The sequence below is a fragment of the Aeromicrobium sp. genome, assembly GCF_036675695.1.
GTDB lineage: Bacteria > Actinomycetota > Actinomycetes > Propionibacteriales > Nocardioidaceae > Aeromicrobium.
Map to the genome: position 1 here is coordinate 1 of NZ_JAKFEL010000225.1, position 56,118 is coordinate 56,118.

55 protein-coding genes, 1 tRNA gene and 1 riboswitch are annotated in these 56,118 nt (G+C 65.6%); of the genes, 34 read left to right on the forward strand and 22 right to left on the reverse strand.

What is annotated here, in order from left to right:
• Window positions 1-176 precede the first annotated feature (176 nt).
• Complete coding sequence (locus tag V6M39_RS14445) at window positions 177-1,094, forward strand: LysR family transcriptional regulator (RefSeq protein WP_332644510.1); 918 nt, start codon at window positions 177-179, stop codon at window positions 1,092-1,094.
• Here V6M39_RS14445 and V6M39_RS14450 read toward each other — a convergent pair.
• Together V6M39_RS14450 and V6M39_RS14455 are read right to left on the reverse strand one after the other, a co-directional pair.
• Entirely contained in the window at window positions 1,091-1,552 is a 462-nt protein-coding gene (locus V6M39_RS14450; protein ID WP_332644511.1) for a GNAT family N-acetyltransferase, read from the reverse strand. The genes V6M39_RS14445 and V6M39_RS14450 overlap by 4 nt on opposite strands.
• On the reverse strand, window positions 1,552-2,721 hold the full coding sequence (locus tag V6M39_RS14455; RefSeq protein WP_332644512.1) for a zinc-binding dehydrogenase: 1,170 nt from the start codon (window positions 2,719-2,721) through the stop codon (window positions 1,552-1,554). Before V6M39_RS14455 ends, V6M39_RS14450 begins: the two co-directional genes overlap by 1 nt.
• 58 nt (window positions 2,722-2,779) lie before the next feature.
• Between V6M39_RS14455 and dcd the strand changes: the two genes are divergently transcribed.
• From dcd to V6M39_RS14470, 3 genes are read left to right on the forward strand one after another with little or no spacing between them, the layout of a single operon-like run.
• Entirely contained in the window at window positions 2,780-3,355 is a 576-nt protein-coding gene (dcd, locus tag V6M39_RS14460; RefSeq protein ID WP_309965242.1) for a dCTP deaminase, read from the forward strand.
• On the forward strand, window positions 3,355-4,263 hold the full coding sequence (locus V6M39_RS14465) for a pseudouridine-5'-phosphate glycosidase (protein ID WP_332644513.1): 909 nt from the start codon (window positions 3,355-3,357) through the stop codon (window positions 4,261-4,263). The genes dcd and V6M39_RS14465 overlap by 1 nt, the downstream gene beginning before the upstream one ends.
• Window positions 4,260-5,087, forward strand: a complete 828-nt coding sequence (locus V6M39_RS14470) for a carbohydrate kinase family protein (RefSeq protein WP_332644514.1) — start codon at window positions 4,260-4,262, stop codon at window positions 5,085-5,087. Before V6M39_RS14465 ends, V6M39_RS14470 begins: the two co-directional genes overlap by 4 nt.
• On the opposite strand, the gene V6M39_RS14475 is transcribed toward V6M39_RS14470, so the two are convergent.
• Together V6M39_RS14475 and V6M39_RS14480 are read right to left on the reverse strand one after the other, a co-directional pair.
• A complete protein-coding gene (locus V6M39_RS14475) occupies window positions 5,074-5,943 on the reverse strand; it encodes a carbohydrate kinase family protein (RefSeq protein WP_332644515.1) in 870 nt (289 codons plus the stop codon). The two genes, V6M39_RS14470 and V6M39_RS14475, sit on opposite strands and share 14 nt — an antisense overlap.
• The gene (locus tag V6M39_RS14480; RefSeq protein ID WP_332644516.1) at window positions 5,940-7,157 is read right to left on the reverse strand and encodes an AGE family epimerase/isomerase; all 1,218 of its coding nucleotides are present in this window, start codon (window positions 7,155-7,157) and stop codon (window positions 5,940-5,942) included. Before V6M39_RS14480 ends, V6M39_RS14475 begins: the two co-directional genes overlap by 4 nt.
• Before the next feature lie 144 nt (window positions 7,158-7,301).
• Here V6M39_RS14480 and V6M39_RS14485 point away from each other — a divergent pair, with 144 nt between their 5' ends.
• Together V6M39_RS14485 and V6M39_RS14490 are read left to right on the forward strand one after the other, a co-directional pair.
• A complete protein-coding gene (locus V6M39_RS14485; protein WP_332644517.1) occupies window positions 7,302-8,231 on the forward strand; it encodes an ABC transporter ATP-binding protein in 930 nt (309 codons plus the stop codon).
• The gene (locus tag V6M39_RS14490) at window positions 8,228-9,037 is read left to right on the forward strand and encodes an ABC transporter permease (RefSeq protein ID WP_332644518.1); all 810 of its coding nucleotides are present in this window, start codon (window positions 8,228-8,230) and stop codon (window positions 9,035-9,037) included. The genes V6M39_RS14485 and V6M39_RS14490 overlap by 4 nt, the downstream gene beginning before the upstream one ends.
• Window positions 9,038-9,094: 57 nt before the next feature.
• On the opposite strand, the gene V6M39_RS14495 is transcribed toward V6M39_RS14490, so the two are convergent.
• Entirely contained in the window at window positions 9,095-10,894 is a 1,800-nt protein-coding gene (locus V6M39_RS14495; RefSeq protein WP_332644519.1) for a CocE/NonD family hydrolase, read from the reverse strand.
• A gap of 95 nt (window positions 10,895-10,989) precedes the next feature.
• Window positions 10,990-11,730, reverse strand: a complete 741-nt coding sequence (locus V6M39_RS14500) for an IclR family transcriptional regulator (protein ID WP_332644520.1) — start codon at window positions 11,728-11,730, stop codon at window positions 10,990-10,992.
• Window positions 11,731-11,809: 79 nt separating this feature from the next.
• Between V6M39_RS14500 and hutH the strand changes: the two genes are divergently transcribed.
• The 5 genes from hutH to hutI are packed head-to-tail and all read left to right on the forward strand — an operon-like array spanning window position 11,810 to window position 18,422.
• Entirely contained in the window at window positions 11,810-13,363 is a 1,554-nt protein-coding gene (hutH, locus tag V6M39_RS14505; RefSeq protein WP_332644521.1) for a histidine ammonia-lyase, read from the forward strand.
• Window position 13,364: 1 nt separating this feature from the next.
• The gene (gene hutU / locus V6M39_RS14510; protein WP_332644522.1) at window positions 13,365-15,014 is read left to right on the forward strand and encodes a urocanate hydratase; all 1,650 of its coding nucleotides are present in this window, start codon (window positions 13,365-13,367) and stop codon (window positions 15,012-15,014) included.
• Complete coding sequence (locus V6M39_RS14515) at window positions 15,011-16,201, forward strand: allantoate amidohydrolase (protein ID WP_332644523.1); 1,191 nt, start codon at window positions 15,011-15,013, stop codon at window positions 16,199-16,201. Before hutU ends, V6M39_RS14515 begins: the two co-directional genes overlap by 4 nt.
• Complete coding sequence (locus tag V6M39_RS14520; protein WP_332644524.1) at window positions 16,198-17,307, forward strand: formimidoylglutamate deiminase; 1,110 nt, start codon at window positions 16,198-16,200, stop codon at window positions 17,305-17,307. The genes V6M39_RS14515 and V6M39_RS14520 overlap by 4 nt, the downstream gene beginning before the upstream one ends.
• On the forward strand, window positions 17,304-18,422 hold the full coding sequence (gene hutI / locus V6M39_RS14525) for an imidazolonepropionase (RefSeq protein WP_332644525.1): 1,119 nt from the start codon (window positions 17,304-17,306) through the stop codon (window positions 18,420-18,422). Before V6M39_RS14520 ends, hutI begins: the two co-directional genes overlap by 4 nt.
• Here hutI and V6M39_RS14530 read toward each other — a convergent pair.
• The 11 genes from V6M39_RS14530 to V6M39_RS14580 all read right to left on the reverse strand — a co-directional run bounded on the left by V6M39_RS14530 (window position 18,419) and on the right by V6M39_RS14580 (window position 27,793).
• Complete coding sequence (locus V6M39_RS14530; RefSeq protein WP_332644526.1) at window positions 18,419-18,793, reverse strand: YchJ family protein; 375 nt, start codon at window positions 18,791-18,793, stop codon at window positions 18,419-18,421. The two genes, hutI and V6M39_RS14530, sit on opposite strands and share 4 nt — an antisense overlap.
• Window positions 18,790-19,581 (reverse strand): ABC transporter permease, encoded by a 792-nt coding sequence (locus V6M39_RS14535; protein WP_332644527.1) that lies wholly within the window; start codon window positions 19,579-19,581, stop codon window positions 18,790-18,792. Before V6M39_RS14535 ends, V6M39_RS14530 begins: the two co-directional genes overlap by 4 nt.
• Window positions 19,578-20,513: an ATP-binding cassette domain-containing protein gene (locus V6M39_RS14540; protein WP_332644528.1), complete on the reverse strand. Its 936-nt coding sequence runs from the start codon at window positions 20,511-20,513 to the stop codon at window positions 19,578-19,580. The genes V6M39_RS14535 and V6M39_RS14540 overlap by 4 nt, the downstream gene beginning before the upstream one ends.
• Window positions 20,514-20,524: 11 nt before the next feature.
• On the reverse strand, window positions 20,525-21,388 hold the full coding sequence (locus V6M39_RS14545) for a DUF4097 family beta strand repeat-containing protein (protein WP_332644529.1): 864 nt from the start codon (window positions 21,386-21,388) through the stop codon (window positions 20,525-20,527).
• Between the two features lie 29 nt (window positions 21,389-21,417).
• Window positions 21,418-21,897, reverse strand: coding sequence for a hypothetical protein (locus V6M39_RS14550; RefSeq protein WP_332644530.1), 480 nt, complete (start codon window positions 21,895-21,897; stop codon window positions 21,418-21,420).
• Between the two features lie 120 nt (window positions 21,898-22,017).
• Window positions 22,018-22,091: transfer RNA gene (locus V6M39_RS14555), tRNA-Gly, on the reverse strand.
• A gap of 11 nt (window positions 22,092-22,102) precedes the next feature.
• Window positions 22,103-24,772 (reverse strand): (Fe-S)-binding protein, encoded by a 2,670-nt coding sequence (locus V6M39_RS14560; protein WP_332644531.1) that lies wholly within the window; start codon window positions 24,770-24,772, stop codon window positions 22,103-22,105.
• A gap of 138 nt (window positions 24,773-24,910) precedes the next feature.
• The gene (locus V6M39_RS14565) at window positions 24,911-26,062 is read right to left on the reverse strand and encodes an MFS transporter (protein WP_332644532.1); all 1,152 of its coding nucleotides are present in this window, start codon (window positions 26,060-26,062) and stop codon (window positions 24,911-24,913) included.
• Between the two features lie 41 nt (window positions 26,063-26,103).
• Window positions 26,104-26,556, reverse strand: coding sequence for a GNAT family N-acetyltransferase (locus tag V6M39_RS14570; RefSeq protein ID WP_332644533.1), 453 nt, complete (start codon window positions 26,554-26,556; stop codon window positions 26,104-26,106).
• On the reverse strand, window positions 26,553-27,098 hold the full coding sequence (locus V6M39_RS14575; protein ID WP_332644534.1) for an NUDIX hydrolase family protein: 546 nt from the start codon (window positions 27,096-27,098) through the stop codon (window positions 26,553-26,555). Before V6M39_RS14575 ends, V6M39_RS14570 begins: the two co-directional genes overlap by 4 nt.
• A 26-nt stretch (window positions 27,099-27,124) precedes the next feature.
• Window positions 27,125-27,793 (reverse strand): GOLPH3/VPS74 family protein, encoded by a 669-nt coding sequence (locus V6M39_RS14580; RefSeq protein ID WP_332644535.1) that lies wholly within the window; start codon window positions 27,791-27,793, stop codon window positions 27,125-27,127.
• Between the two features lie 38 nt (window positions 27,794-27,831).
• Here V6M39_RS14580 and V6M39_RS14585 point away from each other — a divergent pair, with 38 nt between their 5' ends.
• Window positions 27,832-29,205 (forward strand): NAD(P)/FAD-dependent oxidoreductase, encoded by a 1,374-nt coding sequence (locus V6M39_RS14585; RefSeq protein WP_332644536.1) that lies wholly within the window; start codon window positions 27,832-27,834, stop codon window positions 29,203-29,205.
• A 1-nt stretch (window position 29,206) separates the two neighbouring features.
• On the opposite strand, the gene V6M39_RS14590 is transcribed toward V6M39_RS14585, so the two are convergent.
• Window positions 29,207-31,306 (reverse strand): tetratricopeptide repeat protein, encoded by a 2,100-nt coding sequence (locus tag V6M39_RS14590; RefSeq protein ID WP_332644537.1) that lies wholly within the window; start codon window positions 31,304-31,306, stop codon window positions 29,207-29,209.
• Window positions 31,307-31,362: 56 nt separating this feature from the next.
• A complete protein-coding gene (locus V6M39_RS14595; RefSeq protein ID WP_332644538.1) occupies window positions 31,363-31,635 on the reverse strand; it encodes a hypothetical protein in 273 nt (90 codons plus the stop codon).
• A gap of 174 nt (window positions 31,636-31,809) precedes the next feature.
• Here V6M39_RS14595 and V6M39_RS14600 point away from each other — a divergent pair, with 174 nt between their 5' ends.
• The 8 genes from V6M39_RS14600 (at window position 31,810) to V6M39_RS14635 (ending at window position 37,924) form a co-directional block, all read left to right on the forward strand.
• Window positions 31,810-32,118 carry a hypothetical protein gene (locus tag V6M39_RS14600; RefSeq protein ID WP_332644539.1) on the forward strand — a complete coding sequence of 103 codons (309 nt, stop codon included), beginning with the start codon at window positions 31,810-31,812 and terminating at the stop codon, window positions 32,116-32,118.
• Between the two features lie 48 nt (window positions 32,119-32,166).
• A riboswitch (TPP riboswitch) is annotated at window positions 32,167-32,275 on the forward strand.
• Window positions 32,266-32,883 (forward strand): ECF transporter S component, encoded by a 618-nt coding sequence (locus V6M39_RS14605; RefSeq protein ID WP_332644540.1) that lies wholly within the window; start codon window positions 32,266-32,268, stop codon window positions 32,881-32,883. (Overlaps the previous riboswitch by 10 nt.)
• The gene (locus V6M39_RS14610) at window positions 32,883-34,274 is read left to right on the forward strand and encodes an ABC transporter ATP-binding protein (RefSeq protein ID WP_332644541.1); all 1,392 of its coding nucleotides are present in this window, start codon (window positions 32,883-32,885) and stop codon (window positions 34,272-34,274) included. The genes V6M39_RS14605 and V6M39_RS14610 overlap by 1 nt, the downstream gene beginning before the upstream one ends.
• A gap of 23 nt (window positions 34,275-34,297) precedes the next feature.
• The gene (locus V6M39_RS14615) at window positions 34,298-34,984 is read left to right on the forward strand and encodes an energy-coupling factor transporter transmembrane component T family protein (protein ID WP_332644542.1); all 687 of its coding nucleotides are present in this window, start codon (window positions 34,298-34,300) and stop codon (window positions 34,982-34,984) included.
• Between the two features lie 12 nt (window positions 34,985-34,996).
• A complete protein-coding gene (locus tag V6M39_RS14620; RefSeq protein WP_332644543.1) occupies window positions 34,997-35,365 on the forward strand; it encodes a hypothetical protein in 369 nt (122 codons plus the stop codon).
• A 77-nt stretch (window positions 35,366-35,442) separates the two neighbouring features.
• Window positions 35,443-35,904: a MaoC family dehydratase gene (locus V6M39_RS14625; RefSeq protein ID WP_332644544.1), complete on the forward strand. Its 462-nt coding sequence runs from the start codon at window positions 35,443-35,445 to the stop codon at window positions 35,902-35,904.
• Window positions 35,904-37,118 carry an acyl-CoA dehydrogenase family protein gene (locus V6M39_RS14630; RefSeq protein WP_332644545.1) on the forward strand — a complete coding sequence of 405 codons (1,215 nt, stop codon included), beginning with the start codon at window positions 35,904-35,906 and terminating at the stop codon, window positions 37,116-37,118. The genes V6M39_RS14625 and V6M39_RS14630 overlap by 1 nt, the downstream gene beginning before the upstream one ends.
• Window positions 37,119-37,120: 2 nt before the next feature.
• Window positions 37,121-37,924, forward strand: a complete 804-nt coding sequence (locus V6M39_RS14635; protein ID WP_332644546.1) for an SDR family oxidoreductase — start codon at window positions 37,121-37,123, stop codon at window positions 37,922-37,924.
• Between the two features lie 63 nt (window positions 37,925-37,987).
• On the opposite strand, the gene V6M39_RS14640 is transcribed toward V6M39_RS14635, so the two are convergent.
• Window positions 37,988-39,526, reverse strand: coding sequence for an FG-GAP repeat protein (locus V6M39_RS14640; RefSeq protein WP_332644547.1), 1,539 nt, complete (start codon window positions 39,524-39,526; stop codon window positions 37,988-37,990).
• A gap of 155 nt (window positions 39,527-39,681) precedes the next feature.
• Between V6M39_RS14640 and V6M39_RS14645 the strand changes: the two genes are divergently transcribed.
• The 3 genes from V6M39_RS14645 to map are packed head-to-tail and all read left to right on the forward strand — an operon-like array spanning window position 39,682 to window position 41,420.
• The gene (locus V6M39_RS14645) at window positions 39,682-40,245 is read left to right on the forward strand and encodes a cytochrome b (RefSeq protein WP_332644548.1); all 564 of its coding nucleotides are present in this window, start codon (window positions 39,682-39,684) and stop codon (window positions 40,243-40,245) included.
• Window positions 40,246-40,287: 42 nt separating this feature from the next.
• Window positions 40,288-40,656, forward strand: coding sequence for a hypothetical protein (locus V6M39_RS14650; protein WP_332644549.1), 369 nt, complete (start codon window positions 40,288-40,290; stop codon window positions 40,654-40,656).
• Complete coding sequence (gene map, locus V6M39_RS14655) at window positions 40,653-41,420, forward strand: type I methionyl aminopeptidase (protein WP_332644550.1); 768 nt, start codon at window positions 40,653-40,655, stop codon at window positions 41,418-41,420. The genes V6M39_RS14650 and map overlap by 4 nt, the downstream gene beginning before the upstream one ends.
• Here map and V6M39_RS14660 read toward each other — a convergent pair.
• Complete coding sequence (locus tag V6M39_RS14660; RefSeq protein ID WP_332644551.1) at window positions 41,417-41,545, reverse strand: hypothetical protein; 129 nt, start codon at window positions 41,543-41,545, stop codon at window positions 41,417-41,419. The genes map and V6M39_RS14660 overlap by 4 nt on opposite strands.
• A 232-nt stretch (window positions 41,546-41,777) precedes the next feature.
• Here V6M39_RS14660 and V6M39_RS14665 point away from each other — a divergent pair, with 232 nt between their 5' ends.
• The 3 genes from V6M39_RS14665 to V6M39_RS14675 all read left to right on the forward strand — a co-directional run bounded on the left by V6M39_RS14665 (window position 41,778) and on the right by V6M39_RS14675 (window position 49,603).
• Complete coding sequence (locus V6M39_RS14665; protein WP_332644552.1) at window positions 41,778-43,769, forward strand: reprolysin-like metallopeptidase; 1,992 nt, start codon at window positions 41,778-41,780, stop codon at window positions 43,767-43,769.
• Between the two features lie 408 nt (window positions 43,770-44,177).
• The gene (locus V6M39_RS14670) at window positions 44,178-46,694 is read left to right on the forward strand and encodes a helix-turn-helix transcriptional regulator (RefSeq protein ID WP_332644553.1); all 2,517 of its coding nucleotides are present in this window, start codon (window positions 44,178-44,180) and stop codon (window positions 46,692-46,694) included.
• A gap of 371 nt (window positions 46,695-47,065) precedes the next feature.
• Entirely contained in the window at window positions 47,066-49,603 is a 2,538-nt protein-coding gene (locus V6M39_RS14675; protein WP_332644554.1) for a hypothetical protein, read from the forward strand.
• A 166-nt stretch (window positions 49,604-49,769) separates the two neighbouring features.
• Here V6M39_RS14675 and V6M39_RS14680 read toward each other — a convergent pair whose 3' ends face one another.
• Window positions 49,770-51,182 (reverse strand): amidase, encoded by a 1,413-nt coding sequence (locus V6M39_RS14680; protein ID WP_332644555.1) that lies wholly within the window; start codon window positions 51,180-51,182, stop codon window positions 49,770-49,772.
• Window positions 51,183-51,243: 61 nt separating this feature from the next.
• Here V6M39_RS14680 and trhO point away from each other — a divergent pair, with 61 nt between their 5' ends.
• The 8 genes from trhO (at window position 51,244) to V6M39_RS14720 (ending at window position 56,101) form a co-directional block, all read left to right on the forward strand.
• Window positions 51,244-52,140: an oxygen-dependent tRNA uridine(34) hydroxylase TrhO gene (gene trhO, locus V6M39_RS14685; protein ID WP_332644556.1), complete on the forward strand. Its 897-nt coding sequence runs from the start codon at window positions 51,244-51,246 to the stop codon at window positions 52,138-52,140.
• Window positions 52,137-52,505: a YidH family protein gene (locus V6M39_RS14690; protein WP_332644557.1), complete on the forward strand. Its 369-nt coding sequence runs from the start codon at window positions 52,137-52,139 to the stop codon at window positions 52,503-52,505. Before trhO ends, V6M39_RS14690 begins: the two co-directional genes overlap by 4 nt.
• A 101-nt stretch (window positions 52,506-52,606) precedes the next feature.
• Window positions 52,607-52,972, forward strand: a complete 366-nt coding sequence (locus V6M39_RS14695) for a YciI family protein (RefSeq protein WP_332644558.1) — start codon at window positions 52,607-52,609, stop codon at window positions 52,970-52,972.
• Between the two features lies 1 nt (window position 52,973).
• Entirely contained in the window at window positions 52,974-53,348 is a 375-nt protein-coding gene (locus V6M39_RS14700) for a YciI family protein (RefSeq protein ID WP_332644559.1), read from the forward strand.
• Window positions 53,349-53,381: 33 nt separating this feature from the next.
• Window positions 53,382-54,638 carry an RNA polymerase sigma factor gene (locus V6M39_RS14705; protein WP_332644560.1) on the forward strand — a complete coding sequence of 419 codons (1,257 nt, stop codon included), beginning with the start codon at window positions 53,382-53,384 and terminating at the stop codon, window positions 54,636-54,638.
• Between the two features lie 2 nt (window positions 54,639-54,640).
• Window positions 54,641-55,432, forward strand: coding sequence for a TrmH family RNA methyltransferase (locus V6M39_RS14710; RefSeq protein ID WP_332644561.1), 792 nt, complete (start codon window positions 54,641-54,643; stop codon window positions 55,430-55,432).
• A 98-nt stretch (window positions 55,433-55,530) separates the two neighbouring features.
• On the forward strand, window positions 55,531-55,746 hold the full coding sequence (locus tag V6M39_RS14715; protein WP_332644562.1) for a hypothetical protein: 216 nt from the start codon (window positions 55,531-55,533) through the stop codon (window positions 55,744-55,746).
• An 88-nt stretch (window positions 55,747-55,834) separates the two neighbouring features.
• Window positions 55,835-56,101, forward strand: coding sequence for a hypothetical protein (locus tag V6M39_RS14720; RefSeq protein ID WP_332644563.1), 267 nt, complete (start codon window positions 55,835-55,837; stop codon window positions 56,099-56,101).
• The last annotated feature ends 17 nt before the right edge of the window (window positions 56,102-56,118 follow it).

The window sequence follows — 56,118 nt, forward strand, 5'->3', positions numbered from 1 at the left end:
TTGACGGTGCGTGCGGTGGCGCCAACTCCGATCACGGCGATGACGATTGCGCTGATAGCGGTGATGATCATTGCTGGCCTCCTTCAAAGGCTTGGTGGACTTCGTACTCTCAGTATGATCCTCCAAACCATCAAGCACAATCTAACAAAACTACACCTAACATGTAGTCTGGCTACATGGACGTCAAAAGGCTTGAGCTCCTGCGTGAATTGGCCGAGAGGGGCACTGTCGGTGCCGTTGCCGACGTGACAGGAGTCACTCCGTCGGCGGTCTCGCAACAGCTGAAAGTGCTGGAGAAGGAGGCAGGAGTGGCCCTCCTCGAGCCATCCGGCCGAGGGGTTGCGCTGACCGCCGCTGGGCGAGCACTCGCTCAGACGGCCACCGACATCGCGGTCGCGATCGCCAAGGCAGAGTCTGAGTGGCGCGAGTTCATGGAGCAGCCGGCTGGCGACGTCACCCTCACGACGTTCGCCAGTGGCGGCGAGATGCTCTTGCCGGGTTTGTTGACCCGTCTTGCTGACGAGCCACACATCAACCTCATCTGCACTGATCAGGACGTGACGAAGTTCGACTTCGCCGATCTGACGCCGGACTACGACATCGTGATCGCCGATTCGCCCACGACGTCGGCGAGCTGGCACGAGCGGGGTCTGCAGGTCATTCCCCTGATGAGCGAACCGCTCGACGTGGCGTTGCCGGAGGATCACCGGCTGGCTACCAAGGCGAGCTTGTCGCCCAAGGACGTCGTGGGCGAGACGTGGATCGGAGTTCCGCACGATTTCCCGTTCGACCGGGTGCTGAGCCAGGTGGTCGCCTCCACCGGCGAACCCGTACGCATCGCCCAGCGGCTAGCAGACAACGGCATCGTCGAGTCGATGGTGGCCGCTGGTCACGGCATAGCGATCCTGCCCCGGTTCACGACTCGAGAGCACGGGAATGGTCTGGTCACGCGGCCGCTTGTCGGTATCCGGGCCAAGCGCGAGATCTCTGCCTTGCTCCGACCGGACCGGTTCGAGCGGCCGTCAGTACGTTTCGTGGTCCAGGCGCTGCGCGACGAAGCCAGAGCTGTCTCGGACGCCCACCACGCGGTCTAGAGCGCCTTGGTCATGTAGACGCTCCACGGATCTTCGGCGTAGTCGGCGAACGGGCCGCAGACCTCGAAGCCGTGGCGTGCGTACAGGCGAAGGGCGGGCTGGAATGGTTCGTTGCTGCCCGTCTCTAGGCTCACCCGTGAGTAGCCGCGACGCTTCGCCTCACCAAGGAGGTGCTCGAGCACGAGTCCACCGATGCCCTGGCCCTTCACCTCGTCGATCGTGCGCATCGACTTGACCTCGCCGTGCGTCGCGTCGATCTCCTTGAGCGCGCCGCATCCGACAACGCGATCGTCTGACCACACGGACCAGAACGTGACGTCGGGCTCGCGAAGCCGGTCGACCGGCATGGCGTGCACGCTGCAGGCGGGCGAGTGCAGCGAAAGGTCAGCGAGGTGCTCTTCAAGCAACGCTCGCACGTCGGGACCGGTCAGGTCGTCCTCGCGGATCGTGAACTCCATCAGGCCTGCTTCACGTCCGAGCCGTCGAGGCGAGGGTCGATGACGATCTTGGCGTGGGTCTCCGGATCGCCGAGAGCGGTGAATGCGTTGGCGACGCCATCCAGTCCGACCCGTCCGGTCAACATTGCCGACGGGTCGAGTTTTCCCTCCGCCAGCGCGTGCAGCGTGTCCCTGAACTCCAGCGGCGTGTAGCCGATGACGAAGCGCAGGTCGATCTCCTTGTTGATTGCCATCGATGGGCGGATCTGGTCGCCGCCCATGCAGACGCCGACCACGACAATGCGCGAGAACATCGGCGCGCCCGCCATGATGCTGTCGATCATCCCGGGATTGCCAACGCACTCGAAGATGACCGGTGCCTTGGGGTTGGTCGCGCCGATCTTGTCGGCAGCACGCCAGGCGTGCCACCAGCCGACCGGCAGCTTGGACATCTGGTCGATCGCATCCATGGCCGCGCCCAGGGTGTCCGGCACGGTGGTGAAGTGCTTGTGGTCCTTGGCAGTCGCGAACGGTGAACCCTCCGTCGGATCAACGACGCTGGTCGCTCCGACCTTGGAGGCGAGCGCCCGGCGTCCGGGTGACGGGTCGCTGGCGATGATCGTACGTACGCCGCGGGACTTCAGGATGGTGATGACGGCGAGACCGACTGGACCGCAGCCCACCACGACGGCGACGTCCTTCTTGGACACTTCTCCGCGAGCGACGGCGTGCCAGCCGACTGCCATCGGCTCGGTCAGCACTGCGACATCGGGGGACAGGCCGTTGGGGACCTTGAGCGTGAGGTTCTCCTGGGTGAGCAGGTGCTCGGCGTACGCGCCGGGTGCCTTCGCAGACAGTCCGAGAGTGTCGACGCTGCCGGGGTTGCGCAGCAGCGGAAGGGAGACGACCGGCGTACCGACTGCCAGCTTCTTGCGACTGCCGGGTCCATGCTCGGCGATCACGCCGTAGAGCTCATGGCCGAACACGATGTTCTGGTCTGACCGCATGAAGTCGTCGTACCCGGACTCGACCATCACCTTGCCGAGCTCGTCGCCGTGGACGCGAGCGTGGAGGTCGGATCCGCAGATGCCGCAGCGTTGAACCTCAACGAGCAGCTGCCCCTTGGCGGGTACAGGGGTGTCGATGTCGGCAACCGAGAGGTTGCCCTGATGACAGATGACAGCGCGCATGTCGACCATTCAAGCGGAGTCGAGTCCCTCGTACGGCCGCATGGGTTAGTTTTCTCTCGTGCTTCTCTCAGACCGCGACATCCTGGCCGAGATCGACGCTGGGCGCATTGCCCTCGACCCCTTCGACCCGGGGATGATCCAGCCGTCGAGCATTGACGTGCGTCTCGACAAGTTCTTCCGCGTCTTCGACAACCACAAGTACCCGCACATTGATCCAGCCGTCGATCAAAGCGACCTGACGCGCGAAGTCGAGGTGGGCACCGACGAGGCGTTCATCCTGCATCCGGGCGAGTTCGTGCTCGGGTCCACCTACGAGCTGGTCACGCTCCCTGATGACATCGCCGCGCGGCTCGAGGGGAAGTCGTCCCTGGGCCGCCTCGGCCTGATGACCCACTCGACGGCGGGCTTCATTGACCCCGGATTCTCGGGTCACGTGACCCTTGAGCTCGCGAACGTGGCGACGCTGCCCATCAAGCTCTACCCCGGCATGAAGATCGGCCAGGTCTGCTACTTCCGGCTGACGTCGCCGGCGGAGAACCCGTACGGATCGGCGAAGTACGGTTCGCGCTACCAAGGCCAGCGCGGCCCGACGGCCTCGCGCTCGCACGCGAACTTCCACCGCACCGAGATCTAATGTCGCTGCCGCTCGACATCTCACCTGCAGTTCAAGCTGCTCTCGATGCTGGCCAACCCGTCGTTGCGCTTGAGTCGACGATCATCTCCCACGGTCTACCGCGCCCGGACAATCTCGAGGCGGCGCGGACGTTCGAGGCGATCCTCACGGGCATGGGTGTCGCGCCAGCGACGATCGCCGTGCTCGACGGTCGACTCAAGGCGGGGCTGACCGACGAAGAGCTCGAACGCATCGCATCAGAGGACATCCCCAAGCTCAGTGTGCGCGATCTGCCGATCGCCCTCGCCCGGAAGGGAAGCGGGGCGACAACTGTCGCTGCGACCTCATACATCGCGAACCTTGCTGGCATCCGCGTCTTCGCGACAGGCGGTCTCGGCGGCGTGCACCGTGGCGCATCCGAGACGTTCGACGAGTCAGCCGACCTGACGGTGCTCTCGGAGGTGCCGATCACCGTCGTCTCTGCAGGTGTGAAATCGATCCTCGACATACCCGCGACCCTCGAGCGGCTCGAGTCCCTGAGCGTGATCGTGCTCGGATATGGCACGGACAGGTTTCCAAGCTTCTGGCTCACCGACTCCGGCGAGCGACTCGACTGGTCAGTGGCCGACGCAACCGGTGTCGCTGAGGTGATGGCATCGCGCGATGCGCTGGGCCAGAGCGCTGCGATCCTCGTCGCCAACCCGCTCCCCGAGTCTGAACAGCTCGACCCGGACGTGCACGACAAGGCGCTCACCGAAGCACTGCGCCTCGCCGACGAGCAAGGACTCTCCGGCAAGGAGGTCACCCCGTTCCTGCTCCTGACGATCGTGGAGCTGACCGGCGGCAAGAGCCTTGCCGTCAACCTCAAGATCGCCGAGAACAACATCCGTGTTGCCGGAGAGATCGCACTGTCCTGGGTGTTGCGATGATCCTCGTCGTCGGTGACGTGGTCGACGACATCGGCGTACGACCCCTCGGCACGATCAACGCCGCCAGTGACACCGAGTCCGAGATCCGTATGACGCCCGGCGGATCCGCGGCGAACGTGGCTGCCTGGCTCGGTCATCTTGGCTCGTACGCGCGCTTCGTGGGCAAGGCCGGTGCCGACGGTGTCGTCCGCCATGTCGACGCGCTCTCCGCCCACGGCGTTGATGCGCGCATCGCCGCGGACAGCGAGCTGCCGACGGCGACGATCGTTCTCACCCTCGACGCAGCTGCGGATCGCACGATGTATGTCGACCGGGCCGCCAACACGACGTTGAAGGCGACCGATCTGCCCACCGACATCTGGAACGAGATCGAGTGGCTGCACTTGACGGGCTACTCGTTCTTCGATGCCGGGGTGCGTCCGATCGTCGTCGAACTGATGGCGGAGGCGCGTCGCCGCAGCATCGGCATCAGCGTCGATCCGAGCTCGCTGGGATTCCTCCACGTCGCCGGTCGTGATGAGTTCCTGTCCTGGGTCGTGGACGCCGATCTGTTGTTCCCCAACGACGACGAGCAACGGTTCCTTCAGCTGGAGAGCAATGCTGTCGTCACGCGAGGGTCGGACGGTGCAACGTTCGGCGACCATTCGGTCGCGGCATCACCGACCGACGTCGTCGACACGACGGGCGCAGGCGATGCGTTCTGCGCCGGATTCCTCAGTGTGTGGACCAAGCGCCGGGAAGCCGACGAGGCTTTGGCGGCCGGCGCAAAGGCTGCCGCCGAGTGCGTGGCCGTACGCGGAGCCCGACCCGTCAGAGCTCGCTGAGCCGCGGCGGGTCGGCGCCCGGCCGAGAGCAGGTGATCGCCGCCGCCGCGACTGAGAACTCTGCGAGATCGGTGAGCTCGGTGTCGTCGAGCTGATCGCCAGCCGGCCACGAGTACGCAGCGCACCACGAGAGCATGGCCGCCATGAACGAGTCGCCGGCACCAATGGTGTCGACGACGGCGACTGAGGGAGCGTCGGCCCCGCCAACCTCGCGACCGCCCGCGACGACTGCCCCGGCTCCGCCGAGCGTGATCGCGACTAGCTTGCCCTCGCCGGCGAGCCGCCTCGCGAGGTCCTCGGGCGCCTCCTCCGGGAACAGCACAGCCGCGTCTTCATCGCTCATCTTCACGATCCGCGCGTAGGGGATGACCGTCTCGAACACCTCGCGCCAGAACGCCGGGTCAGGCTCGACCGCCAGACGGACGTTGGGGTCGTACGACACCGCGAGCCCCATCGCATCCGCCGTGGCGATGAGCTCGGCGACGCGATGGGCTCCCGGCATCAGCGCGGCTCCGAGCGAACCGATGTGCACGGCCTCGAACACGGCCGGATCGGGCATGGCCTCCGGATCCCACGTCAGGTCGAACTCGTACGACGCACTGCCGTCCTCGGCGATCGTCGCAGTGGCGGAGGACGTTCGCTCCAGCACTGGATCGAGCAGCGCGAGGTTGGCGCCGGACTCGGCCAGGTGACGCTGCAGGATCGTGCCGTGGGAGTCATTGCCGATCTGCGTCGCCAGCACGGTCGGGCACTCGAGTCGGGAGAGGCCGACGGCGACGTTGAACGGCGATCCTCCGGGATGCGGGTAGCCGTCGACGATGTCGACGAGTGCCTCGCCGATGACCAGAATCGTCATCCGGCCAGCCGCTCAATCGTCTTTGCCGGGCACGGGGCCAGCGGCAGGCTGGGCAGTGTTACGGCATTGAAGGCGTGATAGGCGTCGGGCTTGCCCTGCCACGTACGGGACGACGGCCCCATCGTCGGCGAGAGCTCATGCACCCAGCCCTGCTCGGTGACGAAGTGCTCGTCGATCTCAGACCACCAGCGCGCCGCCAACCCTTCGTAGAGTGCATCGTCGGTGTAGTTGTGGAGCGCCTCGGCGGCAAGGACTGCCTCGGCGATGACCCAGTGGAAGCGTTCTTCGACGACTGGCGAGCCGTGCCAGTCCGTCGTGTAGGGGATGCCGGGCGCGTCGTCGTCGACGGCATCGGCCACTGCCTGCTCGAACAACCCTTCCGCTGCCTCCTGCATCCATGGCCGGGGTTCGTCGAGGCTGGCAGCAAGCTGAATGATCAGTCGAGCCCATTCGAATGCATGGCCTGGCGTCGCGCCGAACGGGCGGAATGGGTCCGATGGCTTCTCGACGTTGTAGTTGGCCATCGGCGTCCAGTCGTGGTCGTAGTGCTCAGGTATGCGCCAATGGTGCCCGCGCGCATGGATGCCGATCACCCGCTCGCAGATCGCCAGCGCCCGCTGCCGCCACGCATCCTCGCCCGTGGCGTCTGCGGCGAAGAGGTAGGCCTCGACGCTGTGCATGTTGCTGTTGGCTCCGCGATAGCCATCGAGCTCGGTCCAGTCCTCGTTCCACTCCTCGCGGCATCGCCCGGCATCTGCGTCCCAGAATCTCGTACGGTGCACCAGCGTCGCCTCGTCGAGCAGCGCGTCTGCGCCTTCGGCGCCGGCAGCCGACGCCGCGCACGCTGACAGCAGCACGAACGCGTGCTCGTAGCAGAACTTGGCGGTCTGCGCCGGAGCGCCGGTCGCATCGATCTCGGAGTACCAGCCGCCGTTCACGTCGTCGTGAAATGCCGCAAGTGCCCGAACGCCGTGCTCCGCGAGCTCCAGGTTCTCCCCGGTCCCAGAGCCCGTCGAAGGGCCTCCGGCGAGGTGGGCGAGCGAGAAGACGTAAGTCATGCGGGCCGTGATCCAGAGCTGCAGATTGGCGTCTGCGTCGAGGCCGCCATCGTTGTCGAGCCAGCCGAAGCCTCCACCGTCGATCTTCGATCGTCGGGCGAACGAGAGAATCGCCCGGCGCTGCTCGTCACGCCATTGCTCACTGCCGGGGACCATGTCACCAACCTACCCACCCAGTAGGGGTGCGTTCAGGGTCGATCAGGGGCGCTCACCGATGTTCTCTCGCGCTCGATCCGACGACGCTGGACGCATGACTCCAACCCGAATCAGCACCGTAGACAACGCCGGGCGGCGATCAGCATGATCCGCGCCCAGGGACTCACCAAGACTTATGGCGACAAGGTTGCCGTCAACGGCATCGACTTCACCGTCGAGCCCGGCCGCGTCACCGGCTTCCTCGGCCCGAACGGTGCAGGCAAGTCCACGACGATGCGGATGATCCTCGGCCTCGATGCGCCGACCAGCGGCACCGTTTCGGTCAACGGCCACCGCTACACAGCCTCACCCGCTCCGCTGCGTGAGATCGGCGCGCTGCTCGAAGCGCACGCGATCCACCCCGGCCGCTCAGCGCGAGACCACCTCCGTTGGCTGGCTGCGAGCAACGGCATCCCGACGACCCGCGTCGGGGAAGTGCTCGAGCTCGTCGGCCTCGACTCGGTGGCTGGTCAGCGCGCCGGCCGCTTCTCGCTCGGTATGGGCCAGCGCCTTGGCATCGCGGCTGCGCTGATCGGCGATCCGCCGGTGGTCGTGCTCGACGAGCCGGTCAACGGCCTGGACCCTGAGGGCATCCGCTGGGTGCGGTCACTCGCCCGGGAGCTCGCCGACGAAGGACGCACGGTCTTCATCTCGAGCCACCTGATGTCGGAGATGGCGCTCATGGCCGACCACCTGATCGTCATCGGCCGCGGCTCGATCCTCGCCGACTGCTCGATGCACGAGTTCATGGCAGAGCATGCGGCGTCGTATGTACGCGTCAAGGCACCCAAGCTGCCCGACGTCGCGACTCTGCTCACGACCAAGGGACTCGAAGTCACCCACACCGACGATGAGCTGCGCGTACAGGGGCTCGACGCCCCCGCGATCGGCGAGCTCATCGGCACCAACGGCCTGCTCCTTCACGAGCTCTCCGTCGTACGGTCCTCACTCGAGGACGCATTCATGACGCTGACGGCCGACAGCGTGGAGTACCACGCGAAGGCCGCCGAAGAGATCAAGGCAGGTTCGCGATGAACACCAACACTCTTCAGGCGGTGACCGCCCAGGAGGTCGAACCGGCAGGCTTTGGCAAGACGTTGAGGGCCGAGTGGATCAAGCTCTGGTCCGTGCGCTCGACCTGGTGGACACTTCTGACCCTCGTGGTGATCGGTGTCGCGGGAACTACGCTGATCTGTTGGGGCAATGCCGACTGGCTCGCCAGCGCGGATGCTGACGAGTCGCCTGGCTCGTTCCTCACCTGGGGAATGATGATCGCCCAGATCTGCGCCGTGATCATCGGCGTGCTGGCGGTGACCTCGGAGTACGGCACGGGCATGATCCGTACGACGTTGGCCGCTGTGCCAGCTCGCGGTCGCGTGCTCGCGGCCAAGGGCATCATCATCTCGTCCGTCCTCATGGTGGTCGGCACGCTGACCGCGCTCGGGGGCTACTTCGGGGGTAACTACTTCCTCGATCGCGAGGGAATCGGCATGGCGCTCGAAGGTGATGTCGCTCGCGCGATGTACGGCAGCGGGCTGTTCCTCGCCGGCCTGGCTCTGTTCTCGTTGGCGATCGGCTTCCTGGTCCGGCACACGGCAGCGGCGATCTCGATCGTCCTGGGCCTGGTGTTCGTCGTCGGCAACATGGCGCTGCTGATCCCTGGCTCGTTCGGCGACTGGGTGGTCAAGCTGATGCCCGGCAACGCGGGCGGATCGCTGGCGACACCGGTCTCGTTCAACCCGGACCTGCTTGATGCGTGGGCAGGCTTCGGAGTATTCGCGGCCGAGACGGCTGCACTGCTCGGTCTCGCCTGGTTCCTGCTCCGCAGGAGGGATGCCTGAACTGAGTACGACGAAGGGCCCGGTCTCTGGTGAGACCGGGCCGTTTCGTCGTGGGGACTACTTGACGATCGGCAGCGTGAGCACCTGCCCCGTCGTGCCGGTCGTGATCGTCACGGGGTTGGGGATCAGACCACCGCGGTAGTTGGTCGAGCCGCCGGCCACGATGAGCTTGAGTGTGTGGCCCTTGGCGAACTGGTGCACGATTCCGGGCAGCGTGACCGTGAACGGCTTCGATACGTCGGGCACTCGTACAGGTGCGACCAGGTTGCGGATGATCGTGGCCTTGCCGGTTGCGTCGACATCAGCGATCTTGACGAACAGGACCAGCGAGCCGTAGGTGCCAGCGGTCTGGGTGGCCTGGGCCAGGGCGGCGTTGACCTTGATCGTGAGCTTGGGCTGGCCAACCACGTTGGTGGCGTTCGTCAGCGTCGGAGTCGACCATGAGGCGGAGGTGCCCGGGAGGTCGATCTCGGGCAGCGGGAGGGCAGTGACATCAGTGGGATCTGTCGAGGTGGGGAGCCCTGCCGGCGGGGTGAGGAACGACTGTGTCCCGCTCGCGATACCCGTGCTCGAGGTTGTGAGCTTGGTGCCGGAGAGGTAGTACTTCGTCGCTGTGCCGACGGGGTACGACGTCGCGGTTCCGTACGCCGGGGTCGCGATACCGGTGTACTTGACCCAGTTGCGGAAGTACGAGAACTCCGGACCCGTGCTGACCGACGAACCCTTGAGGTAGTGATCGAACCAGTTGGCGACGCTCTTGGAGAGGTGCTCTGAGGCCGGATTGGGATTGCCGATGGTGAGCTCGCCCGGTGCAGAAGGACCGGAGTGGCCGCCGTTGTACCAAATCATCTTGGTTGGCGTGCCCTGCTTCTGAAGTGCTTGGTAGTTGGCGACTCCCTCGTTGATGTTGAAGAGGGTGTCGCTCAGGCCCTGGATGATCAGCGTCGGGATCTTGATCTTCTTGAAGTAGCTCGACACCGAGGCGTGACGCAGGTTCGCGGTGGTGCTGGCGTCAACCGTGCCGAGCACGCCTGCGGTCGCGACAGCCGGGCAGACGAACGTCGCGTAGTTCGGGCAGGGAATCAATCGTGAAGGATCAACCTGGGCGTTCTGCAGGCCGTTGACGATTCCGAGCCCGGTGAAGCCGAGGGCCCAGATCAGCTTGGCTGCGCCGGGTGTTGAGGTCTGGACTCCCGAGATCTGCGAGGTGTTGTTGGGCGACAGTGAGTACGAGAGGTCGCTCCACGTGATGATCGGGATGATCGTGTCGATGCGAGGGTCGACGCTGGCGGCGGCGAACTGGATCTGGCCACCGTACGAACCGCCCACCATGCCGACGCGTGGATCGTTGGCGACCTTCACTCCAAGGTGGTTCGTCGCGTCAAGCCGCACGACGCCCAACTTCTTCGCGGGTGTGGTGTGGGCAGCGTCGGTGAACGCGATGCCAGTCTTGCCACCGAGGTAGCTGACGAGCTGACTTGCGGCCTTGCCGTCCCAGTCAGGGTCATCCAGGGTGATCTTGCAGCCCGAGCCGCCGAATCCCAGGCCTGAGTAGGACAGCACCGCGTATCCGCGCGACGCAAAGGTCTTGCCGAGGCCCGCTTGGTCGCTCTTGGAGCCGCCGAAGCCGTTGGTCGTCAAGATCGCCGGGACTTTCTTGGTGCTGCTGGCGCTCTTCGGGAGGTAGAGGTCGCCGACAATGCTGCACGGCACGTCGTTGGCCGGGCCGACCAAGACCTTGAAGTGCAGCGCCTGCACCGTGTAGACCGGGTCAGCGGCCTGGGCCGGCTGGACGAGGGCTGTTGCGGCGAGGCCAACTCCGAGGAGGGCCAGAAGGTACGAGCGAGCTGAACGCATGGTGCTCCTTGGCTGACAAGTGGGACATATGTCCTACTTCGAAGTAACAACGACGCAAATGTCGCGCAGGTCACGATTTTCGGCAGCGGAGTGCGTCAGTGGTGAAGTCTGCGGGAGATTTCCGCTGCGGTTGCGGCCACTGGCTCGGCAAGACCGTCGGCGGGAGTGCGCGCCTCCCAGGTGACAGCAACCGCGGCGTGGATCGTCCCCGCCGTGATGGGTGCGGCGATCGACGCAAAGCCAGCGGTCACTTCGCCGTCCTCGGTGGCGAACCCACGCTGGCGCGTCGCGGAGAGCAGCCGCCGAAGCTCGCTCAAGCTGCTGGGACCGGTACCCGTGCGTGAGGTGAAGGAAGCCTTGTCGGGGTAGAGCGCGCGTACCTGTGCGGCCGGCAAAGACGCCAGGATCGCGCGACCTGAAGCAGTGAGGTGAGCGGGAAGTCGTACGCCGACGTCGGTCACCAGCGGTGGCCTCCCGGGCGCCCGCTCCTCGATGACGTAGAGCACATCGGCGCCTTGGAGGACGACCAGGTGGGCGGACTGGCCGACCTGATCGACGAGTCGCGCCAACGGGAGGCGGGCCAGTCGAGCGAGTGGCTCCTGCCGGGCAAAGCCGTGGCCGACTTCCCATGCAGCGATGCCGAGGCCCCAGGTTCGGTCGTCGGGATAGTGGATGACGAATCCTTCGTCGGTCATCGCACTGAGCAGGTGATAGGTCGACGATCGCGGTTGGTCGACGGCCGCGGCGATGCGGGCGGCCGATACGGGGACGGGCTGCGAGGACAGGAACCGGAGCACGCGCAGGGTTGTTGTCGCTGCGGGAACCGGTCTGGTCATGCTCACAGTGTCTCGTATCCGAGACGGGTTTGTCGCGCAGCCCATAGCGCCGAAGTGCACTCGTGGAGTCCTATGGAGCATGGCCAACGATGTATATGAGCACTGTGTGGTGGGAGTCGGCGCCGTGTCGCCGGAAGATGTCGTACGTGTGGCGCGCGAGGGCACGCTCGTCGAGCTGAGCGCCGAAGCGCGCCAGGCAATCGCGAGGTCGCGGGCGGTCATCGAGGAGATGGCTGCATCGGACGCGCCGGTCTATGGCGTCTCGACTGGGTTCGGCGCGCTGGCCACGCGGCACATTGAGCCCGAGCTGCGGACGCAGCTGCAGAAGAGCCTGATCCGTTCGCACGCGGCTGGCACCGGACCGCGCGTCGAGAACGAGGTTGTCCGCGCACTCATGCTGCTGCGCCTGTCGACGTTGGCCTCGGGTCACACCGGCGTGCGCGTCGAGACAGCCGAGGCGTATGCGTCGATGCTCAATGCCGGTCTGACACCACTCGTCCACGAGTACGGCAGCCTCGGCTGCTCAGGCGACCTGGCTCCGCTGGCGCATTGTGCGCTCGCGGTGATGGGGGAGGGTCAGGTCGAGGATCACGGAGTCGTCCGTCCCGCGGGTGAGGCGCTGGCGTCCTACGGTCTCGCCCCGATCGAGCTCGCGGAGAAGGAAGGGCTCGCACTGATCAACGGCACCGACGGCATGCTCGGGATGTTGGTGCTGGCGCTGCACGATCTACGCCAGCTGCTCGACACCGCTGACCTCGCTGCTGCCATGAGCATTGAAGGGCTGATGGGTACGGATCGCGTGCTCGCCGCCGACCTGCAGGCTCTACGTCCGCACCCGGGGCAGGCCGAGTCGGCCGCCCACATGGCTTCGCTGCTCGCCGGGTCGCCGATCGTCGCGAGCCATCGCGTCGGCGATGGACGCGTGCAGGATGCGTACTCGCTGCGTTGTGCGCCGCAGGTGCACGGTGCCGCGCGCGACACCCTCGAACATGCCGCGACGGTTGCGGGCCGCGAGCTCGCATCGGCGATCGACAACCCGTCAGTTCTCGACGACGGACGCATCGAGTCGCACGGCAACTTCCACGGTGCGCCGCTCGCGTACGTGCTCGACTTCCTCGCGATCCCGGTCGCCGATGTCGCCAGCATGAGCGAACGTCGTACCGACCGCTTCCTCGATGCGTCGCGCAACCAGGGACTGCCGCCGTTTCTCGCCGACGATCCCGGCGTCGACTCGGGTCATATGATCGCGCAGTACACGCAGGCGGCGATGGTCTCGGAGCTCAAGCGGCTGGCGGCACCGGCAAGCGTCGACTCGATCCCGTCGAGCGCGATGCAGGAGGACCACGTGTCGATGGGCTGGTCGGCGGCACGCAAGCTACGTACGTCCGTCGATCTGCTCACCCGCGTGCTCGCGATCGAGATCTACACCGCTGCTCGCGGTATCGACCTGCGAGCGCCACTCAAGCCCGGCCCGGCGACCGGCGCCGTCATCGCGCTCTTGCGTACGCGGGTCGACGGTCCCGGCCCTGACCGTTTCCTCGCCCCTGACATCGAGGCCGCCACCGAGCTCGTACGCTCTGGCGCCCTCCTCGCAGCAGCCCACCTCTCAACCCATGGACAAGGGGAGATCTGACATGAACCGACCGACTGTTCGCGCGGCCCGCGGCACCACTCTCACTGCGAAGTCGTGGCAGACCGAGGCGCCGATGCGCATGTTGATGAACAACCTGGATCCCGAGGTCGCGGAGCGCCCCGAGGACCTGGTCGTCTACGGCGGCACCGGCAAGGCAGCCCGCAGCTGGGAGGCGTACGACGCGATCGTCCGCACCCTCGAGACCCTCGCCGATGACGAGACGTTGCTGGTGCAGTCGGGCAAGCCGGTGGGTGTGTTCCGCACGCACGAGTGGGCGCCGCGGGTGCTGATCGCGAACTCGAACCTCGTTGGTGACTGGGCGACGTGGCCGGAGTTCCGCAAGCTCGAGGCCGAGGGTTTGACGATGTACGGGCAGATGACCGCCGGCTCGTGGATCTACATCGGCACGCAGGGAATCCTGCAGGGTACGTACGAGACGTTCGGCGCTGTTGCTCGCAAGAGGTTCGCGGGCTCGCTCGCCGGGACATTGACCCTGACCGCTGGCGCCGGTGGCATGGGCGGCGCGCAGCCGCTGGCCGTGACGATGAACGACGGCGTTGCTCTGGTCGTCGACGTCGACGAGACGCGGCTGGAGCGACGGGTGAAGCACGGCTACCTCGACGAGTACTGGACTGATCTGGACCAGGCCGTGGAGCGCGCCGTCGAGGCCAAGAACGAGAGTCGCGCACTTTCGGTCGGCGTGCTCGGCAATGCCGCGACGATCTTCCCCGAGCTGCTCGAGCGCGGTACGCCGATCGACATCGTGACCGACCAGACCAGCGCCCACGATCCGCTGAGCTATCTGCCTGAGGGCATCAGCGTCGAGGACTGGCACGCTGAGGCCGCCCGTGATCCCGAGGGCTTCACGCTCAAGGCGAGGGAGTCGATGGCCAAGCACGTACGCGCAATGGTCGGCTTCATGGACGCCGGCGCCGAGGTCTTCGACTACGGCAACTCGATCCGCGAAGAGGCTCGCCTCGGCGGGTTCGAGCGGGCGTTTGAGTTCCCCGGGTTCGTGCCGGCGTACATCCGGCCGCTGTTCTGCGAAGGCAAGGGACCGTTCCGCTGGGCAGCGCTCTCGGGTGACCCGGCCGACATCGCGGCGACGGACCGGGCGATCCTCGAGCTGTTTCCGGAGGACGAGCACCTCGCGCGCTGGATCACGAAGGCACAGGAGAAGGTGCACTTCGAAGGTCTGCCGGCCCGCATCTGCTGGCTCGGGTACCAGGAGCGTCACCTCGCCGGTCTGCGATTCAACGAGATGGTTGCGTCAGGTGAGCTGAGCGCTCCTGTCGTGATCGGCCGTGATCACCTCGATTCCGGGTCGGTGGCGTCGCCGTACCGCGAGACTGAGGCCATGGCTGACGGTTCCGATGCGATTGCCGACTGGCCGCTGCTCAACGCTTTGCTCAACACCGCGTCGGGCGCCACCTGGGTGTCGATCCACCACGGTGGTGGCGTCGGCATCGGTCGCTCGATCCACGCCGGCCAGGTCATCGTCGCCGACGGCACGCCGTTGGCGGCACAGAAGATCGAGCGCGTGCTGGTCAACGACCCCGGAACAGGAGTCATGCGCCATGTCGATGCGGGATATGAGCGCGCAGCCGAAGTGGCGAAGGAGCGGGGCCTGCGCGTCCCGATGAGCGAATGACTCTCGCCGACCTCGCCGACATCGGGCGCGATCCATCGACTGGCGGCTATCGCCGATACGCATGGAACGACGCCGACATGGCACTGCGCGAATGGTTTGCCGGAGAAGCGGCGGCGCGCGGCATGGAGCTCGTCGAGGACGGCAATGGCAACCAGTTCGCCTGGTGGGGCAGTGCTGGATCCTTGGGAGGCAGCGATGCACTCCTGATCGGTTCGCACCTCGACTCCGTACCGGATGGTGGCGCGTACGACGGACCGCTCGGCGTCGTCTCATCATTCGCGGCCGTCGACCGGCTCAAGGCGGAGGGCCTGGACCCGAACCGACCGATCGTGATCGGCAACTTCGCCGACGAGGAGGGTGCGCGCTTCGGTATCGCCTGCGCTGGATCGCAGCTGATCACCGGAGCTCTCACTGCCGACCGTGCGCTGGCCCAGAAGGATCGCGACGGCCTCACCATGGCTGAGGTGCTCAAGGCTCGCGGCCGAGACCCTCACGCTGTCGGAACGACGGACCTGCTCGATCAGATCGGCACGTTCGTAGAGCTGCATGTCGAGCAGGGCCGCTCGCTCGTCCACACCGGCGACGCCGTCGGTGTTGCTTCGGCGATCTGGCCGCACGGGCGCTGGCGGCTCGACTTCTGTGGCGAGGCGAATCACGCCGGTGCGACAGTCATGGAGGATCGTCGCGATCCGATGCAGGCCTACGCTGCGACTGTGCTCGCGTCTCGCCGCCTGGCCTCTGATGCTGGTGCGCGCGCGACCTTTGGCCGGATCGAGGTCGAGCCCGGCGGTACCAACGCCATACCGTCGCGAGTGCGGGCGTGGCTGGATGCCCGGGCTGCCGACGAAGGCACGTTGGATCGACTTGTCGACAATGTGATCGCTGCGGCGCAGGCCGAGGCCGGACTCGATGGCACGACGGTCGAGCTGACCACCGAGTCCGTGAGCCCAGCGGTCGAGTTCGATGCGGTCCTGCGTGACCGTCTTGCGACGCTGCTCGATGCTCCCGTGCTGCCGACCGGCGCCGGCCACGACGCCGGCGTACTGAGTGCGCACCTCCCGACGGCGATGCTGTTCGTGCGCAATCCGACTGGCATCTCGCACTCTCCCGCCGAGTTCGCCGAGGACGCTGATTGTGAAGCCGGCATCGTTGCCCTGACCGCGGTCGTACGTGAGCTGGCCACATGACAACTGTCCCGGCATTCGCGAACTGCCACAGCCACGTGTTTCACCGCGCGTTGCGTGGGCGGGTGACGGGGGCCGACAGCTTCTGGAGCTGGCGCGACCAGATGTACCAGCTCGCCGGCGTTCTCGACCCGGACCTGCTGTTCGAGCTGGCGCGGGCTACGTACGCCGAGATGAACCTCGCCGGGATCCGCAGCGTCGGTGAGTTTCACTACGTCCACCACCAGCCCACCGGAAAGCCCTATGACGAGCCGAACGCGATGGGAGAAGCGCTGATCGCGGCGGCACGCGAAGCCGACATACGGATCACGTTGCTCGACACGTGCTACCTCGCGGCTGGTTTCGGCAAGGCGCCCGAAGGCGTGCAGAAGCGATTCAGTGATGGCGACTCCGACGCCTGGGCGACTCGCGTCGAGTCGCTGGCCACCAAGTACGCCGACGAGGACGACGTCGTCATCGGCGCTGCGATCCACTCCGTACGGGCTGTGCCCCGCAGTCAGCTCCGCACGGTGGCTGTGGCCCTGCCCGAGGCGCCGCTGCACGTGCACGTCTCCGAACAGCCGATGGAAAACGCCGAATGCATCGCCGCAACGGGTCTGACGCCGGTCGCGCTGCTCGCCGAAGCGGGCGTCTTGTCGCCACGCACAACCGCCGTGCACGCCACGCATCTGACCACTGACGACATCGCGATGCTTGGAACCGCCCGCTCTTACGTGTGCTTCTGCCCGACCACCGAGGCGGAGCTCGCCGATGGCATCGGCCCGAGCGTGGCGTTGCGCGACGCCGGCGCGAGGCTGACACTCGGCTCCGACAGCAATACCGTGATCGACATGTTCGCCGAAGCGCGTGCCGTCGAGATGCACGAGAGGTTGTCGACCGGCGAACGCGGCTCGTGGACCGCTGATCAGCTGTGGTTGGCGGCAACGACTACGGGACACGAGTCCCTGGGTTTCGTCGTACCCGACACGATCGACATCGCCGACACGATTCGTACGGCCGGCGCCGATGAGCTCCTCTGGGCTGCCACGGCAGCCGACGTGGAAGGCGATCCGACCGATGTCGCCGAGCTGCTCGAGTCGGCGATCGACGCGTGCTGGAGTCGTGTATGACCGCCCTTCTGGTGACCAACATCGGAGAGCTGGTGACGTGGGACGACGACCGACCGATCCTGAACGACGCCGCCTTCGTCGTCGACGGTGGCAAGATCGCCTGGTTCGGACAGCGCAACGAGGCTCCTTCTGCCGATGCCGTACGCGATGTCGGCGGTGCGGCCGTCATCCCCGGATTCGTCGACTCGCACACGCACCTGGTGTTTGCTGGCGACCGATCAGCGGAGTTCGAGGCGCGGATGACAGGGCAGCCGTACGAAGCCGGCGGAATTCGAACGACGGTCGCCGCTACACGGGCGGCCACCGACGAACATCTCGCCGCCAACGTCGCGCGACATCTCGCCGAGATGCGCGCGCAAGGCACAACCACGGTCGAGATCAAGAGCGGTTACGGGCTGACGACCCATGACGAAGCCAGATCCCTGGCGATCGCGCAGCAGTTCACACAGGAAACGACATTCCTCGGCGCCCATGTCGTCCCCGCCGAAACCGAAATCGCGGCGTACGTCGAGCTCGTCACCGGAGAGATGCTCGAGCGGTGCGCCCCGTACGCGCGATGGATCGACGTGTTCTGCGAGGACGGCGCATTCGGCGCCGACGAGTCACGCGCCGTGCTCGAAGCTGGCATCGCTGCGGGACTGCTGCCTCGGATCCATGCCAACCAGCTCGGCCTCGGCCCGGGCGTGCGGCTTGCCGCAGAGCTCGGTGCGCCCGCCGATCACTGCACCTTCCTGTCCGACGCAGACATCGCCGCCGTGGTCGAGTCGGGCATCGTCATTGGGTTGCTGCCCGGAGTGGAGTTCTCGACCAGGCAGCCCTATCCGGACGCCCGCAAGCTGCTTGATGCGGGTGTGACGGTGTCGCTCGCGACGGACTGCAACCCCGGCAGCTCCTACACGTCGTCGATGCCGTTCTGCATCGCCGTGGCCGTGCGCGACATGAATATGAGCCCACGCGAGGCACTGTGGTCGGCGACCAAGGGTGGCGCGGCTTCGCTGCGTATCGACGACGTGGGGCATCTGGGAGTCGGCGCGAAGGCAGACTTCGCCGTGCTCAACGCTCCGTCGTACGTCCACCTCGCGTACCGACCGGGGGTCCCGCTCGTCGTCGGCTAGCGGGTGCCGTCGACGTACAGCCACGACCCGTTCTCGCGGATGAAGCGGCTGACCTCATGTTGGCTGCCGGCTCCATCGGGGGAGCGGTAGTACGCCTCGAACTCCACGACGCCGGTCGTCTCGAACGGTGTCCCGCCGCTGGTGGTAATGATGTCGAGGCGATACCAACGGCGCTCGGCGTCAAGCTCCAGCTCGGCCGGCCGAGTGCTCGGGTGCCAGCTCGCGAGCAGGTAGTCGGGGTCGCCGACCGCGAAGGCGCTGAACCGCGATCGCATGAGCTGCTCTGCAGACTGCGCGGCGGCCGCACCGGAGTGCAGCCGCCCGCAACAGTCTTCGTACGTGAGCCCGCTGAGGCACGGACACCTGGTCATGAGCTCGTGTGGTCCTTGCTGTAGGACTTGAGCGCCCAGACGTACCCGATCGCGGCGATGACCAAGCACCAGACGATGGCGTAGATCCAGTCGTTCCCGATCGGCGTTCCGGCGAGCAGGCCGCGAATGGTCTCGATCATCGGCGTGAACGGCTGGTTCTCGGAGAACCAGCGCACTCCAGCAGGCATCCCGTCGGTGGGCGCGAATCCACTACCGAAGAACGGCAGCAGCATCAGCGGCATCGGCAGGTTGCTGGCGCCCTCGACCGTCTTGCACCACATGCCCATGGCGACGGACAGCCAGGTCAGCGCGAACGTGATCAGTGCGATCATGCCGATGACGCCAAGCCATTCCAACGGATTGGCGTTGGGGCGATAGCCGATCGCGAGCGCAGTGACGACGACGACCGTGATGCCGATCGCGGTCTGGATGAGGCTGCCGAGCACGTGACCCGTCAACACTGCAGCCCGCGAGATCGCCATGGTCCGGAATCGGGCGATGATGCCCTCGGTCTTGTCCATCGCGACCGCGATCGCGGTGCCTTGTGCGCCGCCGGCAATGCCCATCACGAGGATGCCGGGGATGACGTACTTAAGGTAGTCGCCGCGACCGCCACCTCCGCCGAGGCCTGCGCCCAAGGTGTCACCGAGGACGAAGACGAACAGCAGAAGGAAGACGATCGGGATGGCCGCCACGATCAGCGTCAATGACGGGTAGCGCTTGGCGTGCAACAGGTTGCGACGCAGCATCGTCCGTGAATCAGTGAGGGTGTGGGTGAGAGTGCTCATGACTGTTCGCCTTTCGGTGCGGAGCCCGTCAGGGCAAAGAAGACATCGTCGAGGTCAGGGGTGTTGATCGTGAGGTTCTCGACCTCCACGCCTGTCTTGTCGAGCTGATCGAGGATTGATCTCAGCGAGCGAACGCTGCCGTCGCTCTCGATGTCGAGGGTGAGAGCGTCGGTGTCCGATGTCGCGCCGTCGATCGCCGTGCCAGCCGAGCTCAGAGCGTCAGCGTCCGCGAACTGGAGTGTGACGTGACCACCGGGGATGAGTCGCTTGAGCTCAGCCGGCGTACCTTCGGCAACGATCTTGCCCCCGTCGAGCAGGGCAATCCGGTCTGCGAGTTCGTCCGCCTCGTCGAGGTACTGAGTCGTGAGGAAGATCGTCACGCCCTCGGCGACCAGCTTGCGCACGATCTGCCACATGGTGTGACGACTGCGCGGATCGAGACCTGTCGTTGGCTCATCGAGGAAGATGATGCGAGGGCTACCGACCAGCGTCATCGCGAGGTCAAGGCGGCGCTTCATGCCGCCCGAGTAGGTCGCCAAGTGCTTTGAGCCGGCCTCGACGAGGTCGAACTGCTCGAGCAGCTCCGCAATGCGTACGGTGCCCGCCTCCCTGCCGAGGTGGCGTAGATCGGTCATCAGGCGAAGGTTCTCCTCGCCCGTCAGCAAGTTGTCGACCGCCGAGAACTGTCCGGTCACGCCGATCACCCCTCGTACGCTGTCGGGATCCTTGGCGACGTCGTGACCGCCGACGGTGGCCGAGCCGCCATCGCCATTGATCAGTGTCGAGAGGATCTGCACGGCGGTCGTCTTGCCGGCACCGTTGGGACCGAGAAGGGCGAATACGGTGCCCTCCTCGACCTCAAGATCGATGCCGTCGAGGACGAGCTTGTCGCCGTACGACTTGCGTAGACCAGTGGCAGTGATTGCATTCATGCTGGTTCCCCTCAGACTGACGCCGCGGAGCGGCGGATCGTGATGTCGCCGAACGAGGTGCGTCCGCGCACTTCGACGGTGTCGCCGGACGGCGGAGGGCCATCGGTGGCCGACATCGAGTTGCGCACGTCGCCGAAGGACGAGCTGACGTCGAGCCAGGCAGCCGTTCCCTCGCGGATCCCGACCTCCAGGTTGCCGGCGGCGGTCGCGAGCGTGACGGTGCCGCGTGCCACGTTGGCGGCCAGGATGTTGCCGTTGGCCGTCTTTGCATCGACCGAGGCGTCAGCGCTGTCGATGGTGATGTCGCCGTTGGACGAACGTACGTGCAGGTCGCCACCGATCGCGCCGAGCTTGGTCGTGCCGTTCGAGTTCTTGACCTGCGCCTTGCCGGTCACGTTGCGTACGGTCAGGTCGCCGGACGATGTGTGAATCTCGGCTGGTCCATCAACCTCCTCGACGCTGATGTCGCCGAACGACGACCGGGCCACGAGGGCGGCTGAGTGGTCGACTTCGATGTTGCCCATCGCGCTCTTGAGGCGCACGCTGCCGAAGTGCCCTTCGGCGACGAAGTTGCCCATGGCCGAGTCGCCGTGAAGCGTCGATCCGGTCGGCAGCTCGATCGTCACGTCGATGGAGTTTGAGTTGCCGCGGAAGGACGTGAAGTGCTTCCAGCCCTTGGGGGCCATGACCTCAAGCTTGCCGTCGGCGAACTCAACGCGAGTTCCCTCGGCCTGCTTGACGTCGGTGGGGTTCGCCGGGTTGGTCGGACGCACCTCGACGACAGTGTCCGTGCGGTCGCTCGCGATGAATCGCGCGCTTCCGACGGCGACATCGATCGTCACGTTGATGGGTTGAGGTGTTTCGAAGGTGGTCATGCGCTGCTCCTGAAGTTCGTGGGTGGTCATCAGTTGACCCACCCGCTGAGTCGGTTGCCGCCTGTGATGGTGGTGGTCCGCTTGGTCGGCTCGATGGCTGCCGAGATGGCGCGCACCAGCCAGGTGTTGACCGAAAGGCCTTCACGATTGGCTGCCTCTTCGACTCGGCCCTTGAGCTGGTCGGGGAGGCGGAGGGTCGTACGGGTGGTGCTGGTGTCGTCAGATGCTTCGGCGACGGGTGCCGCCGGCAGCGCGTCCTCGAAGGAGGCGTTGCTCGGTGCCGGCGTCACGACGAACTCGGGATCGCGTCCGCGAAGGCGTACGTCGACCGAGCCTGGCGCGAGCTCACTGGTGATCTCGCTCGCCGCTGCCGACAGGGCATCGAGCAGGACGAGACGTGCCGTCGACTCGAGGGCCTGGGTCTCCTCGCCGCCACTTTTTGAGCGAGCACTGTCGGCGGCGACGAGCATCGCCTGGCGGATCTCGTCGACATACTGTGAAAGGTTCATGACACCACTATGACACCACTCTGGCGTCAGACGCAAGTCAAAGTGATGTCATACGTGTTCAAACCCCTGCTACGGCAGACAAAAACGGGCCCAGCAATGTGCTGGACCCGTTCGGGAAGGTGGAGCGGACGGCTGGATTTGAACCAACGTCTTCGACCAGGAAGGCCGACGTTCTGCAATTGAACTACGTCCGCAAGTAGATGATCTAGGGCTTTGTCTCGTCGTCCTTGTCGGTGGCAACGCCGCCTTCTTCGACCCATTCCTCGATGGCGTCTTCATCGGTGGCCTGGCCGTGGGTGTCGACGTCAGCGGCGTGAGTTGCCACCTCGCTCAGATCCGCACCGCTGGGGTTGGCATCGCTCAATGGAGCGGAGTCTTCAGAGACAGGGTCGGCAGTCGAAGGCGCATCCTCGACCGCGACGATCTCGCCCTCGGTGTTCACGGCTCCGACATTGGCCCAAGCGGCTTCTTCCTTGTCGCCGGCCGGCACGTCGGGTGTCTCGTCCTTCGCCGTCTCAGGGTCTCCACCGGCAGCAGCCTCGGCGGCAGCGTCAGCTGCGGGAGCAGCGTCCTCAGTCTTCGAGATCGACTCGGGATCGGCCTCGTCCTCGGCGTCGGGCTCAGCCTCCGTAGCCTTCTCGGTCACAGCAGCAGCCGTCGCGGCTTCGGCCTCGGCGACGACGGCGTCGTCGTCCGCCTTGGAGGGCTTGGGTGTCGCGCGCTTCACGCCAGCGAGCAGCATCTGTGCGACGTCGAGGACCTCGACCTCTTCGCGTGCATTGCCCTCGCTCTGCTCGGCGGTCAGGCCGTCCGACAGCATGACGCGGCAGAACGGGCAGGCAACTGCAATCTGGTCGGCGCCCGTTGCGACGGCTTCCTTCGTGCGGTTGACGTTGATGCGTGTGCCGATGGTCTCTTCCATCCACATCTGCGCACCACCGGCGCCACAGCAGAACGACTTCTCCGAGTTGCGGGGCATCTCGGTGAACTCGGCTCCGGGGATGACGCTGAGCAGCTCGCGCGGCGGTTCGTAGACCTTGTTGTGACGACCGATGAAGCAGGGGTCGTGGTACGTGATCTTCTTCTTCTCGGTCTCCGCGTCAGGTGCCAGTGGGGTCAGCTTGCCTTCGCGTACGAGGCGGTTCAGCAGCTGCGTGTGGTGGACGACCTCGAGCTCGACGCCGAACTCGGCGTACTCGTTCTTGAGCGTGTTGAAGCAGTGGGCGCAGGTGGAGACGACCTTCTTGACCTTGGTCTCCTTGAAGACCTCGGCGTTCTGCATCGCCAGCTGTTGGAACACCATCTCGTTGCCGGCGCGACGGGCCGGGTCACCCGTGCAGGTCTCGCCATCGCCGAGGACCGCGAAGGTCACTCCGGCCATGTCGAGGAGCTCGGCAACGGCCTGCGTCGTCTTCTTGGCGCGGTCTTCGTATGCGCCGGCGCAGCCGACCCAGAACAGCCAGTCGACCTCGTCGAGGTCTTCGACATCGACGCCGACCTGCTTGACCTCGAAGTCGAGGTTCTTGGCCCAGTCCATACGGCCCTTGGGGTCCATGCCCCACGGATTGCCCTTGCGCTCGAGGCCCTTGAAGATGTTGGTCAGCTCGGCGGGGAAGTTCGACTCGACGATGACCTGGTAGCGGCGCATGTCCATGATGTGATCGACGTGCTCGATGTCGACCGGGCACTGCTCGACGCAGGCGCCACAGGAGACGCAGGACCACAGGACGTCGGGGTCGATGACCGCGCCGCCTGTCGGATGCCACGCATCGCCCTCGGTCGGACCGACCAGCGCACGCTCTGCCTCAGCCTTGACCTTGTCGGGCAGCGCATCGCGCTTCTCGTCGCTGTCGGCGAGCGTGTAGGGAGCCTTGGCGAACGCGTGATCGCGCAGACCCATGATCAGGAGCTTGGGGCTGAGCGGCTTCTCGGTGTTCCACGCGGGGCACTGGCTCTGACAACGACCGCACTCGGTGCAGGTTGCGAAGTCGAGCATGCCCTTCCAGCTGAAATCCTCGACCTTGCCGACGCCGAGCTTCTCGAAGTCCTCTTCCTCGAGGTCCTCCATCGTCTCCGGGTCGAGGGGCTTGCCGTTGATCATGATCGGCTTGATCGAGCCGAGGGCGTTGGGGCGGCGGCTGAACAGCACGTTGAGTGGCGCCAGGAAGATGTGGAGGTGCTTGGAGTTGAGCACCTGGATCAGGAACACCAGCATGATGCCGATGTGGAGCAGCAGGCCGACGTGCTCGAGCACTTCGTTGGTGTCGTGGCTGAAGCCATCGAGCCAGCCGCCGACGATGTGTGAGGCGAAGGCGCCGTTGCCGTACGGGAACTGGCCGGTGTTCACGCCGGCGCCGCGGAACATGAGCATCGACGCGACGACGAGGACGATCATCCCGAGGACGATCCAAGCACCGCCGAGGTGTGAGTACGAGAAGCGCGACTTGCGGCCCATGCGTGATGGGGCGTTCTTGATGCGGATGATGGCGAACGTGGCGAGGCCGACCAGCGCCATGACGGCGATGAAGTCCTGGAGGAAGCCGAGCGCGTCCCACCTGCCGACGATCGGGATGGCGAAGCCGGGCTTGAACAGCGATCCGTAGGCCTCGAGGTAGACCGTCGCGAGGATCAGGAAGGCCCAGAAGACGAAGAAGTGTGCTGCGCCGGGGATGGACCACTTGAGGAGCTTCTTCTGACCGAAGACCTCGACGACCTGCGTCTTGATGGACGAGCCGATTCGGCTGGTCACGCCCTCGACACGATCGGGGGCCGGCTGTCCGCTGGTGATCAGCTTGAAGAGGAAGAAGACCCGCTTGCCTGCGATCGGCAAGATGATCGCATTCATCAACAGTCCCAGCACCAGCACAACGGACATCAGACACTCCTACCTGCAGGGATTGCTCTTAAGTTCGACCTGAGACTACCCGTGATCCTGTCCGGCGGCAGCGTCATGGTCGTGTGACCTCTGTGATGCAAGGCAAGCCTTGGCTTCTTTCGCAATGAGGTCCAGAGGTCAGCGATCGGCCTTCATGTCAGTCCCGGCCACTTCGCTGCGTACGGGGATGACCGGGATCGCGATCAGCGGGAACAGGGCCACAAGGCCGAACGCCCACGCGTAGCCGTGGCCGGTGATGATGGCGCCGATCAATGGGGGCACGGCGGCTGAGGCAAGGAACTGGCCGGTGTTCTGCGTGCCCATCGCCCGGCCGGACCAGTAGGGACCGCCGATCTCGGCGACGGACGTAAAGGCGAGGCCGTTGTCGGCGACGGTGATGACCGAGGCGATGACGATGAGCGTCACCGCAAGCACTGTGCCCTCGAGCAGTCCGAGCGCCAGCATCGACGCTGCTGCTGCGATCGCAACGGTACGCATGGGGCCGAGTCGGTTGCCGACGCGATCCGACCATGCGCCGGCGGCGATACGACTTGCCGCGCCGAGCAGCTGGGTCGCTCCGACGAGCAGGGTGGCCTCGAAGATCGACCAGCCTCGCTCGTCGATCAGCCACACCAGCGCGAACGTCCACACCGTGACCTGAGGGATGACCAGCAGCATCGACGCCGCGTGGATCCGCCACAGCCGCAGATCGCGCGTGTATGGATTGACGAGATGACCGAGCCCTTCGGCCTCGGAGCGGGAAGGTCGTGGCGGGTCGACGATCGCTGCACCGGCGAGCAAGCCAGCGAAGCAGCAGAGCGCCGCGATCACCAGCAGGGTCGTACGCAGCCCTTCAGCATCGGCGAGGTTGGGAACGATCAGCACGGCGATGCCGACGCCGAGCGGAGATGAGGTCTGCCGAATGCCCATCGCGGTTCCACGGCGGTGCGGCGGGAACCAGCCGACGACGACGCGGCCGCTCGCTGAGTTGGTGCAGGCGCCGCCCATGCCGCCGAGCAGGAGGAAGATGCCGATCCAGACGTACGACGTGCTGAGAGCTGCGGCGGCCGACGCCGCAGTGAGCAGCGCGAGGCCGATCGTCATGGAAGTTCGCTCGCCGATGCGGTCGACGATCGCGCCCCAGGCGATCAGCGTGAGTGTTGTTCCGACCAACGGCGCCGAGGCGATGAACCCGGCTTCGACGAGCGACAGTCCTTGGACGAGGTGCAGGTAAGGAATGAGGAACGGTGCCGCGTTGACGTAGACCGTGGCGGCAATCTGCGCGGTCATCCCGACCGCCAGCATCAGCCAGCGGTTGGGCGCCGCGGGAGTCAGAGGTACTTCTTCATGCCGACGTGGCTCGGCACATAGCCGAGCCCTTCATAGAACGCGTGCGCCCGCGTGCGTTCCTTGTTGGATGTCAGCTGTATGCGAGCGGCTCCGCGCTTGCGCGCCTCACCCTCGATCGACTCCATCAGCAAAGCGCCAATGCCGCGGCCGCGCATGTCCAGCGCAGTTCGCACTGCCTCGACCTGGCAGTAGAGCCCGCCGTCCGCAGCGAGAACCCGCATCCAGGTGACTTGGGCGGTGCACACGATCTGGCCATCGAGCTCACCGACGAGGAGGTCCTGGTTGACGTCGGCGTCGATCTCGTCGAACGCTGCTCGCTGATTGGCGCTGACCTCGGAGGGCTCATCGTAGTAGTGCATCGAGTCCTGCGCCTGCAGCTCAAGGATCTCCTCGAGGTCCTCGGGCAAGGCGCGGCGGACGAGCAACGAGGTCATCGCGGCAGCGCACCCACCGACGCGAGAGCCTCCCTGAGAAGTGAACCGCGGCCGCCCTCCATCTCGTCGAGCAGCTCAGAGCTGGCTGCCTCCTCGGGTGTCAGCCAGGTCAGCTCGAGTGCATCCTGTCGAGGATTGCACTCGCCGGTGACCGGCACGATGTACGCGAGTGAGACTGCGTGCTGACGCTCGTCATAGAGAGGTGTGACTCCGGGCAGCGGGAAGTACTCAGCCACCGAGAACGGCACGGTGCTCGCGGGGAGCTGCGGGAATGCAGTCGGGCCGAGGTCCTTGAGCAGATTGCGGATCAGAGCCTCACGTACCGACTCTCCGTGCATGACGCGACCCGAGACAAGCGTGCGAGTCATGACGCCTGTCGTGGAAGAGCCGCGCAACAGGATGCCAATGCTCTCGACCTGACCGAGCGCGTCGACGCGTACGGGAACGGCTTCGACGTACAGGATCGGCACCCGCGCCCGTGTCTCGTCCAGCGCGAACTCCGGGAGCCAACCCGGGTTGGGATCAGGTGTGCGAACTGACATGGGCCCATTGTGGCCCACGCCCTCTACTAGCTGCTGCCGGACGCGGCCGCGGAGGTTGCAGCAACAATGCCGGCGGTGATGGCGGCCTGTGCAGCCTGGATCGCCTTGCGTACGCCCTCGGTGGTCCAGTCGCCCTCGGCAAGAACTTTGGCGCGCGCCTTGGCCACCTTGCGGTCGGGCTTGTCGACGAAGACCTTGACCATGTCGGACGCGGCCAGCAGCCCGATCAGAGGCCCGGTCTCCGCGTCGACCGGCAGGTCGTGCAGGAGCGAGCTGCGGATGCGCGTGAGCAGGTCATTGCGTCGGGCGGTGTCGATGACGTCGTGTCGCGTCAGCGGGAAGATGCCGAGCGCCTTCGTGGGACGGGGACGTACGGCTCCCTTGTCCGCGAGCGATTCATAGACCAGCTTGCGGCCATTCTTGCCGAGTCGGGTCACGGCGGTCTGCGGCTTCTGCCGGCCCTTGTTGCGGATGCGGGCGAAGGCCTGCTCGGTGAGCTCATCGCCGACCGGCGCGTGTTCAGCGACGACGACCCGGGCCTTTCGCCCTTCGCCCTCCACCGTGAGACGTCCGGCCGTCACCAGGTCCAGCATGAACGCGCCACCGAACACGGGATCGGCTTGCGGTGAGGCGATCAGCGGCTTGCCGCTCACAGGTTCTGTCGCGATCAGCAGGAAATCCTCCGCGGTACTCATAAGTGCCACGCTAACGCGGTCGGTGGCAGCATGGGCGCGTGATCAACGGCGGTGTCTCGTTCTGGTGGCATCAGGTCGGGGCCCCTGCGCCGCGGCCGTCCCTTGATGCCGATCTGGAGTGCGATGTCTGCATCGTCGGTGGAGGACTCACGGGCCTCTGGACGGCGTACTACCTCTCGGCGCTCGACCCCACGCTCGACATCGTGGTGCTGGAGGCGGAGTTTGCCGGGTTCGGAGCATCCGGGCGCAACGGCGGCTGGCTGTCGGCCGAGCTGTCGGGGAGCAAAAAGCGGTACGCCGAGACGCACGGCCGGGAGTGTGTACAAGCGCTTGTGTCTTCCATGGAGTTGGCGGTCGACGAGGTCATCGAGATCTGCCGCGCCGAAGGCATCGACGCCGACATCGTCAAGCCTGGCGTCCTATATGTCGCGCGCTCCGCAGCGCAGCTCGCCCGCATGCGTAAAGGGTTGGCGAGCGACGCTGCATGGGGGATCGGCGAGGACCACCAGGTGGAGTTGACCGCCGCCGAGCTTCGCACCCGGATCAATGTCGAGGGTGCGGTCGGCGCAACGTACAGCCCACACTGCGCTCGCGTGCAGCCGGCGAAGCTTGTGGCGGGAGTCGCGGCTGCCGTCGAGCGTCGCGGCGTGCGGATCTTCGAACGTACGCGCGCGACCCGCATCGATCGCGGCATGGTGAAGACCGAGCGCGGCCAGGTAAGAGCCGCGCGGATACTGCGGTGCCTCGAGGGCTACACAGCAGGCATCCGCGGCCAAAGGCGAACGTGGCTGCCGATGAACTCCGCGATGATCGCTACCGAGCCGCTGCCGGAAGCGGTGTGGGACAGGATCGGGTGGCAAGGCGCTGAACTGATCGGCGACAACGCGAACGCGTATTGCTATGCGCAGCGCACCGCCGATGGACGGATCGCACTCGGCGGCCGCGGTATTCCCTACCGGTTCGGATCGCGTACCGACGTCGACGGCCAGACGCAGGACTGGACCGTCGAATCGTTGACCGGGATTCTGCACAGTTTGTTTCCCGCCAGCCGAGGGTCGCAGATCGACCACGCTTGGTGCGGCGTTCTCGGAGTGCCGCGCGACTGGTGCGCGAGTGTCACCTTCGATCCGTCGACGGGACTCGGCTGGGCCGGTGGCTATGTCGGCAGCGGCCTCACCACGACGCACCTGGCCGGGCGTACGCTCGCCGATCTCGTGCTCGGCCGCGACTCGGACCTGGTCCGCCTGCCATGGGTCAACCGCGACGTACGCCGCTGGGAGCCCGAGCCGTTCCGCTGGCTGGGCGTGAGGGCGATGTACGGGCTCTACCGCGAGGCCGACCGGCGCGAGGACAAGGGACTCGAGCACCCAAGCAGGTTGGCCAGGATCGGCGACAAGCTCACGGGGCGGTAGCTCAGGAGGTCATGTCTTCGAGCGACTGTGCCGGCACGTCCAGCTCGCGCATCCGCATCTCGTACATCCGGTGATAGCGCCTGGCCTCGCCGTGGCGTCGGGCTTCGGCAAGCACCCAGATCAACGCCTCATACGTTGGCTCGTCGTGGGGGTCGTACGAGATCAGTCGGGCAAACCAGGCGACGGAGCGTTCTGGAACACTCGTCTTGGCGAGGGCGAAGGCGAGGACGCGCACGACATCGCTGCCGAGCGCGTCCACCTCGTCGCGGGCCTCGGCGGCCCAGTCCTCATAGAGGTCGTCCGCGAGGAAGTCGCCCGTATGCATCGCCGCCGCCGCTTCGAGCATCTCGATGGCGCCAGGATCCTTGGCCGAATGCGCTGCGATGGACTCGGCAGCCGCACCCTTGAACTCGACGACGTCGATCGACGTGTTGTCGATGTCGAGCCGGAGGCTGGCGCGATCGGCGACGATGAAGTAGTTGGTGTCGTACTGCTTGTCGGGATCGAGCACACGTTTGAGGTGTGACAACGCGACTGACAGCTTGCTGCCGGGATCGTCGTCATCAGGCCACAGCATGTCCGCGATCTCGTCGCGACGGATGCCGCTCGCGCCTCGGGCGGCGAGAATCTTGAGGATGTCGCGGGCTTTGCGTGATGGCCACTCCGACGTGGCGACGGGCTTCCCGGCCCGGTAGACCACGAACGTGCCCAGCGTGTGGATGCGTACGGGCACGTCGTCCTGGTCAGACCGCAAGGCCTGGAGTGGGCCCGCGATTCCGTAGGCGTCGTCCTGGACGCCGAGGGATCGGAGGGTGCTGCGAGCCAGGCGCTCGCCGAAGGGGGTGCCGAAGAGGTGAGCCTGGACGATCGCGTTGACCTGGGCGCGGATCGGGTTGCCGATCTCCTCCCAGATGGATGCCGCCTCGTGCAGGCGAGCCTCCGGATCCCCGACACCACCGGCGAGCACGGACAGCTCGAGAGACTCCGCCAGTGCGGCCCGCGCCTGCCGTCGCGAAGCCTCGTCGACGGCCTCTGCGGCGTACGAGATCGCGGACTCGGTGTCTCCATCGTGCAAGGCGATCCACCCTGCCGTCGTCAGCGCAGGGACGTTACCGGTGCCAAGCGGGATCTGCAGGAGACGTTTGGCAATCAGCCGTGCTTCCTCGGGATCGGTCGCGACGCTGATTAGTGCCGTACCGACGAGCGCGGGTACGAGGGTTTGCGTCTCGTTCTCCCGCTCGGCGACCGCCACGGCCTCGCGGTAGGCCATGGTCGCCTGGGCGGTGTTGCCTCGGGCCCGCTGGATGTCGGCGAGCACCTGCCATGCGGCGCCGATCATGGGCGAGTCGACGGAGTTCCAGAGCGCTCGCGCCGCCTCTACCTCGACGAGCGCTTCATCGAGCCGACCTAGGTTCAGCATCACGTCGGCGAGGTTGTGTCGGACCAGTGCTATCGACGACAGGTGGCCGGTTGCCTCAGCCAGACGCAACGAGTGCCCGAATTGCTCAAGCGACTCCTCGTACCGGGACTCGTCGAACAGCTGCGATCCCAAGTTGTTGTGCACCCGCGACGCCATCAGGTCCGCGCCAGCGGCGGTGGCGTGCTCGAGAGCGCGTTCGTGGGCGCGACGATCCCCGGCTGAGTCCGCGTGCATCGCCGCGAGCAGGGCGCGCGACTCCCAGGCCGCGGCAAGCGCAGCATCGTCACCGCTGGCTTCGGCCGCTTCGTAAGCCTCCGCCGTCAGCGACTCGCAAGCCTCCTGGTCCCCCGACCCCCAAGCACTGGATGCCCAGGCGGCGCAGAACTGTGCACGCTCGGCGTCGTCGAGCTCGGTTCGGTCGGCCTTCGTCAGGAAGTGGAAGGACCGTTCGGTATGTCCGAGGTAGCGGAGCCCGTACGCGGCACGCCACGCCAGGTTGGCCGGATAGGTGTCGTCGTCGCGGCGGACCGCATCGGCGAGGGTCTCCCACTGGCGAGCGGACAGCTGCTCGATCGGCACAGTCCCGAGCGAGCCGAACGCCTCCAAGATGGCGCCGACATTCGCCCCGGACGCAACCAGCCCGAGCAACTCACCAACGGGTGGCTGTTCGGGCTGTGCCATCGCGACTCCTGAGCTTCCCCGCCCACCCCAAATGCTAGTGGGCGAGGGCCCCCTCGTCAGCGGATGTCGTACTGGGTCTTGCGTGCTTCCTTGGCGTTCTCACCGACTCCGAGAGCGGCAATTCCGACGATTGCGGTGCAGAGCACCAGGAAGTACATCGAGGCGATCCAGTAGATGACGGTGCCGAGGGTGTCGGCCGGGTCGGACTTGACGACGGCGAAGACGACCAGGGCGGTGACGGCGAGTGCCAGGGTGGCGCCCGCTGCCTTGCGGAGGACGTTGGTGCTGAGGTGGAGGCTGGGTGTGTGGATGTTCTGGATGGTGGTCATTTCAGTTCTCCTCGGGTGGGGTGGTCGAGCTGGTGAGACCACCGTCGTCAACACCCCTTGAGAGAACCTTTCGATTGATTTGAGACTGGATTACGAGTGAATTTCGCGATTCCACTCCTCGTCGTCCCTTCGCCGATACGCTCGCAGACGGAGGGACTAGATGGAGGTCAGGAAATGGCTAGTCGTTTACCCGCAAAGTCCCTCAAAGTCACCGCGCCCGGCTTCGTTGCCACAGGCGCATCCATACCGGTCAAGGTGAGTGGCCTGAAGTGGCGCGAAGCGTTCACGATCAGCGTTGACGGAGCCACCCTGGCGACCGGCAAGGCTCCGTTGTTCTTCGCCGCCTCCGCGACCATCTCCCTCGGGGCTGCCGAGGGAGCGAAGACCATCGTCGCCACCGGCTCGGCCGAGAACCGCACGGGCAGCTGCTCGGTGACCATCGCCAAGGACGGCGGTGCGGCAGGCCTCACCAAGCGGATCTAAGTCCCGCCCCGGCTGGGCCCGTGGGGTCCAGTCGGGGGTAGGCTCGTGGTTACACGACAGGGGAGCACCACGCAGAGGTGCTGAGAGTGCGGATCCGCCGCAGACCCTTGAACCTGCACCGGTTAGTACCGGCGAAGGGAGTCAAAGATGAGTTCTGCAACCACGTCCACCAGAGGTTTCGATGTGCGTTATCGCACGATCGACCTCGTCACCATCGCCACCCTGGGTGTCGCCTTCGGCGTCATCTTCTGGGGTTGGGGCAAGCTGTACGAGCCGCTCAGCGGCGCGGCCATCTTCTCGTTCCCGCCCAGCTCGGGACTCCTGGCAGGCGTCTGGCTCATGGCCGGTGTCGTCGGCGGCCTGATCGTCCGCAAGCCCGGGGCCGCCTTTGCCACCGAATTCCTCGCGGCGGCTGTCTCGACGTTCATCATCGGCGGCACACAGTGGGGATTCAGCGTCTTCGCGTCCGGCTTCTGGCAGGGACTCGGCGCCGAGCTGATCTTCCTGCTGTTCTTCTACAAACGCTCCGGCGTTGTCGTCGCCGCCCTGGCTGGCCTCGCCGCGGCAACGTTCGCGTCCGTATATGAGTGGAACGCGTACTGGGTCGATTGGGACTGGGACTACAAGTTCGCCTACCTCGGCTTCTTCGGCCTGTCTGGCATCGTCGTCGCCGGTATCGGCGGCTTCTACCTCGTGCAGGCGCTGGCCAAAGCAGGCGTGCTCGATGCCTTCCCAGTCGGGCGCGAACAGGTCGACGACGTCTGATGAAGTCTGGTGAAGCCCAGTTCCGTGGCTTCACGTGGCGCCCACTCGGGCGACGCAATCCCGTGGTCGCCGGGCTCGATCTCACGATCGGGCCCGGCGAACGGGTGCTGCTGGTCGGACCGAGCGGTGCTGGCAAATCGACCCTTCTGTACGGCCTCGCGGGTGCGCTCGGCATCACGATCGCCGGCGAGCTCAGCGGCACGGCCGAAGTCGGCGGGCGGCTGGGCCTGCTCCTGCAGAATCCCACCGACGCCGTCGTCGCCGAGCGTATGGGCCGCGACGTCGCCTTTGGGCCGGAGAATGCGGGTCTCGATCGTGACCGGATCTGGTCCCGAGTGGATCTGGCCCTGGACTCTGTCGGCCTGACGTACCCGCGAAACCACTTCACATCGGCACTCTCGGGTGGTGAACAGCAGCGTCTCGCTCTCGCCGGCGTGCTCGCGATGCAACCGGATCTGCTGCTGCTCGATGAGCCGACGTCGATGCTCGACGCCTCGACCGCTGCCTCGGTTCGCGACGCGATCGTCGGCGCGGCAGGCAATCGCACCCTGGTCGTTGTCGAGCATCGCATCGAGCCGTGGCTTGAGCACGTCGACCGCGTGATCGTCCTGGGAGCTGGCGGCGTCGTCGTCAGTGACGGATCGGTGGCGGATTTCCTCGCCGGTTCCCAGCCAGGCGGCGTGTGGATGCCGGACATGCCGAAGCCGACACTGCTCGACGTACCGACTGCTCTCGTGGCACCGGCGGCGGATGCTCTGAGCATCTCGGCGACCGACGTCTCGGTCGAGCTGGTCACTCGTACGCTCCGCGGCACACAACGCACGAAGGCCCTCCACGACTTCACGACGACGCTCGAACCGGGCGCCGTCACCGCATTCACCGGCCCCAGCGGTGCTGGCAAGTCCACCGCAATCGCGGTGCTTGGAGGACTGCTCAAACCTGTGTCGGGGAAGGTGTCACCTGACCTTCGCCGCTGGCGCTCACCGCGGCTCGCCGAGTCCGTCGGGTGGATGCCACAGAATCCCGAGCACGGATTCCTCGCTTCCACGGTAGCCGACGAGGTCGCCAAGACCGGGCACAAGATCGGCCGCGCGGTGGATGTGGACGCGGTCCTCGAAGTGTTCGGCCTCGGTCACCTCGGTGGCGCCAATCCCTACCGGCTCTCCGGCGGTGAGCAACGCCGACTCGCGCTCGCGGCTGCCCTCGCGCACCGTCCCGGCGTGATGCTCCTTGACGAACCGACCGTCGGCCAGGATCCCGGCACCTGGGCTGCTGTCGTCGGATGGGTCACGGCTGCCAGCACGGCAGGCGCGACCGTCGCCGTGTCGACCCACGACGCCGACCTCCCGATCGATGCGGACCGACGCATGGCGGAAGGCCGACTCGTATGAGGCCAAAGAGATTGAGAACAGCGGTGCTCCGCCTCAATCCGCTGGTCCAACTCTCGGTCGGCCTCTTCTCGCTGCTCGGGTCGCTGTGGATCCGGAGCCTGCCGGTCGCGCTGATCGCCCTTGGCGCGTACGTGCTTGCGGCCGTCATCCTGCTCCCGGGATGGCGCTATCCGCTGGCGTGCCTCGGGTTCACCGCGATCGCCGCCGTGACGATCGTCTACTCGACGTGGCGACTCGGCGGCCACGACGAGAAGGAGGCGATCACCGCCGGTATTCGCATCGTCGTGCTCGCCTGGCCGGGCTCTGTGATGGCCGGATATGTCGACCCGTCCCGTCTCGCCGACTACCTCGCGCAGACGCTGCGCTTCCCGGCCCGGATGATCGCCGCGTTCGCCGCCGCACTCCAGCGGTTCACCGGATTCGGGCTGGCCTGGCAGCAGCTCGAGCGCGTGCGCTGGGTTCGCGGCTTCGGCCCCAAGCGCAATCCGATCGCCAACGGTCGCTATGCCGCCAACATCTCGTTCGCGCTTCTGGTTCAAGCGATGCGTGGTGCCTCAGCGTCGGCGATCGCCATGGACGCTCGCGGGTTTGCGACTGCGCATAACCGGACGTGGGCCGAGCCAGCACCGTGGACGCGCCTCGACATCGCCGGGCTCGTTATTGCCGTACTGCTCGGCGTCGTGGCGATCGTGGCCCGCTTTGTGATCTGACACGATGAGGCGGTGGAGACCGTGATCATCGTCTGCCTGGCCGGATCGGCCCTGATTCACCTGCTTCCGCTCGTCGGCGCACTTGGGCCCGCGCAGGTCGCCCGGATGTACGACGTGAAGGTCGATGGGCCTGACGTCACGGTGCTGCTGGTGCATCGCGCCGTCCTGTTCGGACTGCTCGGCGCCGCGCTGATCGCCGCGATCTTCTGCGACGACGCGCGCCCGTACGTGATCGGCGCGGTTCTATTCAGCGACGTCTCCTTCCTCGCGATTGCCGGGCGTAACCCGGGCATCAATGAGTCGATGCAGCGCGTCGTCCGTGCCGATGTCATCTCGATCGTGCTGCTGCTCGTCGCTGGATTCGTAGAGCTCGCGCGCTGAGGCTCTGGCGCGGGGCGCCGTTGCCGTACTAGGGTGCGAACTAAGCAAGCGCTTAGTTCAACGGATAGAGGTTTCGCATGGCCCGCGTGTTCAAGAGTCTCGACGAGTTCAAGGCAATCGCCGGTGAAGAGATCGGTGCGAGTGACTGGCACACGATCGACCAGGCGCAGATCAATGCGTTCGCTGACGCGACCGGAGACCAGCAGTGGATCCACGTCGACGTCGAGGCCGCGGCCAAGGGGCCGTTCGGTGGGCCCATCGCCCACGGCTACCTGACGCTCTCCCTTCTCCCTGTCCTCGCCGAGCAGATCTATGACATCCAGGGCCTGGCGTTCGGTATGAACTACGGCGCCAACAAGCTCCGTTTCCCGACGCCCGTGCCCGTCGACTCACGCGTACGTGGCGTCGCGACGCTCAAAGAGACCAATGAGATCGCGATCGGTACGCAAGCGATCATCAACTTCGTCATGGAGATCGAGGGAGTCGAGAAGCCGGCTCTTGTCGCCGAAGTCGTCTATGTGATGGCAGCAGCAAGCTGATGGACTTCGAATACGACGCCAAGACCGTCGAGATGATCGGCAAGATGGAAGCCTTCATGGACGAGGTTGTCTATCCAGCCGAGCCGCTCGCGCATGAGCAGATGCAGGCCGCCATCAAGGAAGACTCCTGGTCTCCGCCTGCTGTTCTCGAGGACCTCAAGGCCGAGGCGCGCAAGCGCGGGCTGTGGAACTTCTTCCTTCCCGGTGAGGATGGGGCCGGGCTGACCAATCTCCAGTACGCGCCGCTCGCCGAGATCACGGGCCGCAGCATTCAGCTCGCTCCGGCAGCCGTGAACTGTGCAGCGCCCGACACCGGCAACATGGAAGTGCTCCATATGTTCGGTACGCCCGAGCAGAAGGAGAAGTGGCTCAAGCCGCTGCTTGCGGGAGAGATCCGCTCGGCATTCGCCATGACCGAGCCGAAGGTGGCCTCGTCGGACGCCACCAACATCGAGACGTCGATCGTCAAGGACGGGGACGACTACGTCATCAACGGCCACAAGTGGTGGATCACCGGCGCGATGAACCCGAATGCCAAGATTTTCGTCGTCATGGGCAAGACCGACACATCGGCCGAGCGTCACCGCCAGCAGTCGATGATCCTGGTCGAGCGCGACGCCCCCGGCTTCGACATCAAGCGCGGCATGCACGTGTTCGGCTACAACGATCGCGACCACGGTGGTCACGCCGAGATCGAGTTCCACGACGTACGCGTGCCGGCCAGCAACCTGATCGGCGCCGAGGGAGAGGGCTTCGCCATCGCCCAGGCCCGCCTCGGGCCCGGCCGCATCCACCACTGCATGCGCTCACTCGGCATCGCAGAGCGTGCCGTCGAGATGATGTGCCAGCGCGCGTCGGAGCGGGTTGCCTTCGGCAAGCCGATCGCCGACCAGGGCGTCGTCCGTGACTGGATCGCCGAGTCGCGCGTCAAGATCGAACAGCTCCGACTGCTCGTGCTCAAGACCGCCTGGCTGATGGACAAGGCCGGCAACCGCGGAGCGCACACCGAGATCCAGGCGATCAAGATCGCCACACCGGAGACCGTCGGCTGGATTCTCGACAAGGCGATCCAGGTGCACGGTGCAGGTGGCCTGAGCCAGGACTTCCCGCTGGCCGAGTGGTTCGCCGGTATGCGCACGTTGCGCTTCGCCGATGGTCCTGATGAGGTGCACAAGAACTCATTGGCGCGCGCCGAGCTCAAGAAGCACCGCTGACGATGGACGCATCGACCGCCAACGCAGTCGTCACCGGCGCCGCCAGTGGCATCGGCGAGGCGATCGCGCAGCGGCTGCTGGAGGCAGGCGGGTCAGTCGTGATCGGCGATCTCGACGCGTCTCGCCTTGAGACCACGGCAACGCGCCTCGACGCTGACCATCCCGGCCGTGTTGCTCATGTCGCCGGCGATGCATCGGACCCCGAGCACGTCGCCGCACTGATCGCCGCAGCCGGCGACCTGGTCAACCTGTTCGTCGCCAACGCCGGGGTCTTCCGCGGCTTCGGTCTCGAGGCGACGGACGAGGAGTGGGCCAGCTCGTGGGACGTCAACGTCATGGCGCACGTCCATGCTGCGCGAGCGCTCGTGCCGCAGTGGCTCGAGAATGGCGGCGGCTGCTTCGTCAGTACTGCGTCAGCCGCCGGCCTGCTCACCCAGCTCGGCTCACCGACGTACTCGACCAGCAAGCACGCCGCGGTCGGTTTCGCCGAATGGTTGGCGGCGACGTACGGCGATCTTGGTGTCCAGGTCTGCTGCTTGTGCCCGATGGGCGTACGCACTGACATGCTGCTCGGCGGCGAGAGCACCGCCAGCGACGACGGCAAGCTCGGTATGAAGTCTGTGACCAGCGCGGGCGAAACCCTCGATCCGCTTGCGGTCGCCGATGTGCTGCTCGACGCGATCGAGGACGGACGGTTCTTCGCACTGCCACACGCCGATGTCGGCACGATGTACGCCCGCAAAGCCGCCGACCCCGATCACTGGATCGGCGGCATGCAGCGCTTTCGCGCTTCTCTTGAGGGCTGAGCACAGCCGGTTCGAGGAGGGCCCGCCCCGCTCAGCCCCCCCGAGGCTGAGCGGAGTCGGAGACTAGGAGCCGCTCAGCGCGCGGCCGAACTCTGCTTCCTTGCGCGAATCCCCCTTCACCCCGGAGCTGTCCAGGTTGAGGGCGACGCTTCCGGTGGTCTTGGGACCACCGGTCATGATCGAGAGCTGGTGGAACTGACCGGTCGCGTTTTTCGTCCCGATCTTTTCGCGAGGTGCCCCGATAATGAGGCTGCCCTGGGTCTTGCTCTGCACGTTCGCGATCGAGATCGCTCTGCCGAACACGTCTTGAAGCTCTGCCGTCCCTGCCACGCCTGAGGAGTCCTGGTGGTAGCGGGCGCCACCTTCTCCAGCAGTGGTCAGACCCGTCGGGCCGCCGAGCAGGATGATGACCGAGCCAGCGCCGAGCTTCCCGTTGATCGTGTCGTATGGAACTCCGATCGCGAGGTCGTCGGTCGGGCCGGCATCCAGCTTGCCCATGGCCAGAGAGGCACCGAACGAGTCGTCCTCGCCCGGGGTGCCGACGACACCAGTCATGCTCTGGTCCCACGTCTTCACGCCGGCGGAGGTCAGTCCATCGGCCGAACCCTTCACGACCGCCACGGTGCCGCCGAGGTCGAGGTTCTTGGACGGCATGCCGGTCGCGAGGTCGTCGCGCCCGTCGGCGTCCACGTCGCCGGCAGCGATGATGTCGCCGAACACCCATCGCTCACCTTCGCCGTCGTGATCGGGAATGAAGTCGTCGACGCCCAGGTCCTCTCCGGAGAGCGGGCCCTGGCTCGGCACGAGACCGTCTGCGCCGGCTTCGACGATCTGCAGCTTGCCCTCGTCGAGACCGAAGGCCACCTCGTTGACGCCATTGCCGTCGAAGTCCCCGACGGCCATGGACTTGCCGACCTCGTACGCGTTCGCGCTGACTCCGGCGGTTGCCCGGTCGAGCACCGTCTTGTCAGCGGGATCGAGCCCGCCGGCGCCACCGTGGAGCACCGCGATGGTGCCGAGGCCGTCGGCACCGACCTTCGCGTACGGCACGGCGATCCCGAGGTCGGTCTTGCCGTCGTCGTTGAGGTCGGCCGCGGTCAGGATCGACCCGAACCCGGGGTCGGGCGGAGTGATCGGAGGTACGCCGAGGACCTGCTCGTTCGTGAACCGCGCGCTGCCGCTGGTCTTGAGTCCGGTCTTCGAACCGTAGAAGACGTAGATGACGCCAGCTGTGCCGTCTGAGTCCGCACCGACAGCCAGATCTGCGCAGCCGTCATCGTTGTAGTCGCCGAACGCCACCGCCGAGCCGAAGTTGTCGTAGTCCGCGCCCGTTCCCGCGACGCCGGGTGAACCCTGGTCGATGTACTGGTCGTCCAGCGCAGTGCCGGACGCACCGGCTGTCAAGCCGGAGGTGCGTCCGTAGAAGATGTGCACCGCTCCTTCGCCGTACGACCGTCCGGCCTCGCTGACCGCAACCTCTGCGCGGCCGTCGCCGTTGACGTCTCCTTCGACACCTGAGGTGCACACTGCCGCCGACGCGGGTGAAGCGAGGGCCAGCGTGAGTCCACCGACCATCAGGCTCCCGGCGGCAATCAAGCGCATAGACAGAGACTTCTGTTGCTTCATGGCGATCTCCTGGTTCGCGGTGCCCCCCATGGAGCCGCCGTCATACACAGAGATGCGCAGACGTTCCGGAAAGTTGCCGGCATCGACCATCAACTTCTGCAGCCCCTGCAGCCGGGTGATCTGATGGTGACATGCCCATCGTCAGCACCGAGCAGTCGTACGGGTCGATCACCAAGCTCCTGCACTGGCTGACCGTCGTGCTGCTGGTGGCTCAGTTCGTCCTCGGCTATGGCATGGAGTCGTTCGCTGAGGCGCTGTTCGAGGAGGACTCCCCGGGTCACGGCTCGGGTGGCGACCGCATCCGAGCAGGTGATGACCAGCTCGTGTTCGCGCACGCCTGGATCGGCGGCGCGATCCTCGTGCTGACTGTGGTCCGACTGCTGTGGCGGTGGGCGACACCGCTGCCGGAATGGTCTGAGCGACTGACCGACGCAAACCGGCTGGTCGAGGCGTGGGTCGAGAAGGTCCTTTACGCGACACTTTTCGTGATCCCGCTCAGCGGCCTCGGGCTCTTGTACTTCTCCGGCGAGGAGCGCGAGCTCGAGAACAGGGACGGATGGTTCCCGCCGTATGACGTCGTGAGCGATGATCTGACGCTGGGTATGCACATTGCTGGACACCTGGCCTTCTACCTGGCGGTGGTGGTGCATGTCGGGCTTTCCCTGCGTCGACGCACGCTGACCCGAATGCTCTGACACCTGTAAATCTCGGGTCTGCGCCCCGCATAGACTCGGTGCGTGAAGACTCGTTGGCAGATCGCTGCATTCCTGGCTGAGCTCGTGCTCCTGGCGTTGTTCGCCGTGGAGCTGGCCACGGACTGGAGCGAGGATGCGCTCCCCGGCATCAGGGTGCTCGCGGTCATCGCAGCGCTCGTGTTCGCCGGGTGCATGTACTACCACTGGGAGGCTGTCGAGAAGCGCGTGCCGGCAACGCATGCCGCAGCAGGTCTCGGTCTCGTTGGAGGTGCGCTGATGGCGTCTTCGGTGTTCACGTCCGGTCTCGACGTCGTCTTCCGCAGCACCCCGATGGCCGCGATCGGTATGAGCGCCATCGTCCTCTCGTACGTCCTGGCCCAGCTCAGCGTCTTCGAGCAGAGGAAATCATGATCGAGCTGCTCACCCCGACCCAGCTGGACGAGATGCGACCGGCCGGGAAGTTCGTCGGCGAGGTGCTCACGGCGTTGTCAGAGGCTGCCGACGTCGGAGTCAACCTGCTCGATCTCGATGCCTTGGCACACGACATGATCCGCAAGCGCGGTGCCGAGTCCTGCTACATCGACTACCACCCGTCCTTCGGTGCCATGCCATTCGGCAAGGTGCTCTGCACCTCGGTCAACGATGCGGTTCTGCACGGTCTGCCGCATGACTACAAGCTCAAGGACGGCGACCTCGCCAGCTTCGACTTTGCCGTGTCGGTCGACGGCTGGGTCTGCGACTCCGCGGTCAGCGTCACGGTTGGCACCCCGCGCGACGAGGACGTACAGCTCATCGCTCATGCGCAGGAAGCGCTGGATGCTGCGATCGCCGTCGCTCGTGCTGGCAACAAGGTCGGCGACATCTCAGCAGCAATCGGTGCGGTCGGGCGATCGCACGGGTTGCTGATCAACACCCAGTTCGGTGGTCATGGAGTGGGTCGCACGATGCACGGTGATCCGCACATTCCCAATGACGGTCGCGCCGGTCGCGGCTTCCCGCTGCAGCCGGGCCTCGTCATTGCGATCGAGCCGTGGTTCCTGCACTCGACTGACGAGATTGTCATGGACCCGGATGGTTGGACCATCCGCAGCGCAGACGGCTCGCGTGGGGCTCACGTCGAGCACACGATCGCGATCACCGACGGTGACCCGATCGTGATGACCGCTCGCGGCTAGAGCACCTCGTGGAGGCGGCGGACGTTGCCGTCCGGATCCTCGAACCAAGCGGCCTTCTCTGAGCCGAGCACGCTGACGCGGTCGACCGACGTGGGGTCGGGCAGTTCGTAGTCGGCGAACGCCACGCCGTTGCACCGGCGAGGGCGAACACCTCCTCCCACTTCCGCCCTGCGGCGACAGCCCGCATCTCAAGGATTTTGGCCGCGGACGCCGATCCGTCCCCATCGCTACTGGGCGAACTAGTCACAAATGGTCATTTTGGGCACTGAGAATGCGAATTCTTTTGCGCAGGATGTGCGGAGGGAGTGCAGATGCCCGCAAAGCTGCGGCGCGAATCTGATGTTTGAGGGAGCCAAGATGAACTTGCGAAGCTTTGTTGTCCTGCCTGCGGTGGCTGGGATCCTTGCGGCCGGCGCGCTGGTGGCGCCGACGGCGGCATCTGCCGAGCTACGAGCCGACAGAGACCTTTCGTACGACAACCCGCGCTATGAGGACAGCGCGGCGCTGGACGTGGAAGGAACAATCGAGACGACCGTCATCGACGGATTCGGCGAGGATGGCGGCGCGTCATACGAGTACGGCGTGCGCGTCGAGGACGGCGGCGTCATCCCGTTGCCGGCATCGTTCGGCAAGTCCGCTCCGAACGGTGGCGACTTCAAGGGCAAGCTCGCGGTGACTGGCGAGCTGGCGAACGACCTGCGAGATGAAGGTGTGGACGTGGCGCAGGGCGAGACGATTGATGCCGACAGCGCCGACGGCGAGACCGCGGTGGACCTTGCGTCTGAGCTGGAGACACCCGTGCCGGTGGTGAGCGCGACCGTAACCGAGCCTGTAGCCGAGGCCATGACGCCGAGTTCACACCGTCTGTACGTTGCCATCCTCAGCAATCGCGGCACTATGGCGGCGACCTCAGGGGCGATCACGGCCATGAGGAACTACTGGCTCACCGAGTCGGACGGTGCGATTACCGAGTTTCCCGTGGCATCAACCAAGACGTACGCATCGGCCGTCACCGCGACAGACAACTGCGGCTTGGCCGGAGGTCACAATGCGATCTGGGCCGAGGCGGCGGGCAAGTTCCCCGGCGTAGACTTCAGTGCTGGCGGCAACCACCTGATGGTGATGGTGCCTGGCGCCTGCAGCGGTGCCGCAGGTATCGGTACGGTCGGCACCTCGATCAACGGCGGCGGCAAGTCGATCATCTCGGCTGGAGCCAGCGCAACCCAGATCGGCGCCCACGAGCTCGGGCACAACTTCGGTCTAGGTCATGCCAACCTCGAGCGGTGTCTGTCGACGTGCTCGACGTTCAACTACTACAACGCCTACAGCGTCATGGGCTTCGCGATCAGCGCCTATGCACCGCCAGCTCTCTCAACGGTGGCTCGCAGATTCCTCCGACTCGGCGACACCACGAGTGACGTTGTTGTTCCTGGAGTGACCACTGTGGATCTGAAGCCACGATCAGACCCGGCAGGTCGGCGCGGGCTGCGGGTCGTCGATCCGCTCACCTCGGCCGAATTCTTCATCGAGTACCGCTCCGGAACGGGTCGGGATGCCTCGTCCTACTACGCCAAGGGAGGAGCGCTCTCCTCGTTCCGCTACTCGCCCGGAGTGGTCGTCACCCAATACACCTCGCAGAGTCCAGGTCGCCACACCAAGGTCTTGACCAGGCGCGTGAGCACCAGCGACTACGCGTACCTGTCCAGTGGTGCATCGTTCAGGAGCTCGTCTGGCGGCGTCCTCGTGAAAGTCAACTCGCTGAGTGGCTCCACGGGTGCACGAGTCACGGTCTCGCTGGTAGCCGGTCCGGTGTCACCGTCAGCTGTGCCCGAGATGGCGTTCGCGGACGGTGTTGCCCCGAGAAGTGGAAGCACCGTGACCGCGGTCGAGGGCACGTGGGACAGCGGAACGACGTTCACCTACCGGTGGCGTGTCGACGGTAACGCGATCTCGGGGGCGACTGGCCGGACGTACGTCGTTCCAGGCGCCTACTACAAGCGGAACCTGTCGGTGACGGTCACGGGCAGCAAGCCTGGCTTCCGCAGCACCTCGCACAGGTCGAGCTCAGTCCCGGTGCAGATCGGCACCCTCACGTCAGTGACGCCAAGGATCAGCGGCACGCTGAGGGTCGGCCGGACCCTGACGGCCATCCGCGGCGTGTGGACATCCGGCACTTCGTTCAAGTATCGCTGGTACGCCGACGGTGTGGCGATCACCGGGGCGACAAGCAAGTACTACACGATCTCGAGGTACAAGAGGGGCAAGCAGCTCTCGGTGCGAGTGACTGGTTACAAGTACGGGTTCACGACCACCAGCTTGATGTCCCCGCTGACCGCCAAGGTCGAATAGCCCGATCCGGCGGATCCGAGAGCCGTCCTCGCTGTCATGTCCCGCATCGCCGCGAGCATCACTCCGATCGCGATGACAGCTCGCGACTAGTGCACCTCGTGCGGCTAAGCGCATGTGTCAGACGCCCGAAATGGATTGAAATTGCAATGAGGTTGTATGCTCAAGTGGCTCGGGGTTCTACAGGGGATGTAGATGATGGTTTCGCCGATAATCGGTGGGAGTTGTCTGTACCAGGACGGCTGCTCGCCTCCGCGGTAGCCCGTGCGAGCCGCGCGACTCGCGCGTGTCGAGGTGTTCGCACGTGTGGCAGAACTATCTGCCAACCCCAATGAGTCCACGCTCCTTCTCCTGGGGGAAGTAGGGGTCGGTAAGACTCATTTGCTCGAACAGCTCCGTATGCACGCCACGGTGCCTGCAAGACTGATGCGCACCAACTCCGCCGAAGCCGACTACCCTCTCTCCGGGCTCGCGTCGTTCCTTTCGTCGCTGACCGACGTTCCAGGCTTGGCGGAGCTGGCCCTTCGAGCCCATGAACGCGACGGGATGTTCACGGCGGCCAAGGGTGTACTGAGTCAGATCCGGAGCCTCGGGCTCCCGCCGACGCTGGTGTTGATCGACGACATCGACCTGATGGATGCTGAGAGTCAGACCCTGCTGGGAATAATCGCCGGGCGACTCGGGGGGAGCGGGCTTCGGATTGTGGCGACAGCGACTGCAGTCCAAGCCGCGGGTCCGTTCGTGAGCATTCCAGTGGCGGAGTTGTCGCCCTTGAATCTGGAACAGCTGGTCGACATAGCCGCGGGTCGCATCGCGAACGGCGAGGAGTCCACACTGCGTATCGTCGCCGGCTACCTTGGCGGCAACCCGGGTCTCATGTTTGAGCAGCTTGCGCAGTTGGAACCAGATCAGCTCATCGGGTCGGCTCCGTTGGTTCTGCCGGTGCACCGGACTCCGTCGCTCGATCTCGTGACGCGGCCGACGATCTCGGCACTCGATCCGGTCGCCCGGAAGCTCCTAGAGACCGTCGCGTTGGCGCCGATGAGCCACTCGTCGGCGTTGATAGATCAGTATGCCCAAGCTGAGGACGCGATCGAGGACATGGTCGAAGCGGAGATCCTGGAGCGCAGGGGCGAGTACGTCTGCCTGGCAGATCCGCGCGTACGTACTCAGTTGAATTGGGACCTCGACTCGCGGCTTCGTCGCGAGTTGCACGCAGATATCGCTGTGAGGACCGAGCCATTTGATCGGCATTTGGCTGCTTGGCACCGCAGCTTCGGACATCACGGACACGAGTGCGTAGATGAGTTGCTCGCAGGCGCGATCTGGCTCGTTTCCCAACGCCAGATCGCCGCCGCAGTCGAATTCGCCGAACGTGCGTTGGGCCGAATGGTGCGTGCAGAACACCACGCGGTCTTTCTGATCCGCTTGTGCACGGGGCTGTTGCGGGTCGGCGAGATGAGACTTGCCGCTCGATACGTCGACCGTGCGGAACCAGATCGCGCTGTGCCGGGCCAGGTGCTCAGGTTGGCCACGGCCCAGCTGACTGCGCACCTGTTTGACGCAAGAACGATGGACGACGATCGGGTACAAACCCTCGTCCGCACGCACGCCGGATCCAATCAGGAAGCTGCCGGCCTGGTGCTTGTGCTCTCTGCCTTCCATCGAGCCGAGCGTTGGGAAATCGCCGAGGGCCGAGCGTTCATATCTTCGGCAGCCAACACCACGCCGGTCATCGACGTGACAATAGAGAAGCTTCAGGTGATGGCTGAGATCCTTGATGCCCTAGACGGCGTCCCGGCAGATCCGCGTGACATCGAATCGCGTGTTGAGCGAATTATGCGGGGAGAGGGTGGGCCTCCGTCGTTGCTCATCCTCCAGGGACGTCTCATGACGCATCGCGAGCGCTATGCCGAGGCCCGCACCATAGTCAGTGTCGCGCTTAACCACCCCATGACGCGGGGAAGGAAAGGAATATGGGGCGACCTCGCAACGTACTTGCAGGTCACGAATGAGATGGCCGCCAGCGAGTTCCGTCTTGGGCGTACTGCGATCGCGGACATGATCCTCCGGTCGCCGACCATCAGTCGCGACACTTCATTCCGGGCCCTCCTGGGTGCCTGGTTGTCCTATTCGCTGGACGAGCTGGACGTCGCCCAAACCATGCTCTCTTCCTGCCTCGGGCTTGCCCTTGAAGAGGTCGATCATGCAGCGTTTGCTCAAGCGCTGGCGCTTCGCGGGGCGATCGGGTTGGTGGAGGGCGACGCCGAGGCAGCAGTTGTGGATCTTCGTCGAGTGAGCGACCTGTCGACCCGATTCCGCAATCCGACATTGCTTCGGCACTGGGCCGACTATGTCGAGGCCTGCGTCATCACCGAACGGTTCGACGAGGCGAAGAGTGTCGTCGAGGCGCTGGAGTTGCGACTGGGCCACGGTGAGTCGCGATGGGGTCAACTGGCGCTGCAGCGCTGCCGCGCCTTGGTGGCGGTGGACCTGAACTCGGTTGAGCTGTTCACGACGTGCATCAAGGAGTTCGGCCGTGACGAGTCGCGATATGAGTTCGGCCGGACGCTGCTGTGTCTGGCAGACCGCCTGGCGGCGCTCGGTCTCGAGGGTGAGGGACGACGTGCCCGGATGGCTGCTGTCACTGCCTTTGAGACGTGTGGCGCAGTTCCGTGGTCCGCGCGTGCAAACCGGAGCGAATGGACTAGTCGAGCCTCGGAGGAAGTGCTGGACCAACCCGATCAGTTGGATCAGTTCGGTAGCGAGGAGCGCGAGGTAATCCGTCGGGTGATCGATGGTCAACGCACGCGCGAGATCGCCGGTGCCCTGTACATCTCAACACGCACCGTGGAGCTCCGTCTGACGTCGATCTATCGTGCTCTCGGAGTGGCTTCTCGCTCAGAGCTCGTCTCCCTGCTCACCTAGAACACCCGCCAAGGGACCGCACCCTCGTTGCGGTGCACCGCGAGACGTGGTGCGCCCCCGCATTCATCCCGCTTGTCGCTCCCGCATTCGTTGACCGGCGTCCGTCCTGGCACGCACGGTTGCTTCGAGGGCGCTGGATGAGATCTGGGTTCCCACCCCACCACTCCCACTCCCGCACCACGTGTGCCACGCAGTTCGCTGCGATAGCTGACCCGCATTTAACAGAAAGTGCGGCCCCACCACTCCACTCCCACTCCCGCACCATGTGTGCGCGGAGTTCGCTGCGAAAGCAAACCGCACTTAACAGAAAGTGCGCCCCCACCCTTGATGCGCCTGCAGGGATCCTGCGCGCATCTGAAGGAGATTCCCCAATGAAACGATTCATAGCTCATGCAACCGCTGCGTTGCTTGGCGTCGGGGGAGTGATCGCGGTCGCCGCTCCGGCGTCCGCCCACCACTCCACCGTGACGGCGAGCGTCGAGTGCGCTGGTGGAGGCAACTACACGATCAAGTGGCACGTCCAGAATTGGGACAGTGGCGCGGAGAACCTGACAGCAAAGGTCACGTCGTCATCGCGTGGAGTCGTCCCGGTCGACACCTCGTTCTCCGACGACGAGACCAAGACCTTCAACGAAACCGTCAGCAACCCCCAGAACCTCGGTCTCTCCGTCTCGTTGACGTGGTCGAACGGCGCCACCGGCACCAACAGCGGATCGGTCGGTACCGGTTCGTTCCCCGACTGCACCGAGGACGTCACTCCGACAGTTCCGTCAGTGTCAGCTCCGACGTGTCAGGCGAACGGTGCGCTCGTCGTCCCCGCCGACACGTCGTCGATCGGATACACCCAGTCCCCGTCGGGCTCTGGCCCAGGCGTGTACGACATCGACGCCACGGCAAAGGTCGGCTTCAACATCGTCGGTGCGAAGCACTGGACTCTCACTGTCCTGCCGAAGCTGACCGGTGATCAGTGCGATGAGGAAGTGGTGCCGACTTCACCGTCGGCCAACCCGCCGACGTGTCAGGCGAACGGCGCGCTCGTCGTCCCCGCAGACACGGCGTCAATTGACTACTCGCAGGACCCGGCGGGTTCGGGTCCTGGCACGTATGAGGTGAGTGCTGCCGCCAAGGTCGGCTACAAGATCACTGGGACCAAGGCGTGGTCGGTCGACGTTCTGCCGAAGCTGATTGGTGAGCAGTGCGATGTGGTCGCCACGCCGGTTGCTCCGAATGTCGTCGAGATCGACGAGTGTGGCGAGTACGGCAGCATCGCGTTCGCGACGACTGAGGGCGTGACCTATGCGCTCACGACGGGCAATGGCACGTCGGGCGTCTACTTCGTGACGGCCAGCGCGAACTCGGGTTACAAGTTTGCCGATGGTGCGCAGAGCGTGTTCAGCGGCAACCTTGGCACCCACACCGAGTGTGTGACGCCCGCCCTGCCGACGGCCTCACCGCCGACGTGTGAAACCGCTGGGGTTCTGACCGTTCCTGGCGACACGGTGTCGATCGACTACTCGCAGGATCCGGCGGGTTCGGGTCCTGGTACGTATGAGGTGACAGCCACAGCCAAGGCTGGGTACTCGATCACCGGACAGTCGGCGTGGACCGTCACGGTGGAGCCCAAGAAGACGGGCGTCGATTGCGACGAGGTCGTGACGGCAACAGCACCGTCGGTGTCAGAGCCGACGTGCGACCAGGACGGCTTGTTGACCGTTCCTGGCGACACGTCGTCGATCGACTACTCGCAGGATCCGGCGGGCTCGGGACCTGGCACGTACGACGTAGCCGCGACTGCCAAAGCCGGGTACACGCTGAACGGCACGAAGCAGTGGAGTCTGACGGTGCTACCGAAGCTGACCGGCGTGCAATGCGACGAAGTAGTGACGCCAGTCGCTCCCAATGTTGTCGCGATTGACGAGTGCAACGAGTTCGGCGCCATTACCTTCGCCAACACCGAAGGTGTGACCTATGCGGTGACATCGGGCAACGGCGTCACCGGCGCCTACACCGTGACCGCCACCGCCAAGTCGGGCTTCACGTTCGCCAATGGCGTGCAAACCGTGTTCAGCGGGAACCTCGGTGCACACCACACATGCGTGACAGCTCCGGTGCCAACTGAGGTCCAACCGACCTGCGAAGCGCCTGGATCCGTGGCCGTGCCTACGGCGACCGGTGTCACCTACGAGATCGAAGATCTCGGTGGTGGAATCTTCAAGGTCGTCGTCTCGGCCACAGAGGGCTACGAACTCGTCGGTCCGACCGAATGGACCATCGTCACTGAAGGCAAGCTGTCCGGGGACGTGTGCGACGAGTACGGTCCGACCGCTGCTCCGCAGGTCGTGTCGATCGACGAGTGCGGCGAGTTTGGATCGGTGACCTTCGTCGACACGGAGGTGGCCAACTACGCGCTGACCGTCGGCGACGGCAAGCAGGGCGCCTACGAAGTCACAGCGACACCAGCGCCCGGCTACCAGTTCGAGGATGGCGCGCAGACCGTGTTCAACGGTGACCTCGGCACGCACACCGATTGCGGCGCAGTGGATGCCGCAGATCTGGACGCTGGCCCGCTCCCCGACACGGGAGCAGCGACCAGCCTGTTGATGCTCCTCATGATCGGCAGCATGGTTGCCGTTGGTGCAGTGCTCATCGCGGCCAGCCGGCAGCCGGCAGTCGCAGATCAGCAAGTCGGCGGCCTTGATTGGGACCTGGCAGGTCTTCGGAACGGCCGTTCAGCAGCTCAGAGGCTCACCGCTTTCGTCAGCAGTGGGATTCGTTTCACGGGTGAATCTGGAGGTGATGCGCGGACTGGGACCGCCCATCGCAGGATCACTCAGATCGTCCGCAGGGGCACTCCTCCTGTGCGGCGGCGCCACCGTCGCGACTCAGCGAGATTTCGCGCTGACGAGTGACCGGTGACATGTGGGTCGGTCCCCTGGGCTGCCCGTGGCAGTGTGGGGGCGGCCTCCTCCGAGAGGGCCGTCCTCACACTGGTTCCCGCTGGGTGGGCTCGTGGAGGCAGAGGACATTCCGTCCGGATCCTCGATCGTGGTCATCACGGGTTCCATCGCAAGGGGTTCAGCTTGAGAGGCTGGGCCGGCGATCGGCCCATGGGGCGGCCGCCTCGACCTGGGCGCACAGGCTGAACAGTGCGCCGTCCTGTCCCGGCATCGCGGCGAGCATCACGCCGATCGGCAATCCTTCGGCGCTCCAGTGCAGCGGCAGGCTCGCGGCCGGCTGGCCGCTCATGTTGTAGAGCGCGGTGTACGGCGTGAACAGCAGCTCTCGGCGGTGATCCTCGATCGGATCGCCGGACTCGTTGAACCACTCGATGGGTTGGGGAGGCAGGGCAAGCGTCGGTGTGAGGAATGCGTCGTACGACTGGAGACCGGTGATGACCTCGCGAGTCGTCGCTTCGAGGAACTGCATCGCCTGGCTGAGCTCGATGGCCGACGCCGTGGCCCCTCGCCCACGCCAGTAGCGAGTGTTCGTACGCAGCGTCGCTTCAACCTCTGGAGGAAGGGGAACGCCCGCGATGCCACTCGACCAGATGATGTTGAACTGTGGCTCGAGTGCCTGGGGAAACGGATTGGGTATGTCGAGCACTTCGTGACCCAACGACTCCAGCAGCGTTCCCGCAGCGTCGAACGCAGCCAGCGCATCGGGGCCGGGCTCGATGCCATCGAGGTGCGTCGCCGACCAGCGAGCGATACGCAAGCGACCCGGCTCACGTCGCGACCACTCCGCGTACGGAACCGCAGGATCGGGGAGCGGGCGTATGTCACCGGGCATCGGGTGAGCCAGCACGTCCAGCAGCGCTGCGGCGTCGCGGACCGTACGAGTCAGCGGTCCGTCGACGGCGAGGCCGCTCCAGTCGCTGCCGAGCGGACCGGCGCTGACCCGACCGCGACTCGGCTTGAACCCGAAGATGCCGCAGGCGCTCGCCGGTATGCGGATGGATCCGCCACCGTCGCTGCCCTGCGCGAGCGGCACCAGACCGGCGGCCACCGCTGCCGCGGCTCCACCACTGGAGCCGCCGGCATTGCGCGAGGTGTCCCACGGTGTACGGGCTGGGCCGATGATGTCGTTGTCGGTATAAGACGAGAGGCCGAACTCCGGCGTGTTCGTCTTGCCCAGGCTGACGAAGCCCGCCTTCTCGATGAGGTCGACGACGTACGCGTTGACGGGAGGTACGAAGTCGCGCATCACGACAGATCCCATCGAGGTGGGTGTGTCGCGGGTGAAGGTGAGGTCCTTGATCGCGATCGGCACCCCGGTGAACGCCGGAGCGTCACCCTCGGCGAGCTTCGCGTCGGCGATCACCGCTCGCTCGAGCGCCTGCTCCGCCGTGACAATGATGAACGCCCCGAGCGCAGCCGAATGAGCGTCGATGCGGTCGAGGTGGTGTTCGACCAGCTCGACGGAAGAAGTGTCGCCCGCACGGAGCGCCTCGGACTGGGCAATCGCATCGAGCTCGTGCAGTTCGGCCACGAACTGAGAGTATGCGACTCGCGCCGACTTCCCGTTCTCCTGTCCGCTCTAGAATTGTCTGGTGGCCACGCCCAAAGTCCTTCTCTTCTATGCCTTCGCTCCGTTGGCGGACCCCGAGGCGATCCGGCTCTGGCAGCACACCCTCGCCGACTCGCTCGGCCTGCGCGGCCGCATCCTGATCTCGCGGCATGGCATCAACGCAACGCTCGGCGGCGATGTCATCGAGATGAAGAAGTACGTACGCGGCACCAAGGCATACGCGCCCTTCAAGGACATCGACTTCAAGTGGAGCGAGGGGCGTGCTCTTGAGGACGGTACGACCGCCGACTTCCCGCGGCTGAGCGTCAAGGTGCGCGACGAGCTCGTGACATTCGGTGCGCCCGACGAGATCGAAGTCGGCGACGAAGGCATCGTCGGCGGTGGCGCCAAGCTCTCGCCCGCCGAGCTGCACGCGCTGGTCGAGGCGAAGGACGTCGTGTTCTTCGACGGTCGCAACCAGATCGAGTCCGACGTCGGCCACTTCGCCGGCGCCGTACGACCTGGAGTCGAGACCACCCGCGAGTTCATCGCGCAGCTCGACAGCGGCGCATACGACCACCTCAAGGACCAGCCCGTCGTGACCTACTGCACCGGCGGCATCCGGTGCGAGGTGCTGACACCGCTGATGAAGAATCGCGGCTTCCAGGAGGTCTACCAGCTCGACGGCGGCATCGCGACGTACGGCGAGGCCTACGGAGACGACGGCCTGTGGGAGGGCTCGCTCTACGTGTTCGATGACCGCATCACGATGGACTTCTCCGACCACACCGCGCTGGTAGGCGCCTGCGATCGTTGCGAGACGCCATCGAACCACGTGGCCGATTGCGGTGATGCCTCGTGTGTTCGCCAGATGAATCGCTGTGAGTCGTGTCTTGTTTCCGACGTCATGTGCCATCAGCATGCTTCGGTGTCGACGTGACCCAGCGTTTCCCAAGCGACGTGTATGACGAGGGGCAAGATCCCGATCCGCGCTTCTCCCTGGCCAATGAGCGCACCTTCCTGGCCTGGACACGTACGGCGCTCGCTCTGCTGGCAGGTGCGGTCGCAATCCACACGCCCGCTGTTGATCTCGACTTGTGGGTCAAGGTCGTGGCGTCCTTGGTCCTTCTGCTGGCAGCCGGAGTGGCTGTGGCTGAGTCCTGGCGGCGTTGGAGAGCGACAGAGCGGGCACTGCGGTTGGGGCACCCCCTTCCGGGATTCGGGGGCGCAGCCGTGCTGGTCGTGCTGCTCGGCTCTCTGATCGTCGGTGTCGCGGTGGGCGTGATCGTCGTGGCCGTGCGCTGAGTCAAGAAAACTTCGAGGACCGTGTCGAATTGGCTCGACTCCGGTCGACGTACTGGTGAAGGCTGACCCACAGAGGGCCTGCCACTGACAAGGGAGACATCATGCGATTCCTCAGCTACATCGAGTCCGATCCGGCGCAGCCTTGGGGCCCACCGCCTCCCGAGCTGTTCGAGGCCATCGGCGCATTCGGCGAAGAGCTGGTCAAGGCCGGCGTCGCCGTCGACCAGGGTGGCCTCGCGCCCATCGAGGCCAGTCCGCACATCCGGGTGTCCGGCGGCAAGATGACCGTGACCGACGGGCCGTTCTCCGAAGCCAAGGAAGTCATCGGCGGTTACGGCATGTACGAGGTCCGGTCACTCGAGGAGGCGGTCGAGTACTCGCGGCGCTTCATGCAGATCCACCTCGACCACTGGCCCGCGTTCGAGGGCACCAGCGTTGTCCGTCAGGTCTTCGGACCGGAGGCCTGACATGAAGTACCTCGTTCTGATCCACCTAGACGAATACGTCACCGAAGCACCCCCGGAGGCCCTGCTCGACGCGATGATCGCGCACGTTGCCGACGAGACGCATGCTCGTGTCGTCACCGACGCGGGACTGGCGCCGACAGCGGAGTCGATCCGTGTTGCTCCTCGTGACGGCAAGGTCACCACGACCGACGGTCCGTTCGCGGAGGCCAAGGAGGTCGTCGGAGGCTTCATCATGATCGACGCGCCCACACGCGAAGACGCTGAGGCGTGGACTCGCGGCTTCGTCGAGCTGCACGTTGCGAACTGGCCGGAAATCCCCGACTCGTTCTTCACCGAGCTGCGCCAGGTCGCCGGAAGCCTCACCGACCCGGAGTGACCCCCAGCGGTGGTGGTGGTTGGATCGGTTGTCATGACCGAGCGCAGCATGACCGACTCCGACCTCCACCGCTCGGTCGAGGCGGTCTGGCGACTCGAGTCGACCAAGTTGGTCGCCGCCCTCGTACGCATCACTCGCGATGTCGGTCTTGCCGAGGATCTCGCACAGGATGCGCTCGAGGCCGCGCTCTCGCAATGGCCTGAGTCCGGCATCCCTGACAACCCCGCCGCCTGGCTGATGGCCGTGGCGAAACGTCGAGCGATCGACGGCTTCCGCCGCCGCGAACGCCAGGACCGGGCATACGGAGCAATAGCGGAAGGGCAGGAGGACGTCGTGGCTGGAATCGAAACTGCAGTGGACCATGTCGAGGACGACGTCCTGCGCCTGATGTTCATCTGCTGTCACCCGGCGCTCGGCGATGACGCCCGCCGGACCCTGACCCTACGGCTGGTTGCCGGACTCACGACCAGCGAGATCGCACGATCGTTCCTCACCAGCGAGGCGACGATCGGTGCCCGCATCACCCGCGCGAAGAAGACGCTGGCCGATGTCGACGCGCCGACCGAAGAGCCCGCCGACAACGAGCGCGCCGAGCGGCTTGAGGCAGTGCTCGCGGTCATCTACCTGCTGTTCAACGAGGGCTACTCAGCCACGGCGGGCGACGACTGGATGCGTCCTTCCCTCAGCGAGGAGGCCGTACGACTGGGTCGACTGCTGATCGGCCTCGTTCCGGATGACCCGGAAGTCCTTGGCCTGCTGGCGCTGATGGAGATCCAGCTCTCGCGCACTGCGGCTCGAACTGGGCCTGACGGGTCGCCGGTGCTTCTCCTTGATCAGAACCGCGCGCATTGGGATCAGCTGCTGATCCGCCGCGGACTCGCGGCCCTCGAACGTGCGACGGCAATCGGTGGCACTCCGGGCCCGTACGTTCTGCAGGCCGAGATCGCGGCATGTCACGCACGCGCCCGTACCGCTGAGGACACGGACTGGACACGTATCGCGTCGCTTTACGAGTCACTTGCAGTGATCACCGGCTCGGCAGTCGTGGAGCTCAACCGAGCCGTCGCCGTGTCGATGGCGCACGGACCAGCGGTCGCCCTCGCCCTGATCGACCAGCTCGCAGAGCTCCCCGAGCTGAGGTCCTACCACTTGCTCCCGAGTGTTCGCGGCGATCTGCTCTCGAAGCTGGGACGCATCGACGAGGCTCGGCTCGAGTTCGAACGGGCCGCCTCGCTCACCCAGAACGAGCAAGAACGCGCGCTGCTGCTCGCTCGCGCGGCAGACTGCTAGACGTGCACCAGATTTCGAAGCGCAACGCGCAGTTTCAGCAGTGGGAAGCGCTGATCGCCAACCGCAACAAGCGGCAGCGCGCTGGGGAGTTCTTGGTACAAGGTGTGCGACCGATCAGCCAGGCAATCGAGCACGACTGGCCCGTACGCGCGCTCCTTCACGACGCCGGCCGTGACCTGTCGGACTGGGCCACGGCGATCGTACGTTCGGTTGCCACTGATCACGTCGCGATGTCGAGTGAGCTGTTGTCCGAGCTGAGCGGCAAGGACGACGGAGTCGCTGAGCTTGTCGCGGTGGTTGAGATGCCTCCGGACGACTTGTCGCGCATTGCGGTCGGACCCGACTTCTTAGGCCTGGTCTTCGATCGGCCGAGCAGCCCGGGCAACATCGGGACTGTCGTCCGTGCCGCGGATGCGTTCGGTGCTGGCGGAGTGATCGTCACGGGGCACGCCGCAGATCCGTACGACCCGCGTGCCGTACGCGCGTCGACCGGATCGTTGTTCGCGTTGCCAGTCGTACGCGAGCGCAGCCACGTCGAGGTGCTCGCCTGGGCTCGGGCGGCAGGGCTGAACGTCGTCGGCACTGACGAGACGGGCGACGTCAACATCGCAGCTCACGACCTGACGGGCCCGACGCTGCTCGTGATCGGCAACGAGACGTCGGGAATGAGCGCTGGGTGGCGCGAGTCCTGTGATGGGATCGCCCGCATACCGATCTCAGGCTCTGCCAGCTCGCTCAACGCGGCGACCGCGGCGACCGTCTTCCTCTACGAAGCGGCCCGCCAGCGCGGCTGAGCCGACAGCTCAGTCCAAGCGTGCGGCCAAGCCCGCAAACTCCCAATACACCTAGTGAACGGCTGCGGAGTTCGCCAACGATCGCGTAGCGTCCGATCATGTCGAGACGGCGGATCGTCGTGGGAGGCTGGCTGCTGCTGTCGGTCGTCGTGCTCTTCCTACCCGGTCCAGAAGTGACGGTAGGCCGGTCCTATGACCCGCCTGACAGCGAGTCCGTTTCGATAGTTCCGCTCACCACAATCTTGGGACTCACCAGTCTTGCGATCGGACTCGTTGTTGTCGCCATTGCTGCGATCCGCAAGCGACTGGCCTGACCGACCTGCTTGCTAAGCCCCAAACTCCCAATGCACCTAGTCGTGAGTTCGAGGTCTCCACACAGCTAGACCGCCCTATGGTTCCCTCATGATGCAATCAGTCGAGCCAGCGGTTCGGCCTCGTTGGGTGGTCAGCTCAAGCCCTTGGGCGGTTTCGGTCTGGTTCGTCCTGGTCTTCACGGTGTTCGCCTTGTCGGCACCAGCGTTCGGGGTACCCGCCATGTTTGGTGCTCTCCTAATCTTCAGGCGCGCTCATCCGTTGTTGCGAAGAATCGGTCTCGTCGTAGCGATCGCACTTACGACCTATGCAGTCTTGTTCCTGCTTGAGGTTGTGCACTTCATCTATTGGCAGTGACGGCGGGCTATGCCGCC

Coding starts and splice junctions, on each gene's coding strand:
- V6M39_RS14640 (WP_332644547.1), bottom strand. CDS start 39,526: ATGCGCTTGATTGCCGCCGGGAGCCTGATGGTCGGTGGACTCACGCTG.
- V6M39_RS14695 (WP_332644558.1), top strand. CDS start 52,607: ATGCGATTCCTCAGCTACATCGAGTCCGATCCGGCGCAGCCTTGGGGC.
- V6M39_RS14545 (WP_332644529.1), bottom strand. CDS start 21,388: ATGACCACCTTCGAAACACCTCAACCCATCAACGTGACGATCGATGTC.
- V6M39_RS14465 (WP_332644513.1), top strand. CDS start 3,355: ATGTCGCTGCCGCTCGACATCTCACCTGCAGTTCAAGCTGCTCTCGAT.
- V6M39_RS14645 (WP_332644548.1), top strand. CDS start 39,682: ATGCCCATCGTCAGCACCGAGCAGTCGTACGGGTCGATCACCAAGCTC.
- V6M39_RS14535 (WP_332644527.1), bottom strand. CDS start 19,581: ATGAGCACTCTCACCCACACCCTCACTGATTCACGGACGATGCTGCGT.
- V6M39_RS14450 (WP_332644511.1), bottom strand. CDS start 1,552: ATGGAGTTCACGATCCGCGAGGACGACCTGACCGGTCCCGACGTGCGA.
- V6M39_RS14590 (WP_332644537.1), bottom strand. CDS start 31,306: ATGGCACAGCCCGAACAGCCACCCGTTGGTGAGTTGCTCGGGCTGGTT.
- V6M39_RS14490 (WP_332644518.1), top strand. CDS start 8,228: ATGAACACCAACACTCTTCAGGCGGTGACCGCCCAGGAGGTCGAACCG.
- V6M39_RS14495 (WP_332644519.1), bottom strand. CDS start 10,894: ATGCGTTCAGCTCGCTCGTACCTTCTGGCCCTCCTCGGAGTTGGCCTC.
- V6M39_RS14715 (WP_332644562.1), top strand. CDS start 55,531: ATGTCGAGACGGCGGATCGTCGTGGGAGGCTGGCTGCTGCTGTCGGTC.
- V6M39_RS14570 (WP_332644533.1), bottom strand. CDS start 26,556: ATGACCTCGTTGCTCGTCCGCCGCGCCTTGCCCGAGGACCTCGAGGAG.
- V6M39_RS14625 (WP_332644544.1), top strand. CDS start 35,443: ATGGCCCGCGTGTTCAAGAGTCTCGACGAGTTCAAGGCAATCGCCGGT.
- V6M39_RS14630 (WP_332644545.1), top strand. CDS start 35,904: ATGGACTTCGAATACGACGCCAAGACCGTCGAGATGATCGGCAAGATG.
- V6M39_RS14550 (WP_332644530.1), bottom strand. CDS start 21,897: ATGAACCTTTCACAGTATGTCGACGAGATCCGCCAGGCGATGCTCGTC.
- V6M39_RS14455 (WP_332644512.1), bottom strand. CDS start 2,721: ATGCGCGCTGTCATCTGTCATCAGGGCAACCTCTCGGTTGCCGACATC.
- V6M39_RS14720 (WP_332644563.1), top strand. CDS start 55,835: ATGATGCAATCAGTCGAGCCAGCGGTTCGGCCTCGTTGGGTGGTCAGC.
- map (WP_332644550.1), top strand. CDS start 40,653: ATGATCGAGCTGCTCACCCCGACCCAGCTGGACGAGATGCGACCGGCC.
- V6M39_RS14635 (WP_332644546.1), top strand. CDS start 37,121: ATGGACGCATCGACCGCCAACGCAGTCGTCACCGGCGCCGCCAGTGGC.
- V6M39_RS14470 (WP_332644514.1), top strand. CDS start 4,260: ATGATCCTCGTCGTCGGTGACGTGGTCGACGACATCGGCGTACGACCC.
- V6M39_RS14500 (WP_332644520.1), bottom strand. CDS start 11,730: ATGACCAGACCGGTTCCCGCAGCGACAACAACCCTGCGCGTGCTCCGG.
- V6M39_RS14665 (WP_332644552.1), top strand. CDS start 41,778: ATGAACTTGCGAAGCTTTGTTGTCCTGCCTGCGGTGGCTGGGATCCTT.
- V6M39_RS14475 (WP_332644515.1), bottom strand. CDS start 5,943: ATGACGATTCTGGTCATCGGCGAGGCACTCGTCGACATCGTCGACGGC.
- V6M39_RS14560 (WP_332644531.1), bottom strand. CDS start 24,772: ATGTCCGTTGTGCTGGTGCTGGGACTGTTGATGAATGCGATCATCTTG.
- V6M39_RS14605 (WP_332644540.1), top strand. CDS start 32,266: ATGAGTTCTGCAACCACGTCCACCAGAGGTTTCGATGTGCGTTATCGC.
- V6M39_RS14575 (WP_332644534.1), bottom strand. CDS start 27,098: ATGTCAGTTCGCACACCTGATCCCAACCCGGGTTGGCTCCCGGAGTTC.
- V6M39_RS14515 (WP_332644523.1), top strand. CDS start 15,011: ATGACTCTCGCCGACCTCGCCGACATCGGGCGCGATCCATCGACTGGC.
- V6M39_RS14520 (WP_332644524.1), top strand. CDS start 16,198: ATGACAACTGTCCCGGCATTCGCGAACTGCCACAGCCACGTGTTTCAC.
- V6M39_RS14700 (WP_332644559.1), top strand. CDS start 52,974: ATGAAGTACCTCGTTCTGATCCACCTAGACGAATACGTCACCGAAGCA.
- V6M39_RS14600 (WP_332644539.1), top strand. CDS start 31,810: ATGGCTAGTCGTTTACCCGCAAAGTCCCTCAAAGTCACCGCGCCCGGC.
- hutU (WP_332644522.1), top strand. CDS start 13,365: ATGAACCGACCGACTGTTCGCGCGGCCCGCGGCACCACTCTCACTGCG.
- V6M39_RS14565 (WP_332644532.1), bottom strand. CDS start 26,062: ATGACCGCGCAGATTGCCGCCACGGTCTACGTCAACGCGGCACCGTTC.
- V6M39_RS14595 (WP_332644538.1), bottom strand. CDS start 31,635: ATGACCACCATCCAGAACATCCACACACCCAGCCTCCACCTCAGCACC.
- V6M39_RS14445 (WP_332644510.1), top strand. CDS start 177: ATGGACGTCAAAAGGCTTGAGCTCCTGCGTGAATTGGCCGAGAGGGGC.
- V6M39_RS14610 (WP_332644541.1), top strand. CDS start 32,883: ATGAAGTCTGGTGAAGCCCAGTTCCGTGGCTTCACGTGGCGCCCACTC.
- V6M39_RS14580 (WP_332644535.1), bottom strand. CDS start 27,793: ATGAGTACCGCGGAGGATTTCCTGCTGATCGCGACAGAACCTGTGAGC.
- V6M39_RS14485 (WP_332644517.1), top strand. CDS start 7,302: ATGATCCGCGCCCAGGGACTCACCAAGACTTATGGCGACAAGGTTGCC.
- V6M39_RS14540 (WP_332644528.1), bottom strand. CDS start 20,513: ATGAATGCAATCACTGCCACTGGTCTACGCAAGTCGTACGGCGACAAG.
- V6M39_RS14480 (WP_332644516.1), bottom strand. CDS start 7,157: ATGGTCCCCGGCAGTGAGCAATGGCGTGACGAGCAGCGCCGGGCGATT.
- hutH (WP_332644521.1), top strand. CDS start 11,810: ATGGCCAACGATGTATATGAGCACTGTGTGGTGGGAGTCGGCGCCGTG.
- hutI (WP_332644525.1), top strand. CDS start 17,304: ATGACCGCCCTTCTGGTGACCAACATCGGAGAGCTGGTGACGTGGGAC.
- V6M39_RS14705 (WP_332644560.1), top strand. CDS start 53,382: ATGACCGAGCGCAGCATGACCGACTCCGACCTCCACCGCTCGGTCGAG.
- V6M39_RS14530 (WP_332644526.1), bottom strand. CDS start 18,793: ATGACCAGGTGTCCGTGCCTCAGCGGGCTCACGTACGAAGACTGTTGC.
- V6M39_RS14675 (WP_332644554.1), top strand. CDS start 47,066: ATGAAACGATTCATAGCTCATGCAACCGCTGCGTTGCTTGGCGTCGGG.